The following is a 46,162-nucleotide window of genomic DNA, read 5'->3' as shown; positions in this document are numbered from 1 at the left end:
GCCGGCGGGGCGTGGGTGTTTCCTCGGTCGGCATCAGTCCACTGAGGCGCTCGATGTTGACTGCGATGGCGGTCAGGACGTGCTGGATGTGGGCCTTTCCCTGTCCTCGGTAGCGGCAGTGGCGCATGCCGTGTCCGGGGGCGAACTCGTTGACCGTGCCCTCCACTCCGGAGCGGATCGCGTAGCGGGTCTTCCACTCGGGCGTCTGCTGCTCGGCGCGGACGCGGAGTTGCAGGTCGCGGAGTTCTCGTGGGGGAAAGCCCACGGTGCGGGTGCTTTCACGGGAGGTGGTGCACTGGGCGCGGGCCGGGCAGGGCTGGCACTGGCTCTTGGTGAACCTGGCCACGATCAGCGGGGCCGCGGTGGGTGAGGAGGTCGGGTAGGGGCCGTGCCAGCCCGCGCTGACCTGGCCCTGGGGGCAGGTGACCTGCTGGCGGTCGTAGTCGATGTGGAAGTCGTCTCGGGCGAAGCCCTCGGTCCGCCGGTTTTGACGGATGGGGTTGGCCCGGAGGGGCCCGGAGACGGTGACCTGGTGTTCACGTGCGGCTTGTTCCAGGTGGGGCAGGGAGGTGTAGCCGGCGTCGACCAGGTGCTCGGCGGGCAGCAGTCCGCGGCGGGAGAGGCGGGTGTGGATGCCGGGCAGGACCTGGCTGTCGTGGGTGGTGGCCGCGGTGGTGGCCACGTCCGTGATCACGTTCGGGCCGTCAAGGGCACAGGTCTCGGTCAGGTGAGCGGAGAACCCCTTCCAGCTGATGATGTGTCCGTGCCGTGCGTAGCGGGCCGAGGTGTCGTAGGGAGAGACGATCGCCCGGGGCGAGGGCGGCAGTCCGGGCCCGCCTTCCGTCTCGGCAGTGCGCCAGCGCAGGTGTCCTGCGGCGTCACGGTGGTGGTTCTGCACCATGATCTGGCGCAGGGCCTGGACACGCGGGCCCAACGTGCGGTCTGCTCCGTGACGGTAGAGGTGCTCCAGGAGCCGGACGGCGTCGTTTCCGGTGGCGAGGATCCTGGTCTTTTGGTGGGGTTCTTGCCCAGTCGGACCGGTCGGCCGTAGCGGCGTCCCCAGTCCTCATCGACCAGATCGTCCAGTAGGTGAGGAGAGATACCGGCGACTTCTTCCAGTGCAGCGCGGACCGCCTCGGTGACCAGCTCCATTCGGGTGAGATCCCGTACCGCGGCCAGGACATGGGTGGAGCCGGTGCGCTGCGTGGTGCGTTCGCGCACCAGGCCGGCCTCCTTGAGGCGGGCCAGCGCCAGGTCGAGCAGGTGGTCGGCACGGCCCTCTTCGATGAGACGGTCGCGGAAGTCGGCCAGCACGCTGCGATGGAAGCCTGGGTCATCCAGTTCCATGGCCAGCGCGTACCTGAAGTCGATGCGACAGCGAACCGCCTCGGCGGCCTGCCGGTCCGACAGGCCGAGCACGAACTGCAGCACGCAGACAGTCGCCAGCTGGGCGGGCGACAGACCCGGACGACCGTCCCGCGGGTACCAGTCGGCGAAGTCCTCGTCGCACCACAGCCCGTCGAGGCGGTCCCTCCCCCACATCGCCGTCGTACCGCCCGGGTTGCTCGCCCGTGCGATCCGCGCGGTCAGAGACGGGACTTGCTCACCGGAACGGGGACGGAGCGACAACGGACACCTCGACAACTGCATCGGTCTTCGAAACAGCCACGAGCATGCCCGCTGATCATGCAGGCGCACCGGCGAACTCCAAGATCCCCGACGTGTCCTATCGGCGATACGCACATGAAGTCAGGGGCGAGTGGCCGTTTGTGATCGTTGCGAGATGAGTTGAGGGCGCTTTCAGTTCAGCTCGGGGCTAGCCTGACGGGCCCTGCTCGCTCGGTGGTGAGGAGAGTAAGTGCCCACTCTGATCAACGCCGTTGATGTCCGTCCACGCGTGTACTACAGGACCATCCAGATCGGCCCCATCCTCTTCGAACAAGCCCCGGCGGAGGACGACATTGTCCAGATCCCCGGGGAAGGCTGGAGTCTTACCTCCAGCGACAACGACTTTTACCCTTTGGTGCGTTTAGAGGTGTGGGACGGGCCCGCTCCTCAGCCATCAGGCTCTTGGGAGTATGAACGGGCTTTTCATTCTCCGATGGGAGATCACCTCACGGTGGTCGACTTGGGCGGCGTCTGCTACGGCGAGATCCAGCTGCGGCCGGGGCGCTATCACCTGCGTTTACTCTGCCGAGGGCGAGATCATGTCGAGGCTTCGCTGGCACTCGATCCCTTCCCGCCTGAAGGGCCGCACGAGGATCCCCTTGAGGTGTGGGTTGTCCAGATGTGGCCTGATGCCGACTGAGGAGCCGCCCCTCAACCGATCTTGGAACGTGCGGATCGAACAGAGTTCCTGTTCGGGTGATCTTCCGGCGATACGCGCATGAAGGCAGGGCCTCCCGGTAGCTCGGGGGTGCGACCCCATTCCGAGCGGTTCCCGGAGGCCCTGTGCCGTTGCTGTACGCGGCCGATCATCCCGATCGGGTGCGCCGGTATCCGTCGGACATGACGGACGCGGAGTGGGCGGCCATCCGGCCGTTGCTGCCGGTGCCGGCCTGGCTCCAGGGCAGAGGCGGCCAGCCCGAGGGCTACTGCCACCGCCAGCTGCCGGACGCGATCCGCTACCTGGTCGCGGGCAGAATCTCCTGGCGGGCAATGCCCGCGGACTTCCCCGACTGGGGCCGCGTTTACGCCTTCTTCCGCCGCTGGCGCGAGCACGGGCTGATCGCCGAGTTCCACGACCGGCTGCGCGGGAAGCTCCGTGAACGCGAGGGCCGCGAGGCCGAGCCCACGGCCGGAATCATCGACGCGCAGTCGGTGCGAGCCGCCGCGACAGTGCCGGCCGCCTCACGCGCCTACGACGGCGGGAAGAAGGTGCCGGGCCGCAAACGGCACATCGTGACCGACACCCTCGGCCTGCTCCTGGTCGTCGCGGTCACCGCCGCGAACATCGGCGACCGGGACGCCGCAGCGGGCCTGCTGAGGCGGCTTCGCCGCCTGCACCGCGACATCACCCTCGTCTGGGCCGACGGCGGCTACACCGGCGGCCTCGTCGGCTGGTGCCGGGACAAACTCGCCCTGACCTTGGAGATCGTCAAGCGCACCGACGACATGACAGGGTTCGTGGTGCTCCCGAGGCGGTGGGTGGCAGGGCGCACGTTCGCGTGGCTGATGAACTCCCGCCGTCCGGCCCGGGACTACGAGACCCTGCCCGCCACCAGCGAGGCGATGATCCGGTGGTCGATGGTCACGCGGATGAGCCGGCGTCTGGCACGGCCACGGGCCGCCGGCCGGCACTGAATGCCCCCGACGCCTCCAGGAGAAGCCACCCGCGCTCCGCCAGGCGCCGAGCTTTCGACCGCACCCCCTCGACCTTCGCCGACGTGGCATCAAGGCCCAGCTCTACTGCGATCTCCTTGGCCCGAAGCGGCCCCTGCCCCGTGGACCGCTGCTGTTCCAGCACGCCCAGAATCCGCTGATAGCCCGGCGCCAGAACCGTCACCGGCAGTCCTTCCCTCCAGGGCGGCACCATCGAGCCCGGCAGCGGCGCGAGCGACGGCGCCGCTTCCTCCTCCGCCTCGGTCGTGGTCACGGCAGTGGACTCGGCCGCAGCAACTGCCAGGGCCTCGAGCAGTTCCTCCCGCGCGATCACCCGCCGGTCCAGCTCGATCTCCGCGGTTCCAACACCTCCACCAGCCGCGCGACTTCCTCCCGCAACCCGAGCGAAGCCATGCCTGACCAGCAGAAATCAAGGGATCACGTTCGGTTGAGATACGGCTTCTCAGGTTCTGAGTTGGATCAGGGCCCTCGTTCCGCTGGTGCGCCAGCGGTGGCCCTCGGTTGTGGTGAGGGTGGTCTCCGTCTCGGGGGTGAGGCCTGTGATGACGTCCGACTTGAGGGTGCGGAGGGCGGCCACGGGGCCGGGGAAGTAGGACGTGACCTCGGTGAAGGGGGTGGTGGGGGGCCAGAGGCGGTCGCCCACCAGGCGGCGGTAGTTGAGGTCGCCCTTCATCAGGGTCAGGTCGGCGGAGGCGAAGTCCGCGCGCAGGTCGGCGGGCATGTCCGCGTACGGCAGCGGGGCGCAGGAGAAGGGGTGGGTGCGCAGGGTCAGGCGACCCTCGGAGAGCGCGGTGTGGAGGCGGTGCCCCGCGTCGGTCTTCGCCGCGACCAGGTGGCGCACCGCGTCCAGGGTGTCGGCGGTGGTGGCGTCCGAGACGAAGTACGGGTACGGCTTCAGGTGCAGGACGGCGCGGTCGAAGTGGCCGTGGGTGAGGAGGTGGTCGACGAGGAGGAGGTCGGGAATCAGTTCGCGGCCCGCGTTGTCGGCGACCAGACAGAGCGTTCTGCCCGTCAGCAGGGAGAGCAGCGCGTCGCTGTCGTCCGCGACCAGAGCGGAGTCGTCGGCCTGTTCCTCGGTGCTCTGGAGGCGGAAGCCGAGGTCCGCCCGGTTGCCCCAGAGGGAGCCGTGGAGGAGTGCGCTCAGCTGTTCGGGCAGGGGGCGTTCCGACAGGGGGCCGAGCGCGGCGAGTTCGGCGGCGGCCTCGGGCGTGTCCAGTTCGGCCAGTTTGAACGGGCGGAACGGGTCGACCCCTTGCCAGGGGCCGGGGCCGAAGTAGCCCACAGCACGCAGGAGTTGGCGGTAGAAGCAGCTCTCGGCGGCCAGGAAGGGGAGAGAGAACCAGGAGCGGCCGGCGTAGCGGCGGGCGTTCCAGGTGTCCCACCAGTCGTCGTCGGCCGGTGGTTCGACGGTGCCGTGGAGGGTGTTCCGCAGCAACGCGTCCAGCGCGCGGCGCTGTTCGGGGCCGTACGGTGTGGCTTCCTGGACCTTGCGGACGAGGGCGGGGTGCCGTTCGGCGAGGACGCTGTGCGGGAAGGAGGCCGGGTCGTCGCCGCGGATCACGGGGGCGTTGTCAGGCATGGTCGGGGGCTCCCCCGGAAGTGGCGGGGCCGGCGGGCGCCCGGGGCGGGAGTTCCACCTGCCGTAGCTGTTCTTCGAGTTGTTTGTCGAAGCCGGCCTCGGTCCAGACGTACTTCCTGAACTGGTCCGTCGTCAGCGGGCCCGGCCACGGGCTGCCGGTGGGGTAGAACACGGACTCGCAGGACGCGCAGTAGTGGGCGGTGTTCCAGAGTTCGTCGGCGCGGGGCCTGCCCGCCGTGACGGTGGCGCGTTCGCGGGCCTCGCCGCGGATCACCCAGAGGGTGCCGACGAAGAGGAGGACGGCGAGGACGGCGCCGCCGATCGTGAAGAGGGGTTTGTCGTTCTGGACGCCGTGCTGGGCGAGGCCGGCGCAGACGGCGGTCAGGGCCATGCCTTCCAGGAAGTGCAGGACGCTGTCGAACCGCGACTCCGTGCCCGGGGCCTTCGCCAGCCGGTCGGAGAGCCCGGAGCCCGGGGATTCGGGGGCGGCACAGGCGTCGGGAACCGTCCGCACCGACGGGCCCGAAGCCCCGCAGCGGGGGCACACCGCCATGAGCGGAGCCGCACCGAATTCCCCGACGGACGCCACGTCCGGCACCCCGGCCGACGCCTCCCGCGATCCCCCGCTCGGCGCCTCGCGCGGTCCCCCGGTCGGCGCCTCGTATGGTCCCCCGGTCGGCGTCATACGTGGTTCGAACTTCTCTGTCGCCATGCGCATACGCTAACGCCCGCCACGCATGCGCCGGCGGCCGACCGATGCCCGCTCGCATCGGTCGGCCGCCGGCAGTGGGGGGTGGCGGTCCATCGGTCCGGCCCTGCGGCCGGGGTGCGGGCCTGGCGGCCCGGTCCTCAGAAGGTCAGCTTCCAGTTGTTGAGCTGGCCGGTGTCCGCGGCGGCGACGTCCTGGACCCGCAGCTTCCAGGTGCCGTTGGCGACCTCGCTGGAGGCGTTCACCGAGTAGGTGGTGACCAGGTTGTCGGCGGAGTCCGAGCTGGAGGCCTTGAGCGGGTAGGTCGAACCGTCCGGGGCCACCAGGGTCAGGACCAGGTCACCGCGGTAGGTGTGGGTGATGTCCACGCCGACCTGGAGGGCCGAGGGCGCGTTGCCCGTGCGGCCGGTGACGGAGATCGAGGACTCGATCGCCGCGCCGTTGTCCGGGATGGAGACGGACGTGGTGTTGGTGAAGGTGGTGCCCCCCGTGGTGCCACCACCGGTCACCGCCTGCACCGTCTTGGCCGCGTCGGCCAGGCCGGCGCCGCAGCCGCCCGAGCAGGCGCCCGGCAGAGCACGCGAGTTGGTCTTGATCGCGGACTCGATCTGGGCCGGGGTGAGCGCGGAGCTCGCCGACTTCAGCAGCGCGGCGAGGCCCGCGATGTGCGGGGCGGCCATGCTGGTGCCCTGGTAGTAGTCGTACGACTCGCTGCCCGGGCCGGCGGTGCCGGCGTTCAGCGTGGACAGGATGCCGCCGGTCTCGACGGTGCGGGTCTCGCCGCCGGGGGCCGCGATGTCGACGACCGTGCCGAAGTTGGAGTAGTACGAGCGGGCGCCGGCGCGGTTGGTGGCCGCCACCGAGATCACGTTGGAGCAGCTGGCGGGCGAGTAGTTGGCCGCGTTGGCGTTGCTGTTGCCCGCCGCGACGACGACCGTGGTGCCGCGGTTCACGGCGGCGTTGATCGCGGTCTGGGTCGCGGTGGTGCAGGCGCCGCTGCCGCCGAGGCTCATGTTGATGACCTTGGCGACGTTGGTGTTGGCGGGCACGCCGGAGACGGTGCCGCCGGACGCCCAGGTGATGGCGTCGATGATGTCGGAGTCGTAGCCGCCGCACTTGCCGAGGACCCGCAGCGGGGAGACCTTGGCGCCGTAGGCGATGCCGGCGACACCCTTGCTGTTGTTGGTGACGGCGGCGATGGTGCCGGCGACGTGGGTGCCGTGCCAGGAGGAGGTGGTGGCCGGTTCGCCGGCGACGCACTCGTTGGCGGCGGTCCAGTCGCCCGGGTCGGCCGGGTTGCTGTCACGGCCGTTGCCGTCGTTGGCGACGGTGGTGTCGGCGATGAAGTCGTAGCCGCCGACGATGTTCGCGGCGAGGTCCGAGTGGGCGACGTAACCGGTGTCGATGACGGCGACCGTCACGCCGGTGCCGGTGGTCTTGTCCCAGGCGCCCGGCAGGTTCATGCCGGCCGTGGACTCGTAGAGGTCCCACTGCTTGGTGTACTCGGTGTCGTTCGGGGTGGCCTGCGGCTTGTTCAGGCGGTCCGGGACGACGTAGGCGACCTGCGGGTCGGCCCGGTACTCGGAGATGACGTCGGCGACGTCCGTCTTGGAGAGGTCCTCGCCGAGGTCGACGAGGGCGGCGCCGCTGCCGAGCCGGCGCTGGAAGTCGAGGCTCTCGCCGGCCTCCTTGCCCTTGGCGGCGGCGTCGGCGTCGGCGGCCTTGTTCGAGGTGGCCTCTGCGGCGCCGGACTTGTAGCCGACGATCAGGCGCTCGGCGACGGTGCCGGGCGCGGCCTCGGTGGCACCGGCCACGGCGGGGGCGGCGTCGGCCTTCGCGGACGGGGCCTGGGCGACGGCGACCGAGGAGGTCATGCCCGCCACGAGGGCGACGGAGACCGCGGCGACGGATATGAGCTTCCGTCCAGCGGTACGAGAGGGGGAGGTACGCAAGGGCTTCGCCTTTCGTGGCCTGCTCATGTCAGGGGAGGAGCGGCGGTGAAACGCTTCTTCATCGAAGCGGCGGGGGGTCCAGAAAGGGATGGCGCTGAAAGACCGGCCGAGCGCGAGCCGTCCACCAGGGGTTACCTGTGGTTCGGCTGTGCGATGACATTAGGCAAAGCCCAGGTCATGGGGATACGGGGAAAACCCTCGACCCCCTAGGAACTCCCCTACGCCGCACGGGAGTCGGGGCCCGATGTGCCGCTTCGCCGGGTTTGCCGACCCTCTCCCCCGCACGGCACATGGCCGGATCCGACCGGTCGAACAGAGGCGCGCCGTTGAACGCGGCACCCGTGGGTCCCGTACGACACCGTGGACCGTCAGCCACTCGCACCCATGGATCGGACGTACCGGATGTACCGCTTGTCCGCAGGCACCGGCCGCCGCGCCGTCGTCACGACCGCCGCGGCCACCGTGGTGGCCCCGCTGCTCCTCACCGTGGGTGCCGGGGGTCCGGCCTGGGCGCACGGTGCGCCGACGGACCCGGTGAGCCGGGTCTCGGCGTGCTCGCCCGAGGGCGACAGTCAGGCCTCGGCGGCGTGCCGGGCCGCCGTCGCCGCGAACGGGGCGCCCTTCACCGCGTGGGACAACATGCGGATCGCCGGGGTGAACGGGCGGGACCGGGAGGTCGTCCCCGACGGGCAGTTGTGCAGCGGAGGACTCGCGGACTACAAGGGGCTCGACCTGGCCCGCGCCGACTGGCCCTCGACCCGCCTCTCCCCCGGCACCACGCTGGATCTGACGTACCGGTCGACGATCCCGCACACCGGGACCTTCAAGCTGTTCCTGACGAAGCCGGGGTACGACCCCACGAAGCCGCTGAAGTGGTCGGATCTGCCGGAGAAGCCGTTCGCCTCGATCACCGACCCGCCGCTGCGGGACGGCTCGTACCGTTTCTCGGCGAAGCTGCCGGCCGATCGGGCCGGGCGCCATGTGCTCTACACGATCTGGCAGAACACGAGCACGGTCGACACCTATTACTCGTGCTCGGACGTGGTGTTCCCGAAGGCGAAGCAGGCCGACTCCGGTACGGACGGCGGGAGTTCGCAGAGGACGCCGGCCGGGGCCGAGGAGACGGCGGACCAGGACGCGACCGCCGGGAAGGCCGACGGAGAGAAGGCGGGCGGGGAGAGGTCCGAGCCCGCCACGACGGCGCCGGCGCGGTCCGCCGAGGCCCCGCCCGCCGGGGAGAGTGACGCCGGAGGCGACGCGCGGGCGGCCGACCCCGGCAGCCCCGTCGCCTCCACGACCGACGAGAGCGGCACCTCCGTACCGCTGCTGGTGGCGGGCGGCGCCACGGCCCTGGTGCTCGCCGTGGGCGCCGCCCTTCACCTCCGCGGACGAGGGCGCCGCTCTCGCGTCGACGGCTGATCGGGCAACCGACCGGGCCGCCGAACGAGGCGCCGGCCGGTTGCCCGATCAGCGCCTCGGGTCGATCACCGACCGCCGGACCGGTGACCGACCTGCTTGCGCGGTCAGTTGGTGAAGACCGTCGCGCCGCCCTGGGTGGTGTCCGTGACGGGCGCGTACTTCGCCGTGAAGTAACCGTTGGCGAAGCAGAGCGAGGAGCCGGAGGTCTTGGTGAAGGCCTGGGCGGTGAAGTTGATGCTGTTGTCGGTGTTGTCGGAGGTTCCGGTGATGCTGGGCGCCTGGTAGACGCAGTTGATGGTGCCCAGCAGCGTGCGCAGCACCACGGTGGTCTGGAGGACCGAGCCCGAGGCCGGGCTGACCGTGACGACGCCGTCCGAGGTCACGGTGGTGGTGTAGGGCAGGTTGTTGACCGTCACGCTGTTCACGCCGGTCACACCGAGGACGTTGCTGGTGCAGCTGCCGAAGGTGTGCGCGTCCACGGTCTCGGTGGCGGTGCCGGGCGCCGCCGGGTTGTCCGTGACCGTGGCGGTGAAGGTCGACGCGGCACAGGAGACGCCGCTCGTGCCCGTCGCGCTGGAGTTGAAGGTGGCGGCGGTGCCGGAGGCCAGTGAGGCGCTGAGGACGTCGCCGACCGCGACCGCGTCACCGGCGGCGCCGCCGGTGGTGAGCACGGTGTCGGCGGCGGAGGCGGGGCTGATGGCCGACACCATCAGGGCGGCGGTGCCGGCGGCGAGGGCAAGGAGGGATCGCGTACGCATGGGGGTGCCTCTTCTCAGGAAGTGAGGGCCGACGAGGCCCTCGGAAGGTGCGGGTGACAGCCCGCGACGATGCGTGGGCTGTGGTGATCGCGCGCGAGGGGTCACCGTTCGCGCGGGGTGACGCGGCGATGCCGCACGGCGCCTTACGGCCGCTGCCGATCCGTGACACGCCTTCTCCGTACGTGACGGATCGACAGCGACAGCCGGGGTCCGGAACACGGCCCAGTGGAGGGGAAGGCGACCGTGCCCGGCACCGCGGCGAGGGGTGGTGCTGCGTGGGCCGCGCAGCGCGTTCGGAAGTGGTCACCCACACCCCGTCGGCGACGGGGAGTTCGGGACGGTGACAGACGCTGCGCGTCGGATCCGGCGCCACGGATCCGTGGGGGAAACCCGGGAGAGTTGTAGACCTGCGGAAGAGTCAACGTCAAGGCATTGCAGGCAAGTTGATGACCGGGAACCGCTTGCGGGTTGGCCGGATCCGGGGGCTTCCGGAGGCAAAACCAAAGGTGAGAGATGTTCACCTTTCACAGGGACGGCACAACCAACATCCTTTTGCCACAAGCACCTTGACCCTTGAATGTAACCACCGGTAACTTCCCGAATGGCTACTGCGGCGTAGCAAGTAAGCCCTTGCACCACGGGAGGTGCTCTCAGGCGTGCGTCGCAACCGCTGTCCGCGCCAGGACAACGTGCCGTTGCCCCAACTGCAATGACTTGGAAGTCCAGGGAGCACACATGGCCTCGTCCTCGGACGCCACGGCGTCCACCAACGAAAGACCCGAGGGTCCCGAAGCGTCCGGAAGACGCGGGCGGGTCCGTCTGAAGCGCGCCGCGGTGATGGCGGTGCCGGCCACGGCGGTCGCCGCAGGTCTGATGATCATGACCGCGCAGGGCGCGCTGGGTGTCCAGTTCGCCATCTCCGGCATGCCGTTCGTGGTCACCGCCGACAAGCTCGACGGTGAGGGCTTCGCCCAGTTCGGCGCGCTGGACCACATGATCGAGAACAGCCCCAACGAGGGCGACACCGGCGGTCAGGTGCTGGTCGTGACCTCGGTCGTGAAGAACGGCAAGCTGACGAACCTCTGCCAGAGCGTCGACCTCGGCGGCATCCAGCTGGTTCTCACCGCCGGCAACAAGGGCACGCCGGTGAGCGTGAAGAACCTGGCGATCGACTCCGACGACATCTCGGGCGACGCCTCGTTCAACAACATCGAGATCGGCCGTGACTCCAGCACGTTCGACAAGGTGGACCAGAAGGGCCAGCCCGGCGTCTACGGCCAGCAGGCCGACTCGGTCGTCATCACCGATCTGTACCAGCACAACTACGCCGCCACCGCGGCCGTCTTCAAGCTCCCCGACCTGCACATGCGGTTCGAGAGCGAGGGCTGCGACTAGTGAGCGACTTCCGGGAGTGGAGAGGTCACCGGCCGTTCGCCGGTGGTCTGCTGCTGGCGTTGGGCGGCGCCGAGATCCTCTTGACCATGAAGGCGCCGCTCCCGGTCATCCTGAAGATCGGAATGCAGGGGCTGGCGGGTTATCTCCTGCCCTCGCTGATGATCGTGTGCGGATTGCTGATCATCTTCAATCCGGCGCAGCGCCTGTTCTACTCCATTCTCGGGATCATGCTCTCGCTGGGCACGTGGCTCACGTCCAACATCGGCGGGTTCGTCGTGGGGCTGCTGATGGGGGCGGTGGGCAGCACGCTGGCCTTCGGCTGGCTGCCTGATCAGGAACCTCGTCAGAAGCGGGCGGAGAAGCGGGCCGAGAAGGCGGCGCGGGCGCGGACTCCGGAGACGTCGGAGAAGCACGCCGCAGAGCTCGGGTAGTCGCGGACGTTCGGCGAGTACCGGCCCGTCGTGGTTGTTCGCGCAGTTCCCCGCGCCCCTGGGGGGGTGCGGGGTTCGGCGTTCACGGCGAGGCCGACGCCGTCGCGGCCGAACTCAGCACCGAGTGCAGGCGGTCCGTGTTCGTCCAGTACGTGTCGTGGGTGAGCGGGACGCGCCAGTAGAGGCCGGGGCCCGCGGTGCGGCGCAGCGGCGGGACGGCCACATGGCTGCCCCGGCCCAGGACCTGGACGTCGGGCAGGCGCCAGGTGGACGCGTCGCCCGGGGGGACCAGCCAGTACATGATGCCGCCGTAGCCGTCCTTGATGACGGCGCCGCTCTCGCCCCCGAGGGACTCGAGGGCGAGGCTGCCGAGGGCCATCGGCACCCGTACGGCGTTCCACCAGCGCCCGGCGGGCACGGTGCGTACTTCGGGGCTGTAGGAACACATCCAGCGGGGGGCCCTGCTGACCGTCATGGCACTCACCGGCTCTTCGTGGGGGGGTGAGGCCGATCCTAGGAGCGGCCCCGGCAGCCGACTTGCGAGTACGCGCAGGGAAGTTGCCGTCGTACGCAGCGCGCGGCGCGCGATCTCGCCCGGCGCCGCCGCCGAGCCGTAGCGTGACCGGGCTTGCACGTTGCGCTGCCGGACCGTCCGCGACCCAGGAGGACCCCCATGGGCCACCCGAGCCCCTTAGTGATCGACCCGACCGGCCGTGACATCCACGGTGAGGCCGCCCGAATCCGCGAGACGGGTCCGGCGACCCGGGTCGTGCTGCCGGGGCCGCCGGCCGTGGAGGCGTGGGCCGTCAGCAGCCCCGAGCTGCTCAAGCGGCTGCTCACCGATGCGCGGGTCTCGAAGGACGCCCGGCAGCACTGGCCGAGGTTCGCCGCCGGTGAGATCACCCCGGAGTGGCCGCTGTTCACGTGGGTGGCCGTGCAGAACATGTTCACCGCGTACGGCGGGGACCACAAACGGCTGCGGACCCTGGTGGCCAAGGCGTTCACCGCGCGCCGCACCAATGCCCTCCAGCCGCGTATCGAGGAGATCACCAAGGGGCTGCTCGACCGGATCGACGAGGGATTCCGGCGCGGGGGGTCCGTCGATCTGCGGGAGGAGTTCTGCTATCCGCTGCCGATCCAGGTGATCACCGACCTCTTCGGGCTGCCCGCGGAACGGGGCGTGGAGCTGCGGGAGTTGGTGGACAAGATCTTCGACACGTCCGCCGATCCCGGGGAGATGTCCGCCGCGTTCGGGCGGTTGCAGGGGGTGCTGGCGGAACTCGTCGCCGCCAAGCGGGTGACGCCCGGCGACGACCTGGCCTCCGGGCTGATCGCCGCCCGCGACGAGGACGACGCCCGGCTGAGCGAGCAGGAGTTGATCGACACGCTGGTGCTGATGATCAGCGCGGGGCACGAGACGACCGTCAACCTGCTCGACCAGGCCGTCCACGCCCTGCTGACCCACCCCGAGCAGCTCGCGCATGTCCGGGAGGGGCGGGCGACCTGGGACGACGTGATCGAGGAGACGCTGCGGGTGCAGGCGCCGGTGGCGAGCCTGCCGCTGCGCTACGCCGTGGAGGACCTCGTCCTCGCCGAGTTCGGCGGCCCCGAGGGGGTGGTGATCGCGCGGGGTGAGCCGATCCTCGCCGCGTACGCGGCCGCCGGGCGCAGCCCCGAGCGGCACGGGAAGGACGCCGACGTCTTCGACGTCACCCGGGCCGACAAGGAACACCTCGCCTTCGGCCACGGAGTCCACCACTGCCTGGGCGCCCCCCTCGGCCGACTGGAGGCCCGCATCGCCCTCCCGGCCCTCTTCACCCGCTTCCCGAACCTGCAACTGGCCACCGCTGAGCACCACTTGGGCCACGTGGAGTCCTTCATCTCCAACGGCCACCGCCACCTCCCGGTCCGCACCGCCTGACGAAGCCGACCCCCGCCCCGCCGGCCGGATGCACACCACCCGGCGGGGCTGTCACGCCCACCCGACCGAGCCGGCACCACCCACCCGACCCCGGCACCGGCCCGTCGGTCTCCGCACCAGGTCGGCCGGGTCGGCCGGCGCCCGGCAGGTGCAGCCTCGTCACTCCCCGCGCCACCAGGACAGGAGGCGGGTCCAGGGGGATGTCGGGTGGTTCGGGGTGGGGGCTTCGATGGGGGCGGGGCGGGTCCGGGCCTGGGGGGTGATCGGTCTGCGGGGTCGGGGTCGGGCTGCCACGGGTGCCGGCGGGAAGGTCACCGGCAGTGCGGCCAGGGCCCGGTGGAAGGGGCCCGGGCGCCATTCCAACTCGCCCACCAGGACGGCGAGTTCGATGTCCGGCAGGCGGTCGAGGAGCTTCTCCACCGCCACCGACGCGATCAGCCGGGCCTCGCTCCGCGCGGGGCAGTTGTGCGGGCCCGCGCTCCACGCCAAGTGCGCCCGGTTGCCCTTGCGTTGATCGTTCGTCAGCGCGGGATCGGTGTTGGCGGCGGCCAGGGAGACGACCAGCGGATCACCGGCCTTCAGCAGCGCGCCCTCGTACACCACGTCCCTCTTCGGGTAGTGCACGGCGTAGTTGGCCATCGGCGGATCGGTCCACAGCACCTCGTCGAGCGCGTCCTCGACGGGGAGGCTGCCGCCGGACAGGTCCCCGGCGAAGCGGTCGTCGGAGAGCAGCAGCCGCAGTCCGCCTGCGATGAGGTTCTGCTGCGGCTCGGTGCCCGCGCCCATGAGGACGACGAGGGTGTGGATCATCTCCTCGTCGGTGAGCTGCGCCGGGTGCAGGGTCAGCCACGACGTCACGTCCGGCCCGGGCTTCTTCCGCTTGAGCGTGACCAGTTCGAGGAGCGTGGTGCTGAGCAGTTCGTCGGCGCGCTCGGCGTCCACCCCGTCGAAGATGCCGGACATGCCCTCGACCAGCTTCAGCCCCAGCTCTGCCGGACAGCCGAAGAGGTGGTTGAAGACGAGCAGGGGCAGCACCTGCGCGTACTCGCCGAGGAGATCCGCCTCGCCGGTGGGCGCGAACCGGTCGATGAGGGTGTCGGCGCTGCGTTCGACATAGCCGCGCAGGGTGTGCGGCTCGACCCGGGCGAGGCTGTCGGTGATGGCACCGCGCAACCGCCGGTGCTCCTCGCCGTCGGAGAAGAGGGCGTTGGGCCGGTACATCATCATCGGCACGACGGGGCTGTCCCGGGGGACGGTGCCGTCGTTGAGGTCGTTCCAGTGGCGCGGGTCCTTGGAGAAGGTCTCCGTGCCGCGCAGGACGTGCAGGGCGGCGTCGTAGGAGGTGACGAGGGTGGCCCGTACCCCGGGGGCCAGCTCGACGGGCGCGGTCGGGCCGGTCGTACGCGCGCCCCGGTAGAACGCGGCCGGATCGGCGGCGAACTCCGGTCCGTACATGGGCCGGTGGGCCGGGCAGCCCGGGGGCGGACGCGACGGATCGGACGCGCCGGACGGCGATGCGGGGGTCACGCGGGCTCCAGTTCGGTCGTGCGGTCCAGGAGGTACTCGACGAGGGCGATCAGCGCCCGGGTGGAGGAGTCCGGGTCGCGGGCGTCACAGCGCACCAGCGGGGTCTCGTCCAGCAGGTCGAGGGCCTCGCGGACCTCGTCCAGATCGTGCACGGGGGCGCCGTCGAAGTCGTTGACGGCGACGGCGTACGGCAGGTCCAGCTCCTCCAGGACGCCCATCACGTCGAAGGAGTGGGACAGCCGGCGCGTGTCGGCGAGGACCAGCGCGCCGAGGGCGCCGCGGGTCATGTCCTGCCAGAGCTTGGTGAAGCGCTGCTGCCCGGGGGTGCCGAACAGGTACAGCACCAGGGAGTCGTCGAGGGTGAGCCGGCCGAAGTCCATGGCGACCGTGGTGGTGGTCTTGTCGCGGGTGCCGGCGAGGTCGTCGACGAGCGCGCCGGCCTCGGTCATGACCTCCTCGGTGCGCAGCGGCCGGATCTCGGAGAGCGTGCCGACGAACGTGGTCTTGCCGACCGCGAAGTGACCGACGATCAGCAGCTTGGCCGCCGTTCGCACGGTGGGCCGCAGATAGACGGCGTCAGAGGCGGGCGCGGAGCCCATCGAGGACCTCCTGGAGGATTTTCGCGTCGGACGGCCGGGCGGCCGAGAGGGCTGCTCCCGCGCGGCTCTGTTCGAGCGTGGGGGACGGAGCGCGGGTGACGATGTGGCCGCTGTCCATGAGGTCGGCGACCAGCACCTTGGTCACGCTGACCGGCAGTTCCAGGTGGCTCGCCACCTCGGCCAGGGAGAGCGAGCCGGGCCGGCACAGGTCCATCACCCGGCGCTTCTCCGGGTTGAGGCCGGTCAGCGGCAGATCGGTCGCGGCGACCAGCAGCGTGACCAGGTCCAGGGTGTTGCGGGTCGGGTGGGCGCGGCCGTCGGTGACGACGTACGACCGCACCAGTCGCCCCCGGGGCCGGCGGGGCGTCATGCCCGGCTGCCCGTGTCCAGCCGTGCCGGGCTGGTCAGTTCCCTGCCGAGCCGGTCGACGAGCTTGTGCATGCGGTACGTCACCGCCTCCATGTCGACCTCGTCGCCGGTGGAGACCGCGAGATAGGCGCCCTCGCCGGCCGCGACGAGGAAGACGAAGCCGTGGCCGAACTCGATCAGGGTCTGCCGCCACGGGCGGTCGGCGGGGCCGCAGAACTCGGAGGTACTGCGGCTGATGGACTGCAGTCCCGAGAGCCCTGCGGCGAGGCGCTCGGCGTCGTCGCGGTCGATGTCGGCGGAGTGGGCACGGAGCATGCCGTCGGCGGAGAGCAGGATGGCGTGCCGCGCCTCGGGGACCTTCAGCACGTCGTCGAGCATCCAGCCCAGCTCGTTGTTCGTGGGCTCGATCATGCGTGGGGGGTCCCTTCGTTCTGGTGGGGGGCGGACGGCGCGGGACGGTCACCGGCGCCGTCACCGGCGGCAGCGTGGCCGGGACTACCGTCGCGGTCACGGCCGCCGTCATGGTCCCGGTCCCGGTCGCGGGCGGCGTCCGGGCCCGCATCGCGGTCGGGGGCGGGTTCCCGGACGTACTCCTCCTCGTCGAGGATGCGTCCCGCCGCCCGGCCGAAGCGGGTGCCGCGGGCGAAGGCGCCCATGATGCGGGCGTTCTCCTCGGGCGATCGGCCGGGGGGTTCCTCGGCCTGGGCCGTGGGCTGCGGCTCGGGGACGGCGGTGCGCCTGGGGGTGCGCCGGCGGCGCTTGGGCAGTCCGCCCTCGGTGGTGTCGGCGGGCGCGGCCTCGACGGTCGTCGGGCGGGGGCCGGTGGCGGTCACGGGCGCCGGGGCGGTCCGTGGCTCCGGGGCGGCGGGCTCCAGCTGGGTGAGCAGCGCGGTGGGCAGGAGCGCGACGGCGCGGACTCCGCCGTACGGCGAGCGGGTGTCCACGGAGACGGTGAATCCGTAGCGCCGGGCGAGCATCCCGATGACGGCGAAGCCGAACTGGGGTGGGTCGTCGAGGCGGGTGACGTCCACCTCGTCCTCCCCGGCGAGCAGCCGGGTGGCGCGCTGCACGGTGTGGGCGTCCATGCCGACCCCGGCGTCGTCGATGATCACGCACGCGCCGTTGTGCACGTTCTGGACGCCGACCTCGACGGTGGTGTCGGGCTGGGAGTGCCGGGCGGCGTTGTCGAGGAGCTCGGCGATCGCGAGGACGACCGGTTCCACGGCACGGCTCTCCACCGCGAGGTCGACCTGTCCGTGGACACGGACGCGGCGGTAGTCGCGGATGCGCGACGTGGCGCCCCGGACCACCTCGACGAGCGGGGAGGTGGCCCGCTGGCGGCCCGGCCAGGAGCCGCAGAGCACGGCGATGGCCTGGGCGCGTCGGCCGAACTGGGCGTTGGTGTGGTCGACTTCGAGGAGGTCGCGCAGCACGTCGGGGTCGTCGTGCCGCTCCTGCATCTCGGAGATGGACAGCTGCTGCTCGTTGGCGAGGGCCTGGATCGAGCGCATGGACGCCTTGAGGGCGGCCTTGGCGGACTGGTCGGCGCGGTGCTGGGCGTGCTCGACGGCGCCGGAGAAGCGGGCGAGCACCTCGTCGAGGCCCTTGCCGAACTCCGTGCCGGCGAGGCGGCCGTCGAGCGGTCCGACGCCGGGGACGGCCTGGCCGGGGTGATCGGCGAGCGCCGGCAGGCGGACCGTGACCAGATGGCGCAGCTCTTCCTCCCGGGCCCGCACGTCATCGGCCAGGACGGCGTTCCTGGCGCGCTGCCGCCTGGTGATCCCGTGCTGGCGCAGCAGGAGTACGGCGGTGGCGCACAGGGCCGCCGCGAGGGCCCAGGTCACCGCCTGCGATATCGGTTCGGTCATGAAGTACGAGTCCTAACGTCCTCAAGTCCCCAGGCGTCCGGGGGTCCCGGGACGCCGGCGGGAGTTGACGGAGCGCACGACGCTAGCGGCGCGACCGCGGGGGCACTTTCCGTGACGCGCAGGGAAGTTGTCACAGGGCGCATGAGAGGCGCAAGGGGCGCGATGCGCGCGCTGAGGTTCCCCCTGGCATATTCGGCCATTCGGCCCGGGCGGTACGGCAACCGCTTGCCACGCTAGGGTGCCCTCCGAGTCCGACCGGACCATAACTATCTTTGATCAAGCGGACGTTGAAAACTTCCGCATGGGGGGCCGTAAGAGACCACAAGGACGTCGTCGGGGGCCTGCACCGGGGAGGAGAGCGTTGCCCGCCGGAAGTTACAGCGTCGAGGCGCTGACCACCGAGGAGCTGGCCCCGCGCGAGCGTGCCGACTTCTGGACCGAGCAGATCGGCTCGTACCAGTCCCGGATGGGCTTCGGATACGCGCGGGCGGAGAACTTCCGCGGTGAGACCGTCCGACAGCGCACCGACACGTACCAGTTGGTGAAGTACCGGTCCGACGAGATCGAGTACACCCGCACGATGCGCCAGGTGCGCCAGGATCCGGACGAGGACTACCGGCTGCTGCTGCCGACGAGCGGCGAGATCGTGCTGCGACAGGACGGCGCGGAGGCCCGGCTGACCCCGGGCACGGCGGCCCTGGTCACCTTCGCGTCCCCGTTCCAGTGCCTGCAGAGCGACGCCATCGACGCGTTCATCCTCACCATCCCGGCCCGCGAGGTGGACGGCCGGCTCAACGCCAGGTCGCCGGTGGCCAGCGGGCTGGACCTCGCGACCGGTCTCGGCCGGATCGTCGGCTCGATGCTGACCGGGCTGCACGAGGAGCGGGAGCACCTCACCGACCCGGAGTTCAACGCCGTCTCCGACCGGGTGGTGGAACTGGTGTGCATGCTGGCCGCCGGCGACGACCGCCCCGACGCCCCGGGACAGCTGGGCGAGGTGGAGTCGATGGTCCGCCGCTATGTGCGCGACCACGCCGCCGATCCGAACCTCACGGGCACGGCGGTGGCGCGCGCCCTCGGCTGGTCGCTGCGTCAGATCCAACTGGCCCTGCAGCAGGCGGGCACCACGCCCCGCGAGTTGATCCGGGAGGAGCGGCTGCGGCTGGTCCGGGACCGTTTACTGTGCGCGGAGTGCGAGCACCTGACGATCACGGATCTCGCCTACTCCGCCGGCTTCTCCTCCGCGAGCGCGCTGAGCACGGCCTTCCGACGACGCTACGGCGTCAGCCCCCGGGAGATGCGGCAGAGCATACGTTGACTCAACTCCCCATAGGAACAGGGGAGTTCGGGCAGGTGAGGCATCACGGGTGCTACGCCGCCGAGTAGACTCTCACATCGATCCACTCTGTCGTTCCATTGAAGTCTAAAGCTTAGTCAAAGCATGACCGGCGGTCGGCCCCGGTCACTTTCCGGCCGTCGCGGTGTGAATGTTCCTGGAGCGCGTCGTGTCCACCGTGTGCGGCCTCGCCCCTTTCGCACCCGACTCGCCTCGTCCCACAGGTCGTTGACACGAGGCAACGCGGCGCGCGCTGGCGTGAATCATGCGCTCCGCCACGGCCGGGAACGACGGCCGGAACGGCTGAAATCCGCAGGTGACCCCCCTCCGGGCAGCCCCTCTTTCACAGTCGGCGGGACGCCGTGGCCGAGGTGTGAAGAACTGCTGCGGCGCGGCCTCGCCGGAGACGGTAGAAAGGCGTCGCAGACCCTTGCCGCACTGACGGCACCTCAGGTGACAGACCTCCCCTGAGCGTCTAGGACCGCTGGTCAGATAGTTGACGTTCTTCGCTACTCTGTCGCGTACTGGCTGATCGAGAGGACTCCGATGCCTGAACCCCCACCCTTCGCGACGACCCCGGATCGCGGTCGGCCGGACACGACGACGCCCCCGGCCCGTCACCGGCACGGAAAGCCCGGGGTGTCGGATTCCGCGAACTCCTCCGCAGCACAGCCCCGACTGACGCGGCTCGCCGTTCTTCCGGCCGCGTTCATGGCCGGAATATCCACCGCCGTCACGGGCACGGTCCTGCGGCTCCAGGAGGGCACGGTCGACGCCGCCACATGGGGGGTGCTGGCGGGCGGCGCGGTCCTCGGCTGCGGCTGCCTGGCCGGAGCCGTGCTGTCGGCCAGGAAGCGGGCGAGGTCCGACGCGCGGCGTGCCGAATCGTTGCGGCAGGCCATCACCAGCGGCAACTGGGCGCTCGACGAGGACCTGGCCCGCCTCAAGCGCGGCGAACAGCTGCTCTCGCGCGGCTTCGCCTACCAGGCCTCGCGCGGCGAAGACCCGTACCAGAAGCTGGAGTACGACGTCACGGAGGCCCAGCACCGGGCCCGGGAGGCGCTCGTCTGGGCGGCGAGCTACTTCCAGGCCGCCTCCGACGACAACAGCGACAAGGTCGAGGTCTTCGTCAACCTGGCCCGTCGGCTCCAGTCGCTCGTCCACCGCACCATCCGTGAACTGGACGACCTGGAGAACCAGGTCGAGGACCCGGACCTGCTCCGCCGGATCTTCGGCATCGACCACCTGGCCACCCGAATACGCCGGCACGCCGAGAACCTGGCGGTGCTCGGTGGGGCGGTCTCCCGTCGCCAGTGGACGAATCCGGTGACGCTGACCGAGGTGCTGCGGTCCTCCATCGCCGAGGTCGAGCAGTACTCCCGCGTCAAACTGGTGCCGCCCATCGAGGGCACGCTGCGCGGCCACGCGGTCGCCGACGTCATCCACCTGCTGGCCGAGCTGGTCGAGAACGCCACGATGTTCTCCCACCCGGACACCCAGATCCTCCTGCGCTCCCGCCGGGTGACCGCCGGCATCGCCATCGAGGTGGAGGACCGCGGCCTGGGCATACCCCAGGAGGACCAGGACCGGATCAACACGCTGCTCGCCGACCCGGCCCGCATCGACGTCGCCAAGCTGCTCGCCGACGGCCGCATCGGTCTGTTCGTGGTCTCCTCGCTGGCCCGCCGGCACGGCATCGCGGTCCAGTTGCAGGGCAACATCTACGGCGGTGTGCAGGCGATCCTGGTCCTCCCGCAGGGACTGCTCGGCGACGAGGAGGGACAGGCGTCCGTCCAGGCGCCGGTCCAGGCACGGCCGCCCGCCGCCCCCCGGCCGGCGCAGACCCCCGCGCCCTCCTGGCAGCCCTCGCCGCACGCGGCTCCCCCGGCCGCCGCGCCGTCCCACGCGCACGCGGCTCCCCCGCCCCGCACCGCCTCCCCGGCAGGCCCCCCGCCTGGCGTGCCGCAGCGGTCGGCTGCGCCCGCGCCGCCCCCGGCGGCCGCCCGGCACGAGCGGGCGCAGCCCGTCGCCGACGTACGGCCCGAGTACCGCCCCTCCGGGTACGAGCGTCCGGCGGCCGCTCCGCACGGCTCCGGCGGGCCCGGCGGCGGATCCGGCAGGCCGAACCTGCCCAAACGGCGCGCCATGGAGCACCTGGCCCCCGAACTCCGCCAGGGGCCCGCTCCGCGTCCCGACACCACCGAGCAGGAACTGAACTTCAGCCCCGGCCTCCTGGCCGGAATCAATCGAGGCTTCGGTCTCGCCGGCGCGACCTCCGACGCGATCCCCGTCGACGACGCGCGCTGGGCCCCGCCCCAACCGCAAGGAGAAGAACCCCACCATGGTGAGCGATAGCCACCCCACCGGGCAGAACATCGACTGGCTGCTGGACAACCTCAAGAAGACCGTTCCCGGTACCCGGCAGGTCCTGTTGCTGTCGTCCGACGGCTTGAGCAAGGCACATGTGGATCTGAGCACCGACGACGCCGACCGGCTGGCCGCGATAGCCTCCGGGCTCAACTCCCTGGGCCGTTCCTTCGGTCACGACAGGGTGCTGGGCAACGGCGGCACCGTCCGCCAGGTCATCGTCGAGCTCCACAACGGCATCCTCATCGTGGCCTCGGCGGGCCACGGCGCCGTGCTGGCGGTCACCGCGGACGCGTCCACGCACACCGAGACGCTCGGCTACGAGATGGGCATGCTCATCCGGGCCGTGCAGCCGTTCCTCGCCACGCCGGCCCGCCGCCCGACCATCGCGCCGTCCAGCGCGGGGATGTGACGCGATGACGGACGAGCTGTTCCTGGACGAGGAAGCCGGGCGCTTAGTCCGGCCGTTCACCGTCAGCAACGGGCGCACTCGACCCTCGACATCCTTCGACCTGCTCACCCTGGTGATGGCCACCGGTGTCCGGCCGCTCGCAGACCTCGGCCCCGATCACGACATGGTGCTCGGGCTGTGCGTCAGGCCGGTACCGGTGGTCGAGGTGGCCGCGCGGATGAACCTGCCGATCGCGGTCACCAAAGTCCTGTTGTCCGACCTGGTGCAGCACGAGGCGCTCACGGCACGGGCGCCCCGTGCCGTAGAGGCGGCCTCCGCCGCCAACCGAGAAGTTCTGGAGGCGGTGCTCGATGGCCTACGCGCACGACTCTGACCCCTTCCCGACCGCCCTGAAGATCCTGGTGGCCGGCGGATTCGGGGTCGGCAAGACGACCTTCGTGGGGGCGGTCAGCGAGATCGCGCCGCTGAGCACCGAGGAGGTCATCACCACGGCCAGCGCCGGTACGGACAGCCTCGCCGGGATCGAGGAGAAGTCCACCACCACGGTGGCCCTCGACTTCGGCCGGATCACGCTCGGTTCGGACCACGTCCTGTACCTGTTCGGCACACCCGGGCAGGAACGGTTCTGGTTCATGTGGGACGAGCTCTCCGACGGGGCGCTGGGCGCGGTGGTCCTCGCCGACACCCGTCGGCTCGACGCGTGCTTCCCCGCTGTGGACTTCTTCGAGGTGCGCGGCATCCCGTTCGTCGTGGGGGTGAACGAGTTCGACGGCGCGTACCAGTACTCCCTCGAGGAGGTCCGTGACGCCATCGGCCTGAAGTCCAACGCACCGATCGTGTTCTGCGACGCCCGGCACTGCAGCTCCGGCACGGGTGTGCTCGTCGAACTCGTGCAGCATCTGCTCGCCATGACACCCGGCGTGGCGTCGCACCAGCCACCCACGCTCCGTTGATTCATACTCGACTCAGCCGCCCTGGAACGGAGTTCCGATGAACAGCCCCTATTCCTCCTATGAGCCACCGCTCGACCGCCTGCTCCTCACGCCCGAGGATCCGGGGGCGCCGCAGCGTGCGGCGAGGCTCGCCCAGTTGGGGCTCGCCGACACCCCCCGGGCCGAGTTCGACGCGTTCGCGCGGCGGCTGGCCCTGGAGCTGGACGCGCCGTACGCGATGGTCAACTTCGTCGACGACCGGCGTCAGTTCTTCGCCGGGCTCTACACGCCGGACGCCGGCCCCGTGAACATCGCGCAGGGGCAGGCCGCCGAGACGTCGATGAGCCGGGAGATGCGTCTGGACCACGGCTTCTGCCCGCACACCGTCAAGCGGACCGCGGCGCTGGTGCTCGACGACGTCTGCGACTACCCGCGGTTCGCGGGCAACCCGGTCGTCGACGAGATCGGCATCCGCTCCTACATGGGCGCGCCGCTCGTCGACGCGCTGGGCGGCATGAACCTCGGCACGATCTGCGTCGTCGACACCGACTCCCGTACGTGGGGGCGGCAGCGGCTGGAGATCATCAAGCACATGGCCCAGGAGATGTCCGACCGGATCCAGGCCATCGCCACCGGCCGCTGAGGCCGACGGGCGCCGCCTGTCCGTCACGGTCGAGGGAAGCGGGCCACCGGGCGCCCGGAACACGAAAGCCGCGGACACGTCGTCGTGTCCGCGGTTCTCTGCGTTCCCCGTCCCGGGAGGCGCCGTGACGCACCCGCGGGCCGGTGGGGGCCGGTCGTGCCCACGCGGCGGGGCCGCACATCGGGACAGCCCCCCGCGCCCCTTGCGGGGCGCGGGTGCCGGGCCTCAGACCAGTTGCCCGACCGGGATCGGTTCCGGTTGCCGCTGCTCGACCTGCGGCGTGCGGACCAGTTCGGCGAGCCGTTCGGACCATTCACCCTTGTTCTCGCCGAGTGCGAACTCGCCCAGCCTGAGGCCCTGGATCTCGGAGGTGCCGGCGGGCGCGTAGATGTGGAAGGCGTCGCGCAGATAGCGCTCCACGGGGCGGTCGGTGAACAGGCCGCACGCGGCGTGCATCTTGACGGACTCCTGGGCCGACTCGATGGAGGCCTCGACGTTGTAGAGCTTCGCGGACATCAACTCGACGTCGCAGGGCCGCCCGTTGTCCAGCAGGTGCGCGGCGAGATAGGCGCTCTGCCGGGCGAGGGTGAGGCGTTGCAGCATCCGCCCCAGCTCGATCTTGATGTTGGGCAGGTGCCCGAGCGGCTTGCCGTAGCGCTCGGTCTCCCCGCAGTACCGGGCGGTCTCCTCGAACACCGCCTGGTGGATGCCCAGGGACACCGCGGTCAGGTTGAGGCGGCCGTAGAGCACCGACGAGGAGTAGGCGACGGCCAGCCCCTCACCCTCCGCACCGAGCCGGTTGGCGGCCGGCACCCGGCAGTTGTCGAAGACGAGTTCCCCGAAGCTGAACCCGTGCAGGCCCATGGAGGGCACCTGGGGCGCGAGGGAGAAGCCGGGGCGGTCGGACTCGACGAGGAAGGCGGTCATGCCCTGGGAGCCCGGCCCGGTGCGGACCACGACACCGTGCACGTCGCCCACATGGCTGTTGCCGACGAAGACCTTGCGGCCGTTGAGGATGTAGTCGTCGCCGTCCCGTACCGCGCTGCTCTCCATGCCGGCCACATGGCCCCCCGACCCCGGCTCGGTGACAGCGATGGTGGGCAGCACCTCTCCCGCGGCGATCCTCGGCAGCCAGTACCGTTTCTGGCTGTCGTCGCCGAAGTGGATGATCTTGGCGACGCCGAGCTGGGAGGCCTGGACCATGGCCCCCATCGCGCCGCTCACCCGGGACAGTTCCTCGATGATGATCGTCTTGGCGAGATGACCCGCGCCCATGCCGCCGTAGGCCGGGTCGATCGTGGCGCCGATCCAGCCCTGTTGGGCGATCAGACGGGAGAGCCCCACCAGTGCGGTACGGGAGGCCTCCATCTCGGGTATCAGGGGGCGTACCACCCGCTCGGCGAACTCGCGTACGCGCTGCCGTAGATCTTCGTGATCCTGGGTTGTGAAGACGTGTTCCACGCCAAGCCCTTCTAGGCGTTTCCCCGCGCCCGGGGGAGACGCGGTGGCTGTGCGTCGGATCGTGGTTCCGGTTGGGAAGTCTGACCGACGTGGAACATGGTCTACAAATCAACCTCTTACGCCAAGATCGTTTAGGGGGTTTGGCCGAAACATTGACAGTTGAAATATGAGCCCAAATGTGAGATACGAGTACGAGGTTGTCCACATTTTGATACTTTCCGAGCCGAACTTGCGCGACTGCCGCAACCCGGAACGGAACGGCGGCGGACCTGACGACCTGCCAAACGCCGTACGGCACACCTTTCTTCGCGCTGTGCACCGCCAAATACCAAACTGCGGCGCCCTGTGTGCAGGTTTGAGCAGGTAGCCATAAACTTCAAGCCACACCCCCCGACCTGGGATGTGGCCGACGGGTGCCGATCCTGCGAGGCTGAGGTGTCGACAAGTCAGCTTTTCGTGAGCCTCCGGAACCTTCCGCTCCACCGCCCCGGCCCTGGCACCGGCACCGGCACCGGCACCGCGACACCCTCCCGGCCCGGGTGCCAAGTACTGCCGCCCGGTGATGAGTTGCGCCGGGGCCCGGGAGCGGGTCGAGGCCGGGCGGGTGCTGACGCCGGGGCTCGGGTCCTGATACCGTTCCGTTCGCCCGCCGACTTCCGCCGACGGTGTGTCAAGCCGGGCACAGGGGATGCCGGGCGGCACGCGGGTGCACCCCCACCGCCGTCGGATGTTCACTGTCGTACGAGGAATCAGATGCCAGGCACCCTCCCCCGCGCTCGGACCGAGTCGCGTGGCGGGACCCCCACCGGCACCCCACGCGGTACGAGCCGGTGGCTCCGATGAGCGGTGACCTGCCCCGCACCGAGACCGGCGCCGCGCCCCTCCCCCAGGGTCTGCCCCGGCGGGCCCGCAGCGCCCCGCCCGCGCCACGGCTCCGCGAGAACGCGGCCGACGCCGCCTCGACGGCCGACGACGACACCGAGGACACGCTCCGCCCCGATGCCCTGGCCCGCGTCATGGTGGCGATCCAGCGAGGCTCGGCACGGGCCCGGCTCGCCGAACCCGACGGCGCTCACGACGCCGACGGCACCCGCAGCACGCACAGCACCGACGGCCGACCGGCACCCCGACCAGGTCCCGAGGCCGCCTGACGGGCGCTGCCCCCGGCGCCCCGACGACCCGGCGCCGCCCCTGGCGCCGACCGACCGTGAGGAACACGCACGACATGACAGAGCAGGAACGACCCGGTCCCCAACTGGACTGGCTGCTGGACGGACTCGTGGAACGCATACCCGAGATCCACTGCGCCATCGTGCTCTCCGGGGACGGCCTTCTCATCGGCAAGTCGAAGGACATCCGGTTCGACGACGCGGAGCACCTGTCGGCCGTCGGCTCGGGCATGCACAGTCTGGCCAGGGGCGTGGCCCGTCACTTCCAGGGCGGTGAGGTCCAGCAGACCGTCATCCAGATGGAGCGGGCGTTCCTCTTCGTCACCGCCGCGGGGCGGGGCGCGCGGCTCGCGGCGATCGCCTCGGAGGAGGTCGACGTCGGCATGATGGCGTTCGAGATGGGCACCTTGGTCAAACAGGTCGGCAAGTACCTGAGCGCGGCGCCCCGTTCGGAAACCCCGTCCGGCTACGTGCAGGACGTGTGAGCCGGGCCGGCGGCCGGGCCTGGAACTCGTCGAAAGGGTGATGGATGGTGTCCGTCAGCTCCGGGCCGGTCGTACCCACCGCCCTGAAGATCCTCATCGCGGGCGGCTTCGGCGTCGGCAAGACCACGATGGTCGGCTCGGTGAGCGAGGTGACCCCGCTGGCGACCGAGGAGCACATCACCCCGGCGGGCAGACACGTGGACGACCTCAGGGGCGTCGAGAAGAAGGTCTCCACCACCGTCGCCCTGGACTTCGGCCGGATCACGTTCTCCCCCGAGCTGGTGCTGTACCTCTTCGGCACGCCGGGACAGGACCGGTTCTGGTTCATGTGGGACGACCTGTGCAGCGGTGCCCTCGGGGCCGTGGTCCTCGCCGACACCCGCAAGCTCGACGCCTGTTTCCCCGCGGTCGACTTCTTCGAGTCCCGCGACATCCCCTTCGCGGTCGGCGTCAACTGCTTCGACGGCAAACGTGAGGTGGACGCCGAGCAGGTCCGCCAGGCGCTCGACCTGTCGCCCGAGGTCCCGATCCTCCTCTGCGACGTACGGCAGCGGCACTCCAGCAAGGAACTCCTGCTGGCGGTGCTCGGCGCGGCCCGCCGCAGGATGGAGGCCCGCCTGGTGGCGGCGGGGCTCCGCCCGGGCTGAGGAGTCAGCAAGTCAACTCCTCGGCCCTGGCCAGCAGTTCGGTGCGTCCGATCGCGTCGGTGCGGGTCGAGGGGACGGTGCAGGCGTACGCGCCCGCGATCGCGCCGAAGAGCGCGCACCGACGCGGTGGTTCACCGGTGAGCCGGCCGAAGAGATAGCCCGCCGCGAAGGCGTCGCCCGCCCCGTTGGAGTCCACGACCGGGGTCGGCGGGGCCACCGGTGGCACATGACTGAGCTCGCCGTCGACGAGGTGGTACGCGCCCCGTTCCCCGTCCGTGGCGACGACGGTCCGGGCCCGGCCCCGCTCGGCGATCCGGCGCATGGTCTTCTCCGGGTCGGGGAGCGCGGCCGCCGACAGGAAGACCAGGTCGGCGGCGAGGGCGAACGGCTCGTGGTACGGGTTGGCGCCGTCCCAGTCGTGCAGATCGGTCGAGACGGTGACCCCCAGCTCGCGCAGCAGCGGCAGGGAGGCCGCGCACGGCTGACTGATGGAGACATGGACGTGCCGGCTGACCCCGGCCAGCGCGCGGACCGTGTCCGGGGGCAGTTCGTGGACCTCCTGGCTTCGGCTGCCGTCGTAGAGCGAGCAGCGGCGCCCGTCCGGACCGACCAGGTTCACCGCGCGCCGGGTGCCGCCGGGCAGCGGCGCCTCGGTGAGCGGGATGCCCCGGTCACGGTGGAGCGCGCGGACCAGGTCTCCCTCGTGGTCGTCGCCGAGCAGGTCGAAGTGGTGCGTCCGCAGCCCGAGCGCGTGCGTGGCCACCGCCATGAAGTCGCCGGTCTGTCCGGCCCGGGTCTCGATGGCCGGCACCAGATGGCTGTCGGCGAACGGGAGCGGCAGTTCGGGAACGTAGACGATGGTGTCGACGCCCGCCCCGCCCAGCACGAGGACATCGATCTCGGACTCGCTGCGCACGCTGCCTCCCACGGGGACGGGCTGACTGTGGGGGCAGCGTACGTCCGGCGCGCCGCCGCGTCCCGAAGGGGCGCAGGGAACTGCGCGACCAGCCACGACATGCCCGCGGCCGACCGACAACCGGAGCAGGCGCCGTGTTCCCACCGGAACAGGCGCCCTGTTCCGAGCGGAGCGTCTACGTCCAGGACGGGTCGGTCACGGGAAACCCTCCGCTCTCGTGCGGAGCCGTCGGAGGGGCGGGCTCGGCAGTTTCCCGGCCCTCCGACGGCAGTTCTGCCCAGACGACACGACCGGACCGTTGTGGGGTGTCGCGCACCCCCCAGTCGCTGCTGAGCATGCCGACCAGCATGAGCCCTCGCCCGTTCTGGTCGTCGGGGCCCGGACGACGCCGGGCAGGCTGTGTGTGACCGCTGTTCTGGTCCTCCACCTCGATCCGGAGGCGGCGGCCGGTGAAGTGCAGCCGGCACACGATCCACTCGCTGTCCGTGTGGGTCAGCGCGTTGGTGACCAGCTCGGACGTGATCAGGAGCGCGTCCTCACGGGTCTCCGGACGCACCCCCCACTCGCCGAGCAGCTCGCGCACGGTTCTGCGCGCCTCACCCGCGGAGGCGGGCACCGCGGGCAGTCCGAACACGCCCGCTCTGTGAGGTTCGTACGCCTCTGTGCCAGATGGGTACATGGTCGGGGCTAACCGGTCCGGGGACTGGGGGAGGGTGGGCGGAGCCATCGCCGTATGCCTTTCGTTGGCCCTTCGCACCGGTGGGGTGCCGGTGCCACGGCCGCCTCGCCACTCGCCGCGAGCTTGGGCAACTCGCCTCGAACAGCGCTGAGTTGCGGCCACATCTCCCCCAACCTGGCCGCGCGGCCCCAGTGTTCGCCGAGGCCGTGACGGTACGTCCACTGTGGCATCCGCGAACAACACCTCGCAACCAGCAAGTTGAAATTTGCAATTTGTGAGTCGCGTCCTGCCATCGTTCGAGCCAAGATCGTGTCAGACTGCGCTCTCGAAGCGACTCGCACAACAACGCGCATTCCTTGAACGAAAGCGCGCAGGACCCGTAATCCAGATCGACATGACCTCTGTGGCTCGGCGTGAGGGGTGGTGGGCGTGACCGCGGAAACGGACTGGGGCGGCGCCCCCTCCGTACTGCGCATGATCCTCGGCAGACAGCTGGAGGAGTTGCGCACGCGCGCCGGTCTGACGTTCGAGCAGGCGGGCGAGGCGATCGGTGTCAGCCATTCCACGATCCGCCGTCTGGAGGCCGCCAAGGTCGCCCGGTTGCGCCTGCCGGATGTCGAAAAACTGCTCCAGGTCTACGGCGTACGGGACCAGCAGGAGATCGAGACCTTCCTGAAGTCGGTCCGCGAGGCCAACAAGCGCGGCTGGTGGCACACCTACCGCGACGTCCTGCCCGACTGGTTCGCCGCCTACCTCAGCCTGGAGCAGGCGGCGCTCCAGATCCGCGCGTACGAGGCGCAGTTCGTGCACGGCCTGCTCCAGACCGAGGAGTACGCCCGCGCCCTGCTCGGCGCCGGCAACCCGCACGCCGCGACGGAGGACACCGAGCGGCGGGTGGCGCTGCGGATGCGCCGTCAGGAACTCCTCACCCGCCCCGGGCCGCCCCGGCTGTGGGTGGTGATGGACGAGACGGTGCTCAGATGGCCGGTCGGCGGGCCGGACGTGATGCGCGCCCAGGTCGACCATCTGATCGAGCTGAACCGGCTGCCGCATGTCACGGTCCAGATCATGCCCTTCCAGAACGGTCCGCATCCGGCGATGCGGGCCGGTGCGTTCCACCTCTTCCGGTTCAGGGCCCCCGAGTTGCCCGACATCGTCTACCTCAGCGGTCTGGTGGGCGCGGTGTACCTCGACAAGGGGGACGACGTCGTCGTCTACCGCGAGGCCCTGGACCGGCTGGGCGCACAGTCGGCGCCCGCCCGCAAGACCGAGGCCCTCCTCGGCGCGCTACGCAAGGAGCTCTGACGTGCACCACCGCAAATCCAAGGCAACGACCCACGGAGTACACCACGACATCCGCAACGGCATGCCCGCCCGCGACCTCGGCGCCCAGGACTGGCACCGGCCGTGGAGCGACGACGCGGGCGGCGCCTGCGTCGAGGTGAAGAAGCTCGCCGACGGCCGGGTCGCCGTACGGCAGTCGACCGACCCGGACGGCCCGGCGCTGCTCTTCACCCCCCGTGAGATGACCACCTTCCTGGCCGGCGTGAAGGCGGGCGAGGCCGACTTCCTGCTCTGACATCCGCAACCTGCTTGCTGCCACGCCTCGTTGACGCACCACCTGTTTGTGGACCCGGGGTTCTCATTGCTTGCCGAACCCCTGGCCCCTGCCCGATCGTGCACCTGACAGAACGACTTGATGGGAGGGACGGCGTTGCCCGACAACGGATGGCCGGCCGACCGGATCGACACCGAGCACGCGCACTCCGCGCGCATCTACGACTACATCCTCGGCGGCAAGGACTACTACCCGGCCGACAAGGAGGCCGGTGACGCGATGGCGCACGAGTGGCCCGCCCTGCCGGTCCACATGCGCGCCAACCGCGACTGGATGAACCGCGCGGTGCGCTGGCTCGCCGAGAAGGCGGGCATGCGCCAGTTCCTCGACATCGGAACCGGCATCCCCACCTCCCCCAACCTCCACGAGATAGCCCAGTCGGTGGCCCCCGAGTCCCGGGTCGTCTACGTGGACAACGACCCGATCGTCCTCACCCTGTCCCAGGGGCTGCTGGCCAGCACCCCCGAGGGCAGGACCGCGTACATCGAGGCGGACTTCCAGGACCCGGAGACCGTCCTCGGCTCCCCCGAGTTCCTGGAGACCCTCGACCTCGACCAGCCGGTCGCGCTCACCGTGATCGCGATCGTCCACTTCGTGCTGGACGAGGACGACGCCGTCGGCATCGTCCGCCGGCTCCTCGAACCCCTCCCCTCGGGCAGCTATCTGGCGATGACCATCGGCACCGCCGAGTTCGCCCCCGAGGAGGTGGGCCGGGTCGCCCGCGAGTACGCGGCCCGCGACATGCCGATGCGGCTGCGCACGATCGACGAGGCCCACGAGTTCTTCGAGGGCCTGGAACTCGTCGAGCCGGGCATCGTCCAGGTCCACAAGTGGCACCCGGACGGCACGGGCGAGCAGGACATCCGTGACGAGGACATCGCGATGTACGGGGCGATCGCCCGCAAGCCGTGAACGGCGGCGCGTCCCCCGGTCCGCCACGGGCCGGGGACGCGCCCTCTTCCGCGCGCCCGGCGGCTACCGTGCCGGGCCCGTGCTGTTCCGGACGATCAGCTCGACCGGGATGACGGGGTCCCTCTCCAACGCCTCGCCGGCGTCCTCCGGATCGTCCAGCTGCGTCAGCAGCAACCGCAGCGCCCGCCTGCCGATCTCGGGGAAGTCCGTACGGATCGTCGTCAGCGGCGGCAGCAGATGCGCCGCCTCCGGGATGTCGTCGTAGCCGACCACGCTCACGTCGTCCGGCACCCGACGGCCCGCCTCGTGCAGGGCGCGCAGCAGACCGAGCGCCATCTGGTCGTTGGAGACGAACACGGCGGTGACGTCCGGGCGGGCCGCGAGCCGCCGGCCCACGTCGTAGCCGGAGTCGGCGCTCCAGTCCCCGACGAGGGGTTCGTGGACGGGTGCGCCGGCGTCCCGCAGGGTCTCGCGCCAGCTCGCGGCGCGTCGGTCGGCGGACGTCCAGCCGGTGGGGCCCGCGATGTGCCAGACGGTGGGGTGGCCGAGGTCCAGCAGATGCCGGGTCGCGAGCCGGGCGCCTGCCGCGAAGTCCGAGGAGACCACGGGGGTGCCGTCGTCGATTCCGTTGTCCAGCATCACCAGCGGGGTGTCCGGGCGGGCCCGCGCGAGCGCGGTGGCGACCGGGCGCTGGGGGGCGATGGCGATGATCCCGTCCGCGCCCTCCGCCGACAGCCGGTCCACCGCCTGGACGACGGTGTCCCGGTCGGCCGTGTCGAGGGCGATGGAGCTGACGAGGTAACCCGCCGTCTGGGCCGCCGTGTTGATCGCGGTGAGGGTGGAGGCGGGGCCGTAGCGGGCCGCGTCGAAGGAGATCACGCCGAGCATGCGGGTGCGGCCGCTGGCCAGGGAGCGGGCGCTGCGGCTGGGACGGTAGCCGAGCGTCCGCATGGCCTCCAGCACGGCCTCACGGGTCTCCGGTCGGACCGCCGGGTTGTCGTTGAGGACGCGGGAGACGGTCTGCTTGGAGACACCGGCGAGGCGGGCGACGTCGGCCATCACCGGGCGGGAGCCGGCGAAGTTGCGGCGACTGCGGGTGCGGGTGGGTTCGCCGGGGTCGTGGCCGGCCGCGCCGCCGGCCGTGGTGCTTCGGGGCATGCGGCATCCTTTTCGACGGGGTTCGGGGTATTCGGTACGGGGTGGGGGTGGGGTGGGTGCGTCGGTTCGGGGCCACAGGATAGGTCCGGCCTCTTCCTCGCCCCCGCCGCCCCTACCCGTCCCATCCTCAAGGGGCTGCGCCCCTTCGACCCCGCTCGGTGGTCTGTCGGCTGCGGGCCGGTGGGGCTTCTCGCGCAGTTCCCCGCGCCCCTAAAAGCGCCAGGCCCTGCGGGCCTGAAAAGCACGGGGCGCAGCCCCTGCTTTTCAGGGGCGCGGGGAACTGCGCGACCAGCCCCCACCGGACGGACGCTTGGGGGTCGAAGGGGCGCAGCCCCTGGGGATGGGAAGCGTGGGGTCAGCCTGGGCGGAGGGGCCAGGGGCGGACCGTGGCGCATTCCGCGCGCAGCAGCTCCGCCGGGATCGCCGCGTCACCCACCCGGCCGGGCACATACACCGGCGCCCCGCCCGCGAGCGGCAGCACCCGCACCCTCAGCTCCCCCACCGGCAACCGGCCGAGCCCGATCTCCCACACCCGCCCCGAGTAGAACTGATCGGCGACCAGACGCTCCCCCACATACGCACGGCCCACGTCCCCGGTCCAGTGCAGCCGAAGCAGCGTGCCGGGAGGCGGATCGTCCGGCAGCGCGACGCGGTACTCCGCGGCCGCAGAGTCGAAGTACGCCTCGGCCGGTACGCTCGCGCGACCCATGACGCCCGTGGTGACCGGCGGCGCCTCGCCCGCGGGCCGGACCAGGGTGACCGGCAGCACGTCGTCCCCCGTCCGCCCGTCGTCCCCCGCGACCACGGTGTAGCGGACGAACACCCCGTCCTCCGCCTCCTTCACCAGAGCCCCGGGCACCACCGGGGCGCGGCGCGGCGCGGGCAGGACGGCGAACGACGGTTCTCCGGCCGCGCTGTGGAGGCGTACCTCGTCCGCGTGGGCGTCGAAGACCACTCCGCCGTCCGCCGACAGGATCAACCGCTCGGCACCCCACGCGGGCCCCCGATAGGCGCCCCGGGCCGTCGCCGCGTCCAGGACCAGCACACCTACCCGGCGGCCGTCGGCGGTGTCGACCTCGACCAGGGCGTCCGTGCCGGGGCGCAGCGCCGTCACCAGGGCACGGTCGCCCGCCGTCGTGACCTCGGCGTCCGACGGCGCGGACACGGTCGTCACGGTGCGCAGATCGAGGGCGAGTTCGGGGGCGATGCCGTCGGTCGCGGCCAGGACCAGGATCGTCCGGCCGTGTCCGTCGTCGACCGTGCAGACGGGTTGCGCGGTGGCCCAGTCGAGCCGCAGCCCGGCCACCTCCAGCCGCAACGGCCAGCAGAAATAAGCCCCTTGGGGAATCGTGACGGGCGCGCTCGGCAACGACAGCACCGGCCCGTCCCCGGGGAACTCCACCTCGAACGACGTGTCCGGGCGGTGAGGCAGCGGCTCGTGCGGCTGGTGGTTGTTGACGAAGAGGAAGCCCGAGCGGTCGTCGGCGCGGACCGCCCAGCGCAGCGTCTCCCGGTCGTGCTGGCCCGTCGGCAGCCGCTCGGGCAGGACCGACTCCATCGGGGCGATCAGCCCACCGAAGTCGGCCAACAGCAGGTGCTGGAGGCGGAGTTCGTCGTAGGAGGGGCGGTACTGGCCGTACTCGCCGAGGGGGGCCTGGAAGTCGTAGGTGAGGCGGGGCAGGTCGTTGGGGTAGCCGGTGGCGTGGGACTCCTGGAGGGGGGTGAGGTCGCCCGGCGGGTTGGTGCCGCCGTGGAACATGTAGTAGCCCTGCCAGACCGAACCACAGCCGATCTTGGTGAGGCCGAGGGCGCCGACGTCGGCGGCCTCGACGCGCGGCCGACGGTGGTACGCCACCGCCATGCCGCCGCCCAACTCGCAGGTGGCCCAGGGGAATCGGTCCGACAGCTCCTCCGGGTCGCCGCCCCGCACCGTGGTCGGACGGAGGTCCGCGCCGATGCCCTCGTCGTCCCGCTGGTGGGTGAAGAAGAAGTGCTTGCGGCAGGTGTCGGGCCAGCCGCCGTCCGCCTCGGTCCAGAAGGTCTCGGGGTAGCCGCCGTAGAGAGGGAGGAGTTCGTCCGGCGGCAGCCGCACTCCGCCCCAGGCGGTCGACGTCCACAGCGGTGCCGACAGGCCCGCCTCCTGGGCCATGCGTTTCAGGGTGAGCAGATGGTCCGGCTGGTCGTACAGCTCGTTCTCGATCTGGATCGCGACGATCGGGCCGCCGCCGGCCCGGTCCAGGCCCCTGAGCTGCTCGGCGATCGCCCGGTACCAGGCGCGTACGGGGGCGAGGTAGGCCGGGTCGTCGGTGCGTGGGGCGGCCGTGCGGGCGAGGACCCAGTCGGGCAGGCCCCCGCCCCGGACCTCGGCGTGCACCCAGGGGCCGATGCGGGGGATGAAGTCCAGGCCGTGCCGGGCGCAGAGTTCGGCGAAGCGGCGCAGGTCGCGGTCCCCGTCGAAACGGACGCGGCCCTCGGTCTCCTCGTGGTGGATCCAGATGACGTACGCGGCGACGACCGTCACCCCGCCCGCCTTCATCTTCAGCAGCTCCTCCTCCCACTCCCCCGCCGGGTAGCGGGAGTAGTGGAACTCGCCGGAGACGGGGAACCAGGGGCGGCCGCCCCGCGTGAGTACACGGCTGCCGACCTCGATGGGGTCGGGCACACCGGGGGCGTCGGCGAACGGCAGGTGGCCTCGCCGGGGAGGCTCGGCGGGCCCCCGGAGGCGCACGCGGTGCGGCCGCGCCATCAGGGCTTCACCGGGCCCAGGTCGGGCGTGTCCGTGAACTCCACGCGCGCGCTGGTCGTGGCGTTGAGCTCCAGCAGCACCAGGTCGTTGGCGCCGGCCCGCAGGACGGGACCGGGGACGTACAGGGTGCGCTGGGGGCCACGGTTCCAGTAGCGGCCGAGGTGGAAGCCGTTGATCCAGGCCTGGCCCTTGGTCCAGCCGGGCAGCGACAGGAAGGTGTCGGCGGGGGTGTCGACCTCGAAGGTGCCGTGGTGGAAGGCGGGGACGGTGACCGGGGTCGCCTCGGCCGGGGCGAAGGGGACCGTGGACAGGTCGGCCAGCGGCAGGCGGTGGGTGTCCCAGCCGAGCAGGGCGGTGCCGTTGAAGGTGACCGGGCCGAGGAGGCCCTTGGCGGCGCCGATGCGGGGGCCGTAGTTGACGCCGCCCATGTTCTCGACCAGCACGTCGAGCGTGGCGCCGGGGCGCGGCACGCGCAACGGCAGCGTCTCGTCGTGGCGTTCGCGTTCCAGGACGCCGACGGGGGCGCCGTCCACGAAGACCTGGGCGCGGTCGCCGACCCCGCCGGTGAAGTGCAGCAGACCGTCGCCCGCCTCGGGCAGGGTGCTGCGGTACAGGGCGTAGCCGGAGCGCTGGCCGAACTCCTCCATGGTGAGCGGGTGTTCGCTGCGCGCCACGGCGGCGCCGGAGAGGGCGGTCGCGTACGGCAGCAGGGGTGCCCGGCGGTCCAGTTCCACGGTGATGCCGGAGAGCCTGGGCGCGGGCGCCGGGACGGGCTCGTCCGGGACCGGGGCGTGGCGGGCGATCACCTCGCGGAAGGCGTGGTACTTGGGGCCCGGGTCGCCGGACTCGGTGAGGGCGGCGTCGTAGTCGTAGGAGGTGACGATCGGGGCGTAGCACTGGTCGTGGTTGGCGCCGTTGGTGAAGCCGAAGTTGGTGCCGCCGTGGAACATGTAGATGTTGACGGAGGCCCCGGCGGCGAGCAGCGTGTCGAGGTCGGCGGCGGCGCTCTCCGCGTCCCGCACGTGGTGCTCCTCGCCCCAGTGGTCGAACCAGCCGATCCAGAACTCCGAGCACATCAGGGGCCCTTCGGGCATGTGGGCCCGCAGCGCCTTCAGGTTCTCGTCGATCCTGCCGCCGAAGGTAGCGGTGGACAGGACGCCCGGCAGACTGCCGGCCGCCAGGTGGTGGGCGGAGCCGGCCTGGTCGCAGGTGAAGAGCAGTTCCTCGACGCCGCGCGACCGCAGCGCCTGGTGCACGTGCTTGAGGTACGCGGTGTCGTCGCCGTACGCCCCGTACTCGTTCTCGACCTGGACGGCGATGACCGGGCCGCCGTTCGCGGCCATGTACGGCAGCAGCGGGGGCAGCAGGATGTCGAGGTAGCGGTCGAGGGCGTCGGTGAAGCGGGGGTCGCTGGAGCGCAGCCGGATGTCGGGGTCCGAGGTGAGCCAGGAGGGCAGGCCGCCGCCGTCCCACTCGGCGCAGATGTACGGGCCGGGGCGCAGCAGGACGTGCAGGCCCTCGGCGCGGGCGAGGCTCAGGTAGCGGGGCAGGTCCAGCAGTCCGTCGAGGACGAGGTCGCTGTCGGGGTCGGGCTGGTGGAGGTTCCAGGGGACGTACGTCTCCACGGTGTTGAGGCCCATCAGCCGGGCCTTGCGCAGTCGGTCGGCCCACAGGTCGGGGTGGATGCGGAAGTAGTGCATCGCGCCGGAGATGATCCGGAACGGTTCACCGTTCAGGAGGAAACCGTCGGACGACGTGGTCAGAGCGGGCGAGCGCAAGGCTGTTTCCCTTCGGCTGGGACGTGCGGGGAGGGTGGGCGGCGACGGGAGTCCGTCAGGGACAACGGGCAACGGACAATGGGCAATGAGCAGCGGGCAGCGGGCAGCGGGCAGCGGGCAGCGGGCAGCGGGACCGTGCCGGCTCATGGGGAACCGGCGGTGGAGCGTGTGGCCCGGATGAGCCACAGGGTGGCCGCCAGGCACACGGCCGAGACCGCGCCGAGCAGCAGCGGGACCGCACGCACGCCGGACCACTCGATGGCCTTGCCGAGCGCCGGGCCCGCCGCCACCCCGCCGATCATGGAGGCGGCGATGACGAGCGCTCCGGCCCGGCGGGCCCGGGGTGCGGCCGCGTTCAGCCAGGGCAGACCGGTGGGGAAGATCGGCGCGATGAACAGGCCCACGCCGGCGTAGGCGTACGGGGCGAGCGAGGGCACCGAGGCCAGCAGCAGGCAGACGGTCATGCCGGCGCAGGAGACGGTGATGATCGTCTGTGCGGAGTGGCGCAGGGCGATGGGGGCGACCAGGAAGCGGCCGACCGTCATCATCAGCCAGTACACGGAGGTGGCGGTCGCGGCGGCACCGGCGCCATAGCCGACCGTCTCCAGATGGGTGGGCTCCCAGCCGCCGACGCCCGCCTCGATGCCGACGTGCAGCACGTAGAGGGTGACGAACACCCCGAGCACCGAGCCCAGGCTGCGGCCGAGCGCCGAGCCGGGCGCGGGGCACGCGTCGGATACGTCGGTCGCGGCGGAGGTCGGCTGGGGCGCCTGGTCGCGTACGCCCCGCAGGCAGAACAGCAGGGGCAGGTTGGCGGCGGCGAAGGCGAGGAAGAGCGCCGGGTAGTGCTCGGCGCCGACGGCGGCGACCAGGGCGGGGCCCAGGATCGCGCCGATGCCGAAGTGGGCGTTGAGGATGTTCAGCATGGCGGTCGAGCGGTGGCCGAAGCCGACGGCGAAGAGCTGGTTGAGGCCGTAGTCGATACCGCCGAACCCGAGTCCGGCGAGCAGGGCGGCGGCCAGTCCGGCGGGCCAGCTCGGGGCGAACGCGAAGCCCGCCGCGCCGAGGGCCATCAGCAGGTAGGAGGTGCCGAGGATCCGCCGGTTGCCCATCCGCCCGTAGAGCCGGTCGAAGAGCAGCACGCCGGCGACACCGCCGATGAAGTGGGCGCTCAGTCCCAGCCCGGCGGCCGACGGCGAGAGGTCGTAGGTGTCGCGGAAGGCGGGGATGGCGGGGCCGTACAGCGCCTGGAGCGCGCCGATGAGGACGAAGCCGACGCAGGACGCGACCACGGCGGCGGGGCTGAACACCCTTGTCCCCGGGGCCGGTCGGCTGTGCTTCACCTCTTGCGCGGTCGGTGTGTCGGGCACGCGGCACTCCGCCTCTCCGTGACTGGGCCACTCGCAGTGTTACCGGTAACATCACCGGCGTCAAGATTGCGTTCCGCCCGGCCCCGGCGGAAAAGCAGGTGGTTGCCGATCCCGGCCCTGTGCTTCCATGCCGCGGTGACGAGCGAGAACACATCCGGCGAGAACACATCCGGTGAGAACAGGTCCGGTCGGAACGCGTCCGGTCAGAGCGCCCCCGGTAAGAACGCATCCGGCGAAAAGGGGTCTGGCCAGAACGCCCCCGGTGAGAACACGACTCGGAGTGTCCGGCCTCGGACCGGTCGCGACCTCGGGGACTGTGTCCGCGTACTCGCGGCGGTCCACGAACGCGACGGCTATCCGGTGAACTGGCCCGACCGGCCCGAGGAGTGGCTGTCGCCGTCCCCGCTCGTCGCCGCCTGGGTGGTGGAGCACGAGGGCCGGATCGCCGGTCACATCGGACTGTCCCGGAGCGAGACGACGGACGCGGCGCCCGGACTGTGGAGCGCCCGGGCGGGGGTGGGCGTGGACAAGACCGCCGTGATCAGCCGCCTCTTCGTCGCTCCGTCGGCCCGCGGCCTGGGACTCGGGGCGACGCTCCTGGCTCGGGCGACCTCCGAGGCGCGGGAGCGCGGACTGCATCCGGTGCTCGACGTGGTGGCGTCCGACACCGCCGCGGCGGCCCTGTACGAACGGCTCGGCTGGCGGTTGCTGGCCACGGTCGAGCAGCAGTGGGGCCCGGACCAGAAGGTGGCCGTCCGCTGCTACGCGGCGGCGCCCTGATCACGCTCGGCGGCCCACGGCACGCCTCGTCCGACGCGGTGCGGTCGGCCTGGAGCGGAGGGGCGGGCGCGCCCGGGAGCGGGTGCCGGGCGCGCCCTGTGGTGGGGCCGGTCAGCAGATGGTCTGGGAGCTGTTGACCAGGCGGTTGTTGCGGAAGGTGGTGTTCTCGCCGCAGGGGCTCTCCCTGATGGACGAGTTGGTGACCGTCAGGTTCTGGACGGTGATGTCACGGTTGTTGGCGAACTCCGACCGCGCCGCGAGCCTGATCTCACCACCGCCGGAGACCGTGCCGCTCTGGGCGGCCAGGTTCACGTTGTAGCAGTTCTCGATCAGGATCGCGTTGTTGCCCGTGTTGGTCAGGTTGATCCGGTCGATGACCGCGCCGCCGCTCTCGGAGACACAGAAGACGCCGCGTCCGCCGCCGCGCGCGATCACCTCGCCGACCCGGATGTTGGTCGGATAGGCGCTGCCCACACGGCCGTTGCGGTTGGCCATGCGGAAGGCCGCGTAGCCGGTGCCGGCGCCCGCGCCGTCCGCGTCGACCTTGGTGACCGTGGCGTTGATCGTCTGGTTGAGGAGCAGCCCGGACTCACCCACGTTGCGGGCTGTCACGGTGCCCACGGTGAGTCCGTCGACGCCGTACGTCTCGACCGCGTGACTGCTCGCCCCGGACACGTACACGTTGTCGATCCTGACGTTGCGCGTCCACTGGCTGGTGTCGCCCCGGTTGTCGATCCGGACGCCGAGCCCGCGCGTCAGGCGCATGTCGAGCTGGCCGAGGACGACGTTCTGGACGTTGCGCAGGAAGATCCCGTACAGCGGGGTGCCGGTGAGGTTGAGGTGCTGGACCTCGATGTCACGGGTGCCCCGGGAGTAGACCGGCGCCTGGTCGCCCGAGCCGGTGCCGGTGACGTTGATCGTGCCGCACACGTCGAGCACGGTGTAGCTCGGCAGCGAGACCCGGGAGCCCGCGCCGATGGACCCGGAGCCGCGCACGACGACACGCTCCTTCGAGGTCCGCCCGGCGGTGAGGCTGTTGACGGCGGCCTGCATCGCCGCGCGCATGTCGGTGCCGGTGTACGTGACCGAACTGCCGCGCCGGGCGGTCCAGGTGCTGCCGCTGAGCACGGCCTCCGCCTGATACGAGCCCTCGCCGCACGCCGCGGCCCCCGCATCGGCGGCGACCGGTGCGGCGGCCAGTTCCGAGGCCGGGTCGGCGGGGGCGGCGGGGCGAGCGGGGCCGGTCAACGCGGCGGCACCGGTGAGCAGGGCGGTGGCACAGGCGGCGGTGACGAGGGCGCGGGTGCGGGCGCGGGCACGGGCACGGGTATGGCGGGGGGTCGGACGGGTGGTGGGCGTGGTGAGGGTGCTGGACGTGGTGGACGGGAGGGGCGTGGGGGGTGTCGCGGTCGGTGCGGAGGCTGCGGCTCTGCGTCCCATCTCGGCTTCTCCTGTGGGGGGTTCGGCCCGCCTGCCGTGCGTTCACCGTTCGCCATCACGCCCTCCTCGTCGAACTCGTTTCGACCGAGTCGTCCACGGTCGAGGAGTTCGGCGGGCCGATGACCTGGAGTGGCGCGGATGCGTACGGCACCAGGTGGTACGGCGGCGCGTCGGTGCGGCGGCAGGCGATTCCTATGGCGGGCCGCGAGTGTGGCAAGCGCTTTCTGCCGGAGTCAAGCCCTGGGGCGGATACGGACGCGTAACTCTCGGTAACTCGTGGTCTCACGTAAGGTCATGAGGCGCGAGGAAGATACGAGATACGAGATATCAGGAGGGGCAGTTGGCGCTGGAGCCGGTGCGGTTCGCGGTTCTGGGGTCGGTCCGCGTGGAGCGGGCGGGAGTGGAACCCGCGCCGGGGCGTCCGCAGGAGAGGGCGCTGCTGGGGCTGTTGCTGGTGCGGGCAGGACAGCCCGTGACGGTGAGCGAGATCGTCGACGTGCTGTGGGGCGGGCGACCGCCGGACAGCGCGGTGAATGTGGTCCGACGCCATGTGGGGTCGCTGCGGCGGCTGTTGGAGCCGGGCCTGCCCGTCCGTGCCGCCGGACGGTGGCTGATACGGGACGCCGGCGGGTACCGGCTCCTGGTCGACGCCGACTCCCTGGACCTGCTGGAGTTCCGCCGGCTGCGGGACGAGGCGAGCCGGGTCGCCGACGACCCGCGGGAGTCGGCGGCGCGGGCCGTGGAACTCCTCACCGAGGCGCTGGCGCTGTGGCGGGGGCCGGCCGGCGCCGGGCTCCCCGCCGAGATGCGGGAGCGCGCCGGCTTTGCGGCGGTGGATCGTGAACGGACGGCGGCCGTACGGGAGGCGGCCGACGCGGCGCTCCGGGCCGGTACCCCGGCCGCCGTGCTGCACCTGCTCCAGGAGGCCGCGAGCGACGCGCCGCTGGACGAACCCCTGCTGGCCCGGCTCGTTCGCACCCTGGCCGCCACCGGGCACAAGGCACGGGCGCTCAGCACCTACCGCGCCGCCCGCGCGAGGCTCGCCGAGGAACTGGGCATCGACCCGGGCCCGGAACTCCGCGCCGCCCACCGAGCCGTACTGCACGGCACCGTTCTGCCGACCTCGGCCCCGGCCCTGACCTCGGCCGCAGCCCCGACCCCGGTCTCTGCCTCACCCCAGCCCTCAGCCCCCGTCCCCACACCCACCCCAGCACCAGCACCAGCACCAGCACCACAGTCGGCACCGACCACCACCCCCGCCCAACTCCCCCACGATCTACCGACGTTCACCGGACGTCGTGCCGAGCTGGAGCAGGTGCTGGCGCTTCTCACCGACACCGGCGACAGCGGCCCCGATACCGTCGTGATCAGCGCCATCGGCGGGATGGCCGGTATCGGGAAGACCACGCTCGCCGTGCACTGGGCCCACCGGGTCGCGGACCGCTACCCGGACGGGCAGCTCTACGTCAACCTCAGGGGATTCGCGCCCTCGGGTGGGGCGATGGAGCCCGGAGAAGCCGTGCGGGTCTTCCTCGACGCGCTGGGCGTACCGCCGGAACGCGTGCCGCACGGCGTCGACGCCCAGTCCGCGCTGTACCGCAGCCTGTTGGCGGGACGGCGGTTCCTCGTACTGCTGGACAACGCCCGGGACACCGAGCAGGTGCGGCCCCTGCTGCCCGGGACGCCCGGCTGTCTGACCATCGTGACGAGCCGCGGCCAGCTGTCGGGCCTGGTCTCCGCGCACGGCGCGCACACCCTGGCGTTGCGTCCGCTGGACACCGCACAGGCCCGGTCGTTCCTCGAACGCAGACTGGGGGCCGCGCGGCTCACGGGCGAGGCGCGGGCGGTGACGGAGATCGCGACCATGTGCGGGGGACTGCCGCTGGCGCTGGCCTGTGTCGCGGCGCGGGCCGCCACGCACCCGGACTTCCCACTCTCGGCGATCGCGGCGGAACTGCGCGCGGCGCACGGCAGCCTGGACGCGTTCAGCCGGACGGACACGGCGGCGAACGTCGGGGCGGTGTTCTCCTGGTCGCTGGGTGCCGTGTCGGCCGAGGCGGCACTCCTCTTCCCCCTGCTCGCCCTGCATCCCGGCCCGGACTTCTCCCTGGCGGCGACGGCGTCACTTGCCCGTCTGCCCCGCCGCCGCACCCGGTCCCTCCTCACCGAACTGGCCGGCGTCCACCTCGTGGGCGAGCCCGCGCCCGGCCGGTACGCCCTGCACGACCTGCTGCGCGCCCACGCGGCCGAACTCCTGGAGGAACAGCACGCGGAGGACGCGCGGGAGGCGGCCGCCGAGCGGCTGTACGCGTACTACCTGCACACCGCGCACACCGCCGAGCCGCTCCTCGCCCCGCACGCGGATCCGATGCCGCCGGGTCCGCTCCCGCCGGGCGTCCACGCCGAACCACTCGCCGACCACCCGCAGGCGTTGGCCTGGCTGACCGCCGAGTATCCGGTGCTGCTGGCCGTCGTCGGGGCGGCGGCCCGGTCCGGCCGCGACCGGGTGGCGTGTCTGCTCGCCTGGGCGCTGGAGCCGTTCTTCGACCGGCGAGGGCACTGGCACGACTGGACGACCGTCCAGCGGATCGCGCTCGACGCGGCGCTCCGGGCGGCCGACCGCGTGTGGGAGGCCAGGGGCCTGCGTGCGCTGGCCCGGGCCGAGAGCCGGCTCGGTCTGCACGGGTCGGCCCGGCACCGCCTGGACCGCGCGCTGTCGCTCTTCACCGAGGCGGGCGACACCGTCGGGCGTGCCGACACCCATCGCAGCCTCGGCTGGACCCACGACCAGGAGGGGGACCTGCCCGGCGCCCTCCACCACAACCGGCTGGCCATGGAACTCTTCCGGGACAGCGGTCGCCGCGCCGCGTACGCCAGTGTGCTCAACTCCGTCGGCTGGTACCACGCGCTGCTCGGCGAGCACGAGGAGGCGCTGAGCCACTGCCGCCAGGCCCTGGCCCTGCTCCAGGAACTCGGCGACCGCTACGGCGAGGCCGCGACCTGGCACACCATCGCGTACGCCCACCACCACCTCGGGCGCCATCCGAACGCCCTCCTCGGCTACGGCCACGCGCTCGCCCTCTACCGGGAGTTGGGCGTTCCCTACCTGGAGGCCTGCACCCTGGTCAGTATCGGCGACACCCATGCGGCGATGAGCGACCACGCCGCCGCCGCCGAGGTCCGGCAGCAGGCCCTCACCCTCCTCATCACCCTCGGCCACCCGGACGCCGACCAGGTCCGGGCCCTGCTCACCACGAGCGAGCGATACGCGTGACCGAGGACCCCGTTGGCCCCCTCCCCCTCGTCCGGCAGGGGGAGCCGCTGCGGTTCGACGTTCTGGGGCCGCTGCGCGTGCGCCGGGGCGAGAGGGAACTCGACCTGGGCTTCCCCCAACAGCGAGCCCTGCTGGGGCTGTTGGTCGTACGGGCGGGGCGCGTGGTGCCGTTGGGTGAGGTCGTCGACGTACTGTGGCCGGAGGGGGCACCGGCGAGTGCGCTGAACGTGGTGCGCCGGTACGCCGGTTCGCTGCGGCGGCTGCTCGAACCCGGGCTGCCGCCCCGGGCGCCCGGACGGCGGCTGCTGCGACACGCCGGGGGCTATCTGCTGGAGGCCGACGAGGACGAGGTCGACCTGCTGCGCTTCCGCTCACTCACCAAACGGGGCAAACGGGCCGCCGCCACCGGGCGGTCCGAGGCGGCGACGCGGTACTTCGTGGACGCACTGGGCGAGTGGCGGGGCCCGGTGGCGAGGGGGATCCCTGCCACCGTCCGGGAGCACGCCGTGTTCGGGGACGTGGAACGGGAGTTGGTCCGCACGACCAGGATGGCCGCCGACGCGGCGCTCCTGTGCGGGAGGAGCGAGCAGGTGCTGCCGCGACTGCGCCAGGCACTCGAACTCGACCCCCTGGACGAGTCGTTGCACGCGGCCCTCGTCATGGCCCTGGCCGCGTCCGGTCTCCAGGCGGAGGCGCTGACCGCGTACGAGCGCGTACGAGGGCTGCTGGCCGAGGAGTTGGGCGTGACACCGGGCCCGGACCTGGCGCGGGCGCACACCAGGGTGCTCCGCCAGGAGTGGACCCCGCCGCGACCGCCCGCGCCGCCGACGCCGCCCGTACGGCCGGGGGCTGCGCCCGCACGTCCCGCCGGCCCGACATGCCTCTCGCGTGCGCCGCACGGGTCGCCGACCGCGCCCCCCGCCGTGCCGCTCACCCAACTGCCGCCCTCCCCACCGGTCTTCGTCGGCAGACGGGACGAACTCCGGCGTCTGGCGGAGATCACGGACGGGGGCGGCCCGTCCGGAGGGGCACCGGCCGCCGTGCTGATCAGCGGGATGCCCGGCATCGGCAAGACGGCCCTGGCGGTGCGCTGGGCACACGCGGTCGCCGAGCGGTTCCCCGACGGTCAACTGCACGTCGGGCTGCGGGGGTTCGACCCGCAGGACGCCCCCTTGCAGCCGGACACGGCACTGCGCACGCTCCTCACCGCGCTCGGAGTACCGCCGGCACGTCTGCCCGGCCGCACGGACTCGCTCGCCGGGCTGTATCGGAGCCTGCTGGTCGGCCGTCGGCTGCTGGTGGTGCTGGACGACGCGGCCGACACCGAGCAGGTACGTCCACTGCTGCCCGCGTCCCCCGGCTCCCTGACCCTGGTCACCAGCCGCAACACCCTCTCCGGCCTCATAGCGTCGGGCGCCCACCCACTCCGCCTGAACCTACCGTCACCGAAGGACGCCAGATCCACCCTGACAGCCCACCTCAACCACACCCGCCGAACACCGGGCCCCAAGGGGGCCGCGTGGCCGGGGCCGGGGGAGGCGACCGAGGCGACCGAGGAGGCCGAAAGCACCGAGGCGGCCGAGGAAGTCGACGCAGCCGACGCAGCCGACGCGATCGTAAGCCGATGCGGGCGGCTGCCGTTGGCCCTGGTGATCGTCGCGGCCCGTGCCGCCCATCAGCCCTCTCGCCCCCTCGCGGATCTCGCCGCCGAGTTGCGGAACTCCCCGCGCGGACTCGACGCGTTCACCGCGCCCGGCGGCACACCCGATCTCCGCGCCGTTCTCACCCGCTCCTACCGCCTCCTTCCGCCGGAGCACGCCCGGCTGTTCAGGCTGCTGTCCCTGCACCCCGGCCCCGACCTGGACGCCGACACGGCCGCAGCCCTGGCCGGACTCCCCGTCCGACGCGCCCGGCACCTGCTCGACGGCCTCGCCGACGCGCACCTCGTCATGGAACACACCCCCGGCCGCTACACCCAGCACGCACTCCTGCGCGCCCTCGCCACCGAGTTGACCGAGACGTACGACGACTAGGGGCAATGCCGTTGCTTTACGGGTCTGCTGGTTGGGGTCGTTTGATGCGGACAGCTCGGGTTCCGGTGAGGGTGGGCTGGGGCCATGTCAGGTGCTCAGCCCGCTTGAGCCAGTAGTTGGACATCTTGCGCTTGACG

The 46,162-nt window shown here is 71.6% G+C and carries 42 protein-coding genes; 21 read left to right on the top strand and 21 right to left on the bottom strand.

What is annotated here, in order from left to right:
• Both PUR53_RS02480 and PUR53_RS02475 read right to left on the bottom strand, forming a co-directional pair.
• On the bottom strand, positions 1 to 694 hold a 694-nt coding region (locus PUR53_RS02480; protein ID WP_329907219.1), incomplete at its 3' end, for a transposase.
• A 29-nt stretch (positions 695 to 723) separates the two neighbouring features.
• Positions 724 to 1,629: a transposase gene (locus PUR53_RS02475; protein WP_329907218.1), complete on the bottom strand. Its 906-nt coding sequence runs from the start codon at positions 1,627 to 1,629 to the stop codon at positions 724 to 726.
• 229 nt (positions 1,630 to 1,858) lie between these two features.
• Here PUR53_RS02475 and PUR53_RS02470 point away from each other — a divergent pair, with 229 nt between their 5' ends.
• Both PUR53_RS02470 and PUR53_RS02465 read left to right on the top strand, forming a co-directional pair.
• Entirely contained in the window at positions 1,859 to 2,308 is a 450-nt protein-coding gene (locus PUR53_RS02470; protein WP_329907217.1) for a hypothetical protein, read from the top strand.
• A 200-nt stretch (positions 2,309 to 2,508) separates the two neighbouring features.
• Positions 2,509 to 3,303, top strand: coding sequence for an IS5 family transposase (locus tag PUR53_RS02465; RefSeq protein WP_329907216.1), 795 nt, complete (start codon positions 2,509 to 2,511; stop codon positions 3,301 to 3,303).
• Here PUR53_RS02465 and PUR53_RS02460 read toward each other — a convergent pair.
• The 4 genes from PUR53_RS02460 to PUR53_RS02445 form a co-directional block, all read right to left on the bottom strand.
• Entirely contained in the window at positions 3,251 to 3,655 is a 405-nt protein-coding gene (locus PUR53_RS02460) for a hypothetical protein (protein WP_329907215.1), read from the bottom strand. The genes PUR53_RS02465 and PUR53_RS02460 overlap by 53 nt on opposite strands.
• A 129-nt stretch (positions 3,656 to 3,784) precedes the next feature.
• Positions 3,785 to 4,921, bottom strand: coding sequence for a damage-control phosphatase ARMT1 family protein (locus tag PUR53_RS02455; protein ID WP_329907214.1), 1,137 nt, complete (start codon positions 4,919 to 4,921; stop codon positions 3,785 to 3,787).
• Complete coding sequence (locus PUR53_RS02450; protein WP_329907213.1) at positions 4,914 to 5,633, bottom strand: hypothetical protein; 720 nt, start codon at positions 5,631 to 5,633, stop codon at positions 4,914 to 4,916. The genes PUR53_RS02455 and PUR53_RS02450 overlap by 8 nt, the downstream gene beginning before the upstream one ends.
• A 137-nt stretch (positions 5,634 to 5,770) precedes the next feature.
• A complete protein-coding gene (locus tag PUR53_RS02445) occupies positions 5,771 to 7,582 on the bottom strand; it encodes a S8 family peptidase (RefSeq protein ID WP_329907212.1) in 1,812 nt (603 codons plus the stop codon).
• Positions 7,583 to 7,966: 384 nt separating this feature from the next.
• On the opposite strand from PUR53_RS02445, the gene PUR53_RS02440 reads away from it, so the two are divergent.
• Positions 7,967 to 9,001 (top strand): lytic polysaccharide monooxygenase auxiliary activity family 9 protein, encoded by a 1,035-nt coding sequence (locus PUR53_RS02440; protein WP_329894873.1) that lies wholly within the window; start codon positions 7,967 to 7,969, stop codon positions 8,999 to 9,001.
• A gap of 104 nt (positions 9,002 to 9,105) precedes the next feature.
• Here the strand turns inward: PUR53_RS02440 and PUR53_RS02435 are convergent, their stop codons facing one another.
• On the bottom strand, positions 9,106 to 9,759 hold the full coding sequence (locus PUR53_RS02435; RefSeq protein ID WP_329894874.1) for a Tat pathway signal sequence domain protein: 654 nt from the start codon (positions 9,757 to 9,759) through the stop codon (positions 9,106 to 9,108).
• A 735-nt stretch (positions 9,760 to 10,494) separates the two neighbouring features.
• Between PUR53_RS02435 and PUR53_RS02430 the strand changes: the two genes are divergently transcribed.
• Together PUR53_RS02430 and PUR53_RS02425 are read left to right on the top strand one after the other, a co-directional pair.
• The gene (locus PUR53_RS02430; protein WP_329894875.1) at positions 10,495 to 11,154 is read left to right on the top strand and encodes a DUF6230 family protein; all 660 of its coding nucleotides are present in this window, start codon (positions 10,495 to 10,497) and stop codon (positions 11,152 to 11,154) included.
• Positions 11,154 to 11,585: a DUF6114 domain-containing protein gene (locus PUR53_RS02425; RefSeq protein WP_329907211.1), complete on the top strand. Its 432-nt coding sequence runs from the start codon at positions 11,154 to 11,156 to the stop codon at positions 11,583 to 11,585. The genes PUR53_RS02430 and PUR53_RS02425 overlap by 1 nt, the downstream gene beginning before the upstream one ends.
• Before the next feature lie 82 nt (positions 11,586 to 11,667).
• Here the strand turns inward: PUR53_RS02425 and PUR53_RS02420 are convergent, their stop codons facing one another.
• The gene (locus PUR53_RS02420; protein WP_329907210.1) at positions 11,668 to 12,060 is read right to left on the bottom strand and encodes a hypothetical protein; all 393 of its coding nucleotides are present in this window, start codon (positions 12,058 to 12,060) and stop codon (positions 11,668 to 11,670) included.
• A gap of 198 nt (positions 12,061 to 12,258) precedes the next feature.
• Between PUR53_RS02420 and PUR53_RS02415 the strand changes: the two genes are divergently transcribed.
• Positions 12,259 to 13,506: a cytochrome P450 family protein gene (locus PUR53_RS02415; protein WP_329894878.1), complete on the top strand. Its 1,248-nt coding sequence runs from the start codon at positions 12,259 to 12,261 to the stop codon at positions 13,504 to 13,506.
• 159 nt (positions 13,507 to 13,665) lie between these two features.
• Here PUR53_RS02415 and PUR53_RS02410 read toward each other — a convergent pair whose 3' ends face one another.
• The 5 genes from PUR53_RS02410 to PUR53_RS02390 all read right to left on the bottom strand — a co-directional run bounded on the left by PUR53_RS02410 (position 13,666) and on the right by PUR53_RS02390 (position 17,869).
• Entirely contained in the window at positions 13,666 to 14,961 is a 1,296-nt protein-coding gene (locus PUR53_RS02410; RefSeq protein ID WP_329907220.1) for a cytochrome P450, read from the bottom strand.
• A 68-nt stretch (positions 14,962 to 15,029) separates the two neighbouring features.
• A complete protein-coding gene (locus PUR53_RS02405) occupies positions 15,030 to 15,632 on the bottom strand; it encodes a GTP-binding protein (RefSeq protein WP_329907209.1) in 603 nt (200 codons plus the stop codon).
• Entirely contained in the window at positions 15,610 to 16,002 is a 393-nt protein-coding gene (locus PUR53_RS02400; protein ID WP_329894880.1) for a DUF742 domain-containing protein, read from the bottom strand. Before PUR53_RS02400 ends, PUR53_RS02405 begins: the two co-directional genes overlap by 23 nt.
• On the bottom strand, positions 15,999 to 16,412 hold the full coding sequence (locus PUR53_RS02395) for a roadblock/LC7 domain-containing protein (protein ID WP_239758017.1): 414 nt from the start codon (positions 16,410 to 16,412) through the stop codon (positions 15,999 to 16,001). The genes PUR53_RS02400 and PUR53_RS02395 overlap by 4 nt, the downstream gene beginning before the upstream one ends.
• Positions 16,409 to 17,869 (bottom strand): ATP-binding protein, encoded by a 1,461-nt coding sequence (locus PUR53_RS02390; protein ID WP_329894881.1) that lies wholly within the window; start codon positions 17,867 to 17,869, stop codon positions 16,409 to 16,411. The genes PUR53_RS02395 and PUR53_RS02390 overlap by 4 nt, the downstream gene beginning before the upstream one ends.
• Positions 17,870 to 18,230: 361 nt before the next feature.
• On the opposite strand from PUR53_RS02390, the gene PUR53_RS02385 reads away from it, so the two are divergent.
• The 6 genes from PUR53_RS02385 to PUR53_RS02360 all read left to right on the top strand — a co-directional run bounded on the left by PUR53_RS02385 (position 18,231) and on the right by PUR53_RS02360 (position 23,559).
• Entirely contained in the window at positions 18,231 to 19,187 is a 957-nt protein-coding gene (locus tag PUR53_RS02385; RefSeq protein ID WP_329907208.1) for an AraC family transcriptional regulator, read from the top strand.
• A gap of 657 nt (positions 19,188 to 19,844) precedes the next feature.
• Positions 19,845 to 21,560 carry a sensor histidine kinase gene (locus PUR53_RS02380; RefSeq protein WP_329894883.1) on the top strand — a complete coding sequence of 572 codons (1,716 nt, stop codon included), beginning with the start codon at positions 19,845 to 19,847 and terminating at the stop codon, positions 21,558 to 21,560.
• Positions 21,547 to 21,984: a roadblock/LC7 domain-containing protein gene (locus PUR53_RS02375; RefSeq protein ID WP_033529461.1), complete on the top strand. Its 438-nt coding sequence runs from the start codon at positions 21,547 to 21,549 to the stop codon at positions 21,982 to 21,984. The genes PUR53_RS02380 and PUR53_RS02375 overlap by 14 nt, the downstream gene beginning before the upstream one ends.
• A gap of 4 nt (positions 21,985 to 21,988) precedes the next feature.
• A complete protein-coding gene (locus tag PUR53_RS02370) occupies positions 21,989 to 22,357 on the top strand; it encodes a DUF742 domain-containing protein (RefSeq protein ID WP_033529367.1) in 369 nt (122 codons plus the stop codon).
• A complete protein-coding gene (locus PUR53_RS02365; protein ID WP_329907207.1) occupies positions 22,335 to 22,937 on the top strand; it encodes a GTP-binding protein in 603 nt (200 codons plus the stop codon). Before PUR53_RS02370 ends, PUR53_RS02365 begins: the two co-directional genes overlap by 23 nt.
• A gap of 37 nt (positions 22,938 to 22,974) precedes the next feature.
• On the top strand, positions 22,975 to 23,559 hold the full coding sequence (locus PUR53_RS02360; RefSeq protein WP_329894884.1) for a GAF domain-containing protein: 585 nt from the start codon (positions 22,975 to 22,977) through the stop codon (positions 23,557 to 23,559).
• Positions 23,560 to 23,784: 225 nt separating this feature from the next.
• On the opposite strand, the gene PUR53_RS02355 is transcribed toward PUR53_RS02360, so the two are convergent.
• Positions 23,785 to 25,020 carry an acyl-CoA dehydrogenase family protein gene (locus PUR53_RS02355; RefSeq protein ID WP_329894885.1) on the bottom strand — a complete coding sequence of 412 codons (1,236 nt, stop codon included), beginning with the start codon at positions 25,018 to 25,020 and terminating at the stop codon, positions 23,785 to 23,787.
• An 839-nt stretch (positions 25,021 to 25,859) separates the two neighbouring features.
• Between PUR53_RS02355 and PUR53_RS02350 the strand changes: the two genes are divergently transcribed.
• The 3 genes from PUR53_RS02350 (at position 25,860) to PUR53_RS02340 (ending at position 27,321) form a co-directional block, all read left to right on the top strand.
• Complete coding sequence (locus PUR53_RS02350; RefSeq protein WP_329907206.1) at positions 25,860 to 26,171, top strand: hypothetical protein; 312 nt, start codon at positions 25,860 to 25,862, stop codon at positions 26,169 to 26,171.
• Positions 26,172 to 26,245: 74 nt separating this feature from the next.
• On the top strand, positions 26,246 to 26,674 hold the full coding sequence (locus tag PUR53_RS02345; protein ID WP_329894887.1) for a roadblock/LC7 domain-containing protein: 429 nt from the start codon (positions 26,246 to 26,248) through the stop codon (positions 26,672 to 26,674).
• A gap of 44 nt (positions 26,675 to 26,718) precedes the next feature.
• Positions 26,719 to 27,321, top strand: a complete 603-nt coding sequence (locus PUR53_RS02340; protein WP_329894888.1) for a GTP-binding protein — start codon at positions 26,719 to 26,721, stop codon at positions 27,319 to 27,321.
• 4 nt (positions 27,322 to 27,325) lie between these two features.
• On the opposite strand, the gene PUR53_RS02335 is transcribed toward PUR53_RS02340, so the two are convergent.
• Both PUR53_RS02335 and PUR53_RS02330 read right to left on the bottom strand, forming a co-directional pair.
• On the bottom strand, positions 27,326 to 28,237 hold the full coding sequence (locus tag PUR53_RS02335) for an adenosine kinase (protein ID WP_329907205.1): 912 nt from the start codon (positions 28,235 to 28,237) through the stop codon (positions 27,326 to 27,328).
• 175 nt (positions 28,238 to 28,412) lie between these two features.
• On the bottom strand, positions 28,413 to 28,871 hold the full coding sequence (locus PUR53_RS02330) for an ATP-binding protein (protein ID WP_329894890.1): 459 nt from the start codon (positions 28,869 to 28,871) through the stop codon (positions 28,413 to 28,415).
• 474 nt (positions 28,872 to 29,345) lie between these two features.
• Here PUR53_RS02330 and PUR53_RS02325 point away from each other — a divergent pair, with 474 nt between their 5' ends.
• From PUR53_RS02325 to PUR53_RS02315, 3 genes are all read left to right on the top strand, one after another.
• Positions 29,346 to 30,221, top strand: a complete 876-nt coding sequence (locus PUR53_RS02325) for a helix-turn-helix domain-containing protein (protein ID WP_329894891.1) — start codon at positions 29,346 to 29,348, stop codon at positions 30,219 to 30,221.
• A gap of 61 nt (positions 30,222 to 30,282) precedes the next feature.
• Positions 30,283 to 30,495: a DUF397 domain-containing protein gene (locus PUR53_RS02320; protein WP_045559951.1), complete on the top strand. Its 213-nt coding sequence runs from the start codon at positions 30,283 to 30,285 to the stop codon at positions 30,493 to 30,495.
• Positions 30,496 to 30,630: 135 nt separating this feature from the next.
• Positions 30,631 to 31,446, top strand: a complete 816-nt coding sequence (locus tag PUR53_RS02315) for an SAM-dependent methyltransferase (RefSeq protein WP_329894892.1) — start codon at positions 30,631 to 30,633, stop codon at positions 31,444 to 31,446.
• A 63-nt stretch (positions 31,447 to 31,509) separates the two neighbouring features.
• Here the strand turns inward: PUR53_RS02315 and PUR53_RS02310 are convergent, their stop codons facing one another.
• The 4 genes from PUR53_RS02310 to PUR53_RS02295 form a co-directional block, all read right to left on the bottom strand.
• The gene (locus PUR53_RS02310) at positions 31,510 to 32,604 is read right to left on the bottom strand and encodes a LacI family DNA-binding transcriptional regulator (RefSeq protein ID WP_329894893.1); all 1,095 of its coding nucleotides are present in this window, start codon (positions 32,602 to 32,604) and stop codon (positions 31,510 to 31,512) included.
• Positions 32,605 to 32,959: 355 nt separating this feature from the next.
• Positions 32,960 to 35,350: a beta-galactosidase gene (locus tag PUR53_RS02305; RefSeq protein ID WP_329907204.1), complete on the bottom strand. Its 2,391-nt coding sequence runs from the start codon at positions 35,348 to 35,350 to the stop codon at positions 32,960 to 32,962.
• Positions 35,350 to 37,128, bottom strand: a complete 1,779-nt coding sequence (locus PUR53_RS02300; RefSeq protein WP_329907203.1) for a glycoside hydrolase family 35 protein — start codon at positions 37,126 to 37,128, stop codon at positions 35,350 to 35,352. The genes PUR53_RS02305 and PUR53_RS02300 overlap by 1 nt, the downstream gene beginning before the upstream one ends.
• Before the next feature lie 143 nt (positions 37,129 to 37,271).
• Positions 37,272 to 38,498: an MFS transporter gene (locus PUR53_RS02295; RefSeq protein WP_329894896.1), complete on the bottom strand. Its 1,227-nt coding sequence runs from the start codon at positions 38,496 to 38,498 to the stop codon at positions 37,272 to 37,274.
• Positions 38,499 to 38,858: 360 nt separating this feature from the next.
• Between PUR53_RS02295 and PUR53_RS02290 the strand changes: the two genes are divergently transcribed.
• Positions 38,859 to 39,278: a GNAT family N-acetyltransferase gene (locus PUR53_RS02290; protein WP_329907202.1), complete on the top strand. Its 420-nt coding sequence runs from the start codon at positions 38,859 to 38,861 to the stop codon at positions 39,276 to 39,278.
• 111 nt (positions 39,279 to 39,389) lie between these two features.
• Here the strand turns inward: PUR53_RS02290 and PUR53_RS02285 are convergent, their stop codons facing one another.
• Positions 39,390 to 40,718: a hypothetical protein gene (locus PUR53_RS02285; protein ID WP_329907201.1), complete on the bottom strand. Its 1,329-nt coding sequence runs from the start codon at positions 40,716 to 40,718 to the stop codon at positions 39,390 to 39,392.
• Between the two features lie 340 nt (positions 40,719 to 41,058).
• Here PUR53_RS02285 and PUR53_RS02280 point away from each other — a divergent pair, with 340 nt between their 5' ends.
• Together PUR53_RS02280 and PUR53_RS02275 are read left to right on the top strand one after the other, a co-directional pair.
• On the top strand, positions 41,059 to 43,992 hold the full coding sequence (locus PUR53_RS02280; RefSeq protein WP_329907200.1) for an AfsR/SARP family transcriptional regulator: 2,934 nt from the start codon (positions 41,059 to 41,061) through the stop codon (positions 43,990 to 43,992).
• Positions 43,989 to 46,025, top strand: coding sequence for an AfsR/SARP family transcriptional regulator (locus PUR53_RS02275; protein WP_329907199.1), 2,037 nt, complete (start codon positions 43,989 to 43,991; stop codon positions 46,023 to 46,025). The genes PUR53_RS02280 and PUR53_RS02275 overlap by 4 nt, the downstream gene beginning before the upstream one ends.
• The last annotated feature ends 137 nt before the right edge of the window (positions 46,026 to 46,162 follow it).

The organism is Streptomyces sp. SP18BB07 (assembly GCF_036322545.1).
GTDB lineage: Bacteria > Actinomycetota > Actinomycetes > Streptomycetales > Streptomycetaceae > Streptomyces > Streptomyces deccanensis.
The sequence above is the reverse complement of the archived record's forward strand: the minus strand, read 5'-3'. Positions and strand labels throughout refer to the sequence as shown.

Bases quoted from the DNA above. Each gene is read 5' to 3' on its own strand.
- PUR53_RS02465 (WP_329907216.1), top strand. From the start codon at position 2,509: ATGACGGACGCGGAGTGGGCGGCCATCCGGCCGTTGCTGCCGGTGCCG.
- PUR53_RS02455 (WP_329907214.1), bottom strand. From the start codon at position 4,921: ATGCCTGACAACGCCCCCGTGATCCGCGGCGACGACCCGGCCTCCTTC.
- PUR53_RS02450 (WP_329907213.1), bottom strand. From the start codon at position 5,633: ATGGCGACAGAGAAGTTCGAACCACGTATGACGCCGACCGGGGGACCA.
- PUR53_RS02440 (WP_329894873.1), top strand. From the start codon at position 7,967: ATGGATCGGACGTACCGGATGTACCGCTTGTCCGCAGGCACCGGCCGC.
- PUR53_RS02435 (WP_329894874.1), bottom strand. From the start codon at position 9,759: ATGCGTACGCGATCCCTCCTTGCCCTCGCCGCCGGCACCGCCGCCCTG.
- PUR53_RS02430 (WP_329894875.1), top strand. From the start codon at position 10,495: ATGGCCTCGTCCTCGGACGCCACGGCGTCCACCAACGAAAGACCCGAG.
- PUR53_RS02420 (WP_329907210.1), bottom strand. From the start codon at position 12,060: ATGACGGTCAGCAGGGCCCCCCGCTGGATGTGTTCCTACAGCCCCGAA.
- PUR53_RS02415 (WP_329894878.1), top strand. From the start codon at position 12,259: ATGGGCCACCCGAGCCCCTTAGTGATCGACCCGACCGGCCGTGACATC.
- PUR53_RS02410 (WP_329907220.1), bottom strand. From the start codon at position 14,961: ATGTACGGACCGGAGTTCGCCGCCGATCCGGCCGCGTTCTACCGGGGC.
- PUR53_RS02405 (WP_329907209.1), bottom strand. From the start codon at position 15,632: ATGGGCTCCGCGCCCGCCTCTGACGCCGTCTATCTGCGGCCCACCGTG.
- PUR53_RS02400 (WP_329894880.1), bottom strand. From the start codon at position 16,002: ATGACGCCCCGCCGGCCCCGGGGGCGACTGGTGCGGTCGTACGTCGTC.
- PUR53_RS02395 (WP_239758017.1), bottom strand. From the start codon at position 16,412: ATGATCGAGCCCACGAACAACGAGCTGGGCTGGATGCTCGACGACGTG.
- PUR53_RS02390 (WP_329894881.1), bottom strand. From the start codon at position 17,869: ATGACCGAACCGATATCGCAGGCGGTGACCTGGGCCCTCGCGGCGGCC.
- PUR53_RS02375 (WP_033529461.1), top strand. From the start codon at position 21,547: ATGGTGAGCGATAGCCACCCCACCGGGCAGAACATCGACTGGCTGCTG.
- PUR53_RS02370 (WP_033529367.1), top strand. From the start codon at position 21,989: ATGACGGACGAGCTGTTCCTGGACGAGGAAGCCGGGCGCTTAGTCCGG.
- PUR53_RS02365 (WP_329907207.1), top strand. From the start codon at position 22,335: ATGGCCTACGCGCACGACTCTGACCCCTTCCCGACCGCCCTGAAGATC.
- PUR53_RS02360 (WP_329894884.1), top strand. From the start codon at position 22,975: ATGAACAGCCCCTATTCCTCCTATGAGCCACCGCTCGACCGCCTGCTC.
- PUR53_RS02350 (WP_329907206.1), top strand. From the start codon at position 25,860: ATGAGCGGTGACCTGCCCCGCACCGAGACCGGCGCCGCGCCCCTCCCC.
- PUR53_RS02345 (WP_329894887.1), top strand. From the start codon at position 26,246: ATGACAGAGCAGGAACGACCCGGTCCCCAACTGGACTGGCTGCTGGAC.
- PUR53_RS02340 (WP_329894888.1), top strand. From the start codon at position 26,719: ATGGTGTCCGTCAGCTCCGGGCCGGTCGTACCCACCGCCCTGAAGATC.
- PUR53_RS02320 (WP_045559951.1), top strand. From the start codon at position 30,283: ATGCCCGCCCGCGACCTCGGCGCCCAGGACTGGCACCGGCCGTGGAGC.
- PUR53_RS02310 (WP_329894893.1), bottom strand. From the start codon at position 32,604: ATGCCCCGAAGCACCACGGCCGGCGGCGCGGCCGGCCACGACCCCGGC.
- PUR53_RS02305 (WP_329907204.1), bottom strand. From the start codon at position 35,350: ATGGCGCGGCCGCACCGCGTGCGCCTCCGGGGGCCCGCCGAGCCTCCC.
- PUR53_RS02285 (WP_329907201.1), bottom strand. From the start codon at position 40,718: ATGGGACGCAGAGCCGCAGCCTCCGCACCGACCGCGACACCCCCCACG.